The following is a 56097-nucleotide window of genomic DNA, read 5'->3' as shown; positions in this document are numbered from 1 at the left end:
ACTTCAATAGCCTTTACCGGTTTTTTCACCGTGACGCTCAGGTCGATCGCCGTCACATTTATCGTCGGTACGCGAACCGCGATCGCTTCAAAACGGTCGTTAAACTGCGGGAAAATACGCGCGATCCCCGCCGCAAGTTTAGTATCAACCGGAATAATTGACTGACTGGCCGCGCGCGTGCGGCGCAAATCCGGATGATAGGCGTCGATAACCTGCTGATCGTGCATGGCGGAGTGGATCGTCGTTACCGTCCCTGACTCAATGCCGTAAGCATCATCTAACAGCTTAATGACCGGAATAATGCAGTTGGTGGTGCAGGAGGCGTTGGAGACAATGCGGTGCTCTGCACGCAGCTCGTCATGGTTCACGCCGAACACGACGGTGGCATCGAGATCGTTGCCCCCGGGATGCGAGAAGAGAACCTTCTTCGCGCCGGCCTGGAGATGGGCTGCGCCATGCTCTCGGCTGCCGTAAACCCCGGTACAATCCAGTACGATATCAACCGCCAGCTCTTGCCAGGGTAGCGCCTCTATTGCAGCTTCGTGCAGCAGGCGAATGGCGTCGTCGCCAACGTAAAGCTGCTCCCGCTCCTGGCGAACGTCCCAGGCAAAGCGCCCATGGCTGGTGTCATATTTCAACAAGTGTGCAATGCCCGCAGCATCCGCCAGCTCGTTGATTGCCACCACGGTAATTTCCGCACGACGCCCGGATTCATATAAAGCGCGAACCACGTTGCGTCCTATGCGACCGAAGCCATTAATCGCAATGCGTATGGTCATAGGTCTCCTGCAAGGTTATCCCTGATATGAGGTGGCAGACAGAGTAATCCAGCCACGCCCGGAGGGAAACCTTACCCGTCGCAAACTGCGACTGATTGATTAATTGTCGAACATTTAGACGACTGAAACGCTTCAGCTAGAATAAGCCAAACGCGGAATAAAAGGAATGCTTGTCCAGCATCAGAAGCGTGTAATCTGACATACATCACACTTTCACTGGAATAATATGCAGCCGCGAAGCGATCGTCGGGAATAACGGCCACAAAAAAGCCGGGCGTTAGCCCGGCTCATTCTTCGACTATCGTCGCGGTACGCGTTGCTCAGAACTACAGCAGCGCTTTCGCCTTCGCGACAACGTTCTCAACGGTGAAGCCAAACTCTTCGAACAGCAGCTCCGCCGGGGCAGACTCACCGAAGGTGGTCATCCCGACGATGGCGCCGTTCAGGCCCACGTATTTGAACCAGTAGTCGGCGATACCCGCTTCCACCGCCACGCGGGCAGAGACCGCTTTCGGCAGTACGGATTCACGGTACGCCGCGTCCTGCCTGTCAAACGCGTCGGTAGACGGCATGGAAACCACGCGCGCTTTCACGCCTTCAGCGGTCAGTTTGTCCCAGGCAGCCACGGCCAGTTCAACTTCAGAACCGGTGGCGATGAAGATCAGCTCCGGCTGGCCGGCACAATCCTTCAGCACGTAGCCGCCGCGGGCAACGTTCGCCAGCTGCTCTGCCGTACGCTCCTGCTGCGCCAGGTTCTGACGCGACAGGATCAGCGCCGTCGGGCCGTCGTGACGCTCCACGCCGTATTTCCACGCAATCGCCGACTCCACCTGGTCGCACGGACGCCATGTGCTCATGTTCGGCGTCACGCGCAGGGAAGCCACCTGCTCAACCGGCTGGTGCGTCGGACCGTCTTCGCCCAGACCGATGGAGTCGTGGGTGTAGACCATCACCTGACGCTGTTTCATCAGCGCCGCCATGCGCACCGCGTTACGGGCATACTCCACGAACATCAGGAAGGTGGAGGTGTACGGCAGGAAGCCGCCGTGCAGGGAAATCCCGTTGGCAATCGCGGTCATGCCGAATTCACGCACGCCGTAGTGGATGTAGTTCCCGGCGGTGTCTTCGTTAATCGCCTTCGAGCCGGACCAGATGGTCAGGTTCGACGGCGCGAGGTCAGCGGAGCCGCCGAGGAATTCCGGCAGCAGCGGGCCAAAGGCCTCAATCGCGTTCTGCGACGCTTTACGGCTGGCGATTTTCGCCGGGTTCGCCTGCAGCTTCGCAATAAACTCGTTCGCTTTCGCGTCGAAGTCGGCCGGCATCTCGCCTTTCATACGGCGGGTGAATTCAGCCGCTTCCTGCGGGAAGGCGCTGGCGTAGGCGGCGAACTTCTCGTTCCACGCCGCTTCTTTCGCCTGACCGGCCTCTTTGGCATCCCACTGCGCATAGATGTCAGACGGGATTTCAAACGCCGGGTGATGCCAGCCCAGGGCCTCGCGGGTCAGCGCGATTTCCGCGTCGCCCAGCGGCGCGCCGTGGGAGTCGTGGGTGCCGGCTTTGTTCGGCGAACCGAAGCCGATGATGGTTTTGCACATCAGCAGGGACGGTTTGTCGGTCACCGCGCGCGCTTCTTCCACCGCGCGCTTGATGGCATCGGCGTCATGGCCGTCCACGCCGCGCACCACGTGCCAGCCGTAGGCTTCAAAGCGTTTGGCGGTATCGTCGGTGAACCAGCCTTCAACGTGGCCGTCGATGGAGATGCCGTTGTCGTCATAGAACGCCACCAGCTTGCCCAGCTTCAGGGTACCGGCCAGGGAGCACACTTCGTGAGAAATGCCTTCCATCATGCAGCCGTCGCCCATGAAGGCGTAAGTGAAGTGGTCGACGATATCGTGGCCCGGACGGTTGAACTGCGCCGCCAGGGTTTTCTCGGCAATCGCCATGCCGACGGCATTGGCAATCCCCTGGCCCAGCGGGCCGGTGGTGGTTTCCACGCCGGCGGTGTAGCCGACTTCCGGGTGGCCCGGTGTTCTGGAGTGCAGCTGACGGAAGTTTTTCAGTTCTTCAATCGGCAGGTCATAACCGGTGAGGTGCAGCAGGCTGTAAATCAGCATCGAGCCGTGGCCGTTGGAGAGCACGAAGCGGTCGCGGTCGGCCCAGGCCGGGTTGTTCGGGTTATGGTTCAGGAAATCACGCCACAGGACTTCGGCAATGTCAGCCATACCCATCGGGGCACCCGGGTGGCCGGATTTGGCTTTCTGTACCGCGTCCATGCTCAGCGCACGAATAGCGTTAGCAAGCTCTTTACGTGAGGACATTTTGACTCCAGTTCGGACTGTTGAAGGCCATACCCTTAACGACTTGACGAGAGCGCGTTTTGGGCTACGCCAGAAAAAGTGACAACAATGTAACCCAAGCGGCAAAGCATGTACATGGAGCATCCTTTTGCGGTTTAAGAAATCTCCGGAACAGGTTGTGCTACCCCGGAATCCTCTCGCCCGTCTCACGCAATACTCTTTATAATTTGAGCAGGATGCGACATGCTTATCGTCGCCTTTTTCAGACAAATAATCGTAAGATTGTGGAAGATAAAAATGAAAATTCGTTCAACTATTCTTGCCTTTGGGATTGCAGCAACCCTTACCGGATGTCAGAACATGGACTCCAACGCCCTCCTCAGCTCCGGCGCCGAAGCTTTCCAGGCCTATTCTCTGAGCGACGCGCAGGTCAAAGCGCTCAGCGATCGGGCCTGTAAAGAGATGGACGGCAAAGCCACGCTTTCGCCGGCCAGCAGCGAATACAGTAAGCGCCTGAACAAAATCGCCACCGCGCTGGGCGACAATATCAACGGCCAGCCGGTCAACTACAAAGTCTATGAAACCAAAGACGTTAACGCTTTCGCGATGGCCAACGGCTGCATCCGCGTCTACAGCGGCCTGATGGACATCATGAATGATAACGAAGTGGAAGCGGTTATCGGCCACGAAATGGGCCACGTCGCGCTCGGTCACGTGAAGAAAGGTATGCAGGTGGCGCTCGGCACCAACGCCGTTCGCGCCGCCGCCGCGTCGGCGGGTGGTATCGTCGGCAGCCTGTCCCAGTCCCAGCTGGGCGATCTGGGCGAAAAGCTGGTGAACTCGCAGTTCTCCCAGCGCCAGGAGTCGGAAGCGGACGACTACTCCTACGATCTGCTGCGTAAGCGCGGAATTAATCCGTCGGGACTGGCCACCAGCTTCGAGAAGCTGGCCAAGCTGGAAGCCGGGCGTCAGAGCTCCATGTTTGACGATCACCCCGCTTCCGCAGAGCGCGCTCAGCACATCCGCGATCGCATGAAGGCCGACGGCATTAAATAACCCCGCTTCCCCTCTCTGCGACGGCGGAGAGGGGAAATACTTAATACAGCGTTTTCTGCGGCGGCCCGGCGAAGCGCAGCGCGCCAATCTGCCCCATTTTCACCTCTACCACCGACGGCCCCGGCATCGCCAGCGCTTCGGTCATGACCGCCTGGAAATCCTCCGCCCGCTCAACGCTCCACGCCTGCAGGCCGATAGCCTGCGCCAGCAGCGTGAAGTCCGGGGTATGCAGCTCGTTGTAATACTGGCGGCCGCCGAAATACTTATCCTGAATCCCGCGCATCACGCCGTAGCCGCCGTCGTTCATAATCAGCAGCGTGACGTTGGCTTTTTCCTGCGCCAGGGTCGCCAGCTCCCCGAGGTTCAGGCTCAGGCCGCCATCGCCGACGAGGCCGACAACCTTACGCTGCGGGTTGGCGATCGCCGTACCGATCGCCATCGGCAGGCCCATGCCAATGGCCCCCGCCAGCGAGTGGATGTTCATAAGCGGGCCGTGGGCACGGAACAGACGGCTCCCCCACAGGCTGCCGGAAACGGTGATATCGCGCACCAGGATCCCGTCCTCTGGCAGCGCCTGAGCGATGGCGTCGTTCAGCCGCACGTAGGCGCCGCACTGCTCGCGCAGCCCGCGTTCCGCCAGCGCGACCGCCTCTTTGACCTCCTCATCCCACTGGACATTGCCCCATTCGCGCCCCTGCGCTTTTTCCGCCAGCGCCGCCAGCAGGCTGTTACAGTCGGCAATCAGCGTGTTATCCATCAGGTAGTTGCGGCTGGCCGCCGCCGGGTCGATATCAATCTGCACCCTTGGCGACGGCAGCTCCAGGGTCCAGGAGCGGGTTTCGTTGCTGCGCAGGCGCGAGCCCGCCACCAGGGTAAAATCGCACTGCGCCATCAGCGCTTCAACGGACGGCGAATTATGGAACGCGCGCAGGCTGGCGCGATGCCCGTCCGGCAGCACGCCGCGGCCGTGGGTGCTGGAGATCACGGTCATTCCGGCATCGGCGAGCTTTTTCACCGCCGCCTCGCTGCCGATGGCCCCGCCGCCCAGCCACAGCAGCGGCCGTTTGGCCTGCCGAAGCTGCGCCCACAGCGAATCGACGGCGGCGCTATCGACGGCCGCCGTCGGGGCCGCTTTCGGCGCGGCGGTCACCAGCGATCCCGGGATTTTAGCGCCCTGAATATCAATCGGGATCTCAACCGATACCGGCCCGCACGGCGGCGTTTGCGCCTCCTGAATCGCCTTATGCAGAATCGCAATCGCCTGATTCGCATTGCTGACGCGGTACGCGCGCTTCGAGCTGGCCTTCAGGAAGGTCAGCTGATCGCGGGTTTCGTGAATAAACCCGGTGTCGGCATCGAGCCAGGTTTTCTCCACCTGGCCGGTGAGGTGCAGCAACGGCGTGCAGGCGTTCATCGCCTCCACCAGCGCCCCGACCGCGTTGCCGGCCCCGGCGCCGGTGCTGGTCAACGCCACCCCCAGCCCGGAAAAACGGCCGTGGGCGTCGGCCATAGTGACCGATCCGGCTTCGCCGCGCGCCGGGACAAAGCGGATATTTCCGCGCTGCCCTACCGCATCGGCGATCGGCAGGTTGTGAATAGAGATGACGCCGTAAATAGCCTCAACGTTGTACTGCTCCAGCGTTCTGGCGATGGCGTCGCCGACGGTTATCATTTCGCTCATTGCACACCCTTCTCTTAGTCGCACCAGTGGTTGACGCTATTACCCGTCGCCAGATAAATGCTCTTTTGTTGCATCCAGGCCTTGAGTCCCTGAATCCCTTTTTCGCGGCCCAGGCCGCTCTCTTTAAAGCCCCCAAACGGGGTCGAAATGGAGAAAACCTTATAGGTGTTGATCCACACCGTTCCGGCTTCCAGACGCTCGCTTAAGCGCAGGGCGCGTCCGCTGTCCCGCGTCCAGATCCCCGCCGCCAGGCCGTATACAGAATCATTGGCCTGCTGGATCAGCGCGTCTTCATCGCTGAAGGTCATCGCCACCAGCACCGGGCCGAAGATCTCCTCCCGGCAGGCGCGGGCCGCGTTGGTCAGCCCCTCCACGATCGTCGGTTGAAAATAGCTGCCCGCCGCCAGCGCCGGATCCGCCGGGATCTCGCCGCCGCACAGCACCCGGCCGCCTTCGCGTTTCGCCAGCTCGACGTACTCCAGCACGCTGTCGCGGTGCTTTTCATTAATCAGCGGCCCGACGTGGGTCTCTGCGCTAAACGGATGGCCGACCCTGAGCCCGCGGGTCAGCTCCAGCAGGCGCGCCATCAGCTGCGGGTAGACCTTTTCATGCACAAACAGCCGCGAGCCGGCGATGCAGGCCTGGCCGCCGGAGCTGAAGATGCCGTAGCAGATACCCCGCGCCGCCTGTTCGATATCGGCATCTTCCAGCACGATGGTCGGCGATTTGCCGCCGAGCTCCAGCGACGCCGGGATCAGCTTTTCCGCCGCCACGTGCGCCAGATGACGTCCGGTGCTGGTGCCGCCGGTGAACGAGATTTTGCGCACCAGAGGGTGGCGGGCCAGCGCGTCGCCAATCACCGATCCTTTCCCCGGCAGGACGCTGAGCAGCCCGGCGGGTAAGCCGGCCAGTTCGAAGATCCGCGCCAGCTCCAGCGCCATCAGCGGCGTGGCCTCCGCCGGCTTGAGGATCACCGCGTTACCGGCGGCAATCGCCGGGGCCACTTTTTGCATTTCGCTGGCGATCGGCGAGTTCCACGGGGTGATCGCCGCCACCACGCCCAGTGGCTCGTAGCGGCTGAGCGTCAGCAGATCCGCCTGCCGCGGCGTCGGCAGTTCGCCCTCCAGCAGCTCGCAGGCGGCGGCGAAGTAGCGGGCGCTGCCCGCGGCGCTCATCACCAGACCCCGTGCTTCCGCCAGCGGCTTGCCGTTGTCGCGGCTCTGCATCCGCGCCAGCTCCTCAAGGCGGAATTCGATAATATCCGCCACCTTATGCAGGATTTTTGCCCGCAGATGGGGTAGCATGCTGCGCCACGCCGGCTGGCGCCAGGCGCTTTCGGCCAGCGCGATCGCCTCATGCAGATCGTCAAGGCTTGCCGCATGCAGCGTGGCGTTGACCGAGCCGTCGGCGGGAAACTGGCTGTGCATCAGGTTGCCGCCGCCGCAGCGCCAGCGACCGCCGATAAAAATCTTTAACTCATCCATCGCCGCCTCTTTGCGTTATGCCAGTTCGCGGCAGGCGCGAACCGCGCTCAGTGCCGCCAGGGTGGAAGTTTTTGGGTTGCTGGCGAGCGGTAATCCGCTGAGCTCCAGACGGAACTCACCAAACGCGCCCTGTACGTGCAGCGTGTGGGTATTGCGCTGGGTCAGAGGGTCGACCATCAGCTGTACCCGGGTATCGTCCATTCCGATGCCGCCCAGCGCGACGGTCGCCGCAACGTTAGCGTTCGCCGGAAACAGGCGAGCCGCTTCGCGCGCGCTGCCTTCAAAAAAGATTTTCGCTTCGCTGACCGCGTTGAGGTCAATAAGCCTTTCCGCATAGCTGCCGCGCCAGCTGGCCGGGCTTTTGCGCGACCGGTAGGTCACCCGCTCAAGGCCGCCCTCTTTCGCCGCCGCCAGGCCGTCGATGCCGGCCACCGCGCCGGAGAGCAGGGTCAATCGGCCGCCCGCCCGGTTCAAACGCTGCTCCAGCTCGCCGTCCGCCAGCGCGCCGGTAGAAATTACCGCCAAATGCCAGCCGCGCTTGAGGATCCCCTCCCCGTACTGCGCCACCGCCTGCTGGCTGGCGCACTCCAGTACCAGATCCGGGGTTTCCGCGCAGGATTGCGGGTCCTCCAGCGCCACCACCGCATCGCCGAAGCGCCGGCGGATCGCCGCGTGGTGCGCCTCGCGCGCCACCACCCAGCCCAGCGCAACCTGCGGCGGCAGCCGTTCAATCACCGCCTGCGCCATTGCGCCATAGCCGATGAGCATGATCTTTTTCATCTCGACTCCTTACAGATGACGGCAAAAGCCGCCGGAGACATCCAGCGCCGCGCCGGTGGTAAACGACGCCAGCGGCGAGGCGAGGAACAGCAGCGCCTGCGCCGGCTCATTCGGCCTGCCGAGGCGCGCCATCGGAATGCCGCGCCTGCGGGCGATATCCGCCGTCCACTCGGGCCAGCTCTGGCTCTTGTCCGCGCGGTTTTCATAGCGCCGCTGCCACTGGCCGGACTCCACCATGCCGAGCAGAATGGAGTTCACGCGAATGCCTTTGCTAATCAGATCCTTCGACAGCGTCAGGGTCATGTTGAGCAGCGCCGCCCGCGCCGCGGAGGTGGCGATCATGTGCTCCTCCGGCTGCAGCGCCAGCAGCGAGTTAACGCAGGTGATCGAGGCGATATCCGAGCGCTCGAGCTGCGCCTGAAAGGCTTTTACCGGGTTAATCACTCCGAACAGCTTGAGCTCCGCCTCGTGCAGCCACGCCTCCCGCGGCGTATCGGCGAAGTGCGCCACGTACCCCTGGCCGGCGTTATTAATCAGCATGTCGGCATCGCCAAAACGCGCCGCGACCGCCTCGGCAAAGCCTTGCACCTCCTCTTCTTTCAGCACGTCGCAGCGATAAGAGAAGACCTCCGCGCCGGGATATTCGTTTTGCAGCGCCGCGTGGGCGCTGGCGAGCCGGTCCGGATTGCGGCCGCAGAAGGCGACCTTCGCCCCTTCGGCCAGCAGCAGGCGCAGCGTTTCAAAGCCAATCCCTGACGACCCGCCGGTGACCACCGCTACGCGGCCTTCAATTTGTGCATTCATCGCGCACCTCTTCCCCTACCCGTAAAAGCTGTTGATTGAAAAATGTGTCGTTATCGAGATAGCTGGCGTGCCCCGCTAGCGGGATGCCGACGTAAGGCATGCCGTAGCGCAGCGCCAGGCCGTGCACCAGCTCCGGCTGGGTGATAGCGTCCTGTTCACCGCACCACGCCTCGAAGCGGCCGCGAAAATCGCCAAGCCAGCGGTGAATATCGTCATGGGCCAGCATCCACGCCGCGGCAAGATAGCCCTCGGCGCGCAGCCTGCGCATGCCGGCGGCGACGGCGGCGACGTTGGCTTTATCGGTACAGGGGTGCAGCAGCTTCGCCGCCCGGTCCTGCGCCATAGCTTCGCCGCCGGCGGCCATCTGCCGCTGCCGGCCGTGCCAGACTTTTTCACGCTGCGCGGCTTCCGCCCGGCCGTAGCCCTGGGCGGCGTCGGCTAAAACCAGGCGCAGAACGCGCCCGGGATACTTTGCCGCAAAGGCGCTGGCCACCAGCGCGCCCAGCGAGTGGCCCACCAGCACCGCCCGCTCAACGCCGGCTCGGTCGAGCAGCCGCGCCAGCGCCTCGGCGTAGTCGCTGGCATCCGCACGCTCGGCCGACAGCATCGGGCTTTCGCCATAACCGGGCATATCCCAGGCCAGCACGCGGTAGCCAGGCAGCGCCATCTGTTTATGCCAGGAGGCCGCGCCGGAGCTGATGCCGTGCAGCAGCATCAGCGGCGTGCCGCTCCCCTGTTCACGAAAACCCGTCATGCCGCCTCCTTAACCGCGCTTCACTTTCGACAGGGGATGATCTTGCGGATAGGTCGGGATATTCGGCTTACGGGTGCCGAGCATCACGCACATCAGCGCCTCCTCTTCGCCGTGGTTAAACAGCCCGCGATAGATCCCCGCCGGGACGGAGATCAGGTCGCGCTCGCGCAGCACGGTTTCGGTGTAGCTGTCGCCGTCCTGAATCATCAGGGTGATCTGCCCCTTGAGCATGAAGAACACCTCTTCAACGTCATCGTGCAGGTGCAGCGGCCCTTCGCACTTCGCCGGCAGCACCATGGTGGAGAAGGTGAAATTCTCCGCCGCCACGGTATTGGTGTCGCTGGCGACGCCGGTGGCGCCGGTGCCGATGTAGCGCATCTGGGCGCGACGATATTTCGGGTCGAAATCGGCCTGGAACTTCAGCGCGTTCCAGTCATATTTACGCCCCTCAAAGCGCGCGATACGCGACTCAATCCACTCTTCCATCGTCAGGTGTTCAGGCTTGAGGCCCTGTTTTGCAGTTACGCTTGAATCTGTCATCGTTTTCTCCTCAGTAACGTCTTAGCAGCGGCAGCAACAGGAGACAGCCCACGACCGCCATCACCGCCAGAAAAATCAGTCCGGAATCCATGCTGTGGGTGAAGGCGATCAGCGCGCCCATCACCGCAGGCGACAGGGCGCCGGCAAAGTTTCCCAACCCGTTGAAAATCCCGCCCGCCGTGGCGCTGACCCGGGGATGGGTCGCCTTCGCCAGCAGGGCAAAAATATTGGGGGCGCCGGTTCCCCACATGAAGGTGCTAAAGCTCATCGCCGCGATAACCGTTAGCGGAGTGGTGAAGTGCATCACCGCCGCCAGCCCCAGCGCCGCCCCGGCCAGCGAGATAAAGCAGGCCGCCGCGCGTTTATCCACACGGTCCGACAGCCACGCCCCGATAATTTCGCCAAGCAGCATGGCGATAAACGGCATCGACGACAGCCAGCCGGCATGCTCCAGGTGAATGCCCTTACCCTTAATCAGGTAGCCGGGGAGCCAGCCGTTGATGCCCCACAGATAGGCGAGGAAGGCGATATTGAAGATGCAGATCATCCAGAAGTGCGGGCTGACAAACAGCTCCCGGCGGGCGCTGCGCCGCTCTTCCCGCGGGCTCTCGGCCGCGGAGGTTTTGCCCTCCAGCCGGATGCCGCGCAGGCTGATACGGACAAAAATCAGCACCGGCACCGTCAGCATCGCCATCGCAAAGAAGGTGCTTTGCCAGCCGAAGGTGCTGAGCAGCCAGATGGAGAGCGGGAAGCCGATGGCCGCCCCGACCGGCGTACCGAGCAGCCACAGCATGGTGGCGCGCGCCTGCAGGCGCTGCGGAAAGGTATGGCGCACGATGGCGAAGGCCAGCGGAAACAGCGGCCCCTCGGCGATACCGAGCAGCACGCGCAGCACGATCATGGCGCCGTAGCTGCGGGTGAAGCCCATCATCACCATCAATACGCACCACGCCACCATCATGCCGGTAAGCAGGCGCAGCGGCGCGATGCGGTCGCCCAGCCCGCTGAGCAGGACCGAGGAGAAACCGTAGCTCAGTAAAAAGGCGCTCATCAGGATGCCGAGGCGCGTGGTATCAAAACCGATGCCCATCGCCTGCTGGAAGTGGCTATCGGAAAACAGCGCCGCAATGCTGATTTTGTCGAAGAACGCCAGCAGCACGCAGGCCAGCAGCGCGAGCGGAATGGCCCAGCGAACCGCTTTTTCAGGCGCGTGGACGCCCTCACCGCCCGCCACGGAGGGCGCGGTGTTTGTCTCTAATGTGGTCATCTCTCCCCCTTAAGGGTGCGCGGGTGTTATCGCAATGACATCAGCGAAAAGGTCAGATCGTCGAGCGGCACTGCGGAAAGATCCCTCCCCGCCGCCATCCAGCGTTTCGCCAGCTTGACGGTGCGCGCATCGTTAAACGCCACCAGCTGGCTGAGCCGGCCGCCGCTATCGATCGAGAAAAACAGCGGCCCTTGCGGATCGCGGCGAACCACCGTCCGGGTGCCCGGCTGGGGAATACCGAGGATCTGGATATTGTGCGCGTATTGATCCGACCACAGCCACGGCGCTTCGTCGTAACCCTCGGCCTGCGGATCGAGCATCGCCTTCGCCGTCGCCACCGCCTGGTTCTGGGCAAAGGCCCACGACTGAATGCACAGACCGTACCGATGATGGCGGGCAACGTCGCCGGCGGCGAAAATAGCCGGATCGGCGGTTCGCCCCTGGGCATCGACCACGATCCCGCGATCGACCGGCAGGCCCGCCTCCTGCGCCAGCTCGAGGTTAAGATCGACGCCGATCCCCACCACCACCGCGTCGAAGGTCTGACGCTGGCCATCGCAGCGAATGACCGGCAGGCCGTCGCTATCTTCGAGGCCAAGCGCGCCGCATCCCGTGCGCACGTTAACCCCCTGCTCGCGGTGCAGCCACTCCAGCTCCTGCGACACCTCGCCGCTTACCGAGCGCATGCACAGCGCCGGCTGCTGTTCGTACAGCGTGACCTCGACGCCGCTTTTGCGCGCCGAGGCGGCGATCTCGAGGCCAATCCAGCCGCCGCCGACGATTGCCAGCCGGGAGCTGGTCGCCAGGCGCGCCTTCAGGCGCCGGGCATCCTGCCAGTGGCGCAGGGTGTAGACCTGCGGATGCTGCACCCAGGCCTCGCCGGGCAGGCGGGCGCGGCCGCCGGTGGCGATCAGCAGCCGGTCGTAGGCCAGCCGCTCACCGCCGCTCAGGCGCACGGTTTTCGCCTCGCGATCGATGGCCTCGGCGCGCTGCGGGCGATACCACTTCAGGTCCAGCGCCTGCTGAGCTTGCGCGCTAAACAGACGCGGCAGCGCCGGTTCGGCCTCCAGCAGCGCCGCTTTCGACAGCGGCGGGCGCTCGTAAAAATCCCATTCTTCTTCGGCGATGACGCAAATCTCGCCGTCAAAGCCTTCATCACGCAGCGTTTTTGCCGCCCAGCCGCCGGCCTGGCCGCCGCCGATAATCACTATCCGCACCGTCATACCGCCTCCGGCTTTTTCTGCTGGCGGCGGGTGTCGTGGTCAATACCGCCCTCCACCGCCCACTCGGTAAAGGAAACCAGGGAGTGTTCCAGCTCGCGCGGCTGCCAGTTTTCCGTCAGATAGTCGTCGTTGGTGTAGTACTCGAACGCGCCGCCGGTCGGGCTGTTGACGTACCAGAAATAGGCCGAAGAGACCGGGTGGCGGCCGGGGCCGATAAAGGTGCTCCACTGGCTTTTGTTCATCGCGATGCCGCCGCCGATCACTTCGTGGATATCGCGCACCGTAAAGGCGACGTGGTTAAGGCCGCGCCTGGGGGTCGGCAGCTGTAATAAAAAGAGGTTGTGATGACCGCCGCGCGCGCCGCAGCGCAGGAACACCGCGCGGTTGATATAGCGATCGGAAACCTGGAAACCCAGCACCTCGCGGTAGAAGTTCTCTACCGCCGCCAGCTCCTCAACGAAGAACACCACGTGGCCGATGTTGATCGGCTGGGCGCGCTCGTAAACCGGGCTTGGCGTATCGATCCGCCGCACGTCGCCCCACTGATTGATCGGCTCAACGTCCAGTTCAACCGGCGTCTGCCGACTCACCTGAACCCGCAGCGTCATGCCGTTCGGGTCCTGACACTCCAGGGCGCCGTCCACTTCGCGAAAGGCCGGCTGCTGCGCCAGCTTCGGCCGCAGCGCCTCCAGCGCCGCCTGGTCCGCCACGCCCCAGGTCATTCGGCGCAGGGTGTTACCCGCCTCAAAGGCGGGCGGCAGATCCGGGCTGTTTATCGGGTTGAGCATGACCTGAGCGCCGCTCAGGGTGGTAAAACGCCGGCCGTCGGCATCGCCCGTCAGGCCAAAATCACGCATAAATTTGGCGCTGTGGGTCAGGTCGTCGACGCCAAATTCCAGCTTTTCAATTCCGGTTACACTCATCGTTCGTAGCCTCTTTACCGTTCTGTCGCCCGGATTTGGGCGTAAAACATGCCCGACGCGTATCAGCGCCTGCAGTTAACCTGTTGATTTAAATAGCCTGAGCTAAATGCCCGAGGAAGCCTGAAATTTTGTCCGCCGCCATGCTGACATCGTTTTGCAGCCGCTCGCGGTCGGCCTGCGGGATCTCATCCGACGGCACCAGGATGCTCACCACCGCCGCCACCCGTCCGCTGCGATCGTAAACCGGGTACACGATGGAGGAGATGCCGTGACGGTAGAAGGATTCGCCGATCACGAAGCCCCGCGCCTTATCCTGCTGCACCATCTGCCACAGCGCTTCGCGGTCGTGAATTTGCCCCGGCGTATTGCCCGGCAGCCGCTCGTCGGGAAACAGCAGCTCAAACTCGCGGCGGGAGACGTCGGTCAGCAGCATGCGGCCAAGCGAGGTGCAGTAAACCGGCAGCCGGGTGCCGATGCTGACCTGATTAATGCGCGAGCCGGCGGCGCTGACGCGGGCGATGTAGATAATGTCGCGCCCGTCGCGGATCGCCAGGTGGCTGCTGCACTGGCTGGTATCGCGCAGCTGCTCAATCACCGGCTGGCCGACCTGCGCCACATCCAGCGAGGCGATGTATTCAAAGCCCAGACGCAGGACGTTCATCCCGAGCGAAAAGGTATTGGTGCGCGGATTGCGCTCCAGAAAGCCCATATATTCCAGCGTCTGCACCACGCGATAGGCGGTCGCTTTCGGCATATCCACCAGCCGATGCAGCTCGGCGAAGGTCAGATCGCGATGCTGCTCGCCAAACGCCAGCAGCAGCTCCAACCCCCGCTCCAGGCCCGGCACCAGGTACTTCACTTCCCGCTCGTTTGCCATACCGCCTCGCCTCTTTAGTTAAAAACAAATCCGCCGTTGACCGGGATCAGCTGTCCGGTGATAAACCGCGACAGCTCGCTGAGCAGCCACACCACGCTGCCGGTGACATCTTCCGGCTGCTGGGCGCCGCTCAGGGCCCGGCCGTTCTCATACAGCTGATGACGCTCAGCCGGAACGTACTCGGTGGCCTCAACCCGGGTCAGACCCGGCGCGATAGCGTTAATGCGAATGCGCTTCTCGCCGAGCTCCCGCGCCATTGAGCGGGTCATGGCGATCACCGCGCCTTTGCTGGCGACGTAAGCCATCAGGCGCGGCGCGCCCCACAGCGCGGTATCCGACGCCACGTTAACGATCCCGCAGCCTTCACGCAGCAGCGGTACCGCCGCCCGAGTCACCAGCCAGGTGCCCTTGACGTTAACCGACATCACCCGATCCCACAGATCCGGATCGTAATCGATCATATTCTTGCCGCCGACGCCGGTGGCCATCGCGGCGTTATTCACCAGCCCGTCGATGGAGCCCCGTTCGCCAATCGCGCTAAAAACCTGCTCGATTGAGCGCGGATCGGCCAGATCGATAACGTAAGACTCGATGGCAAAACCTTGTTCCCTGAGCCCATGCGCGCTCTCGGCCAGTTCACCCTGCAGGATGTCGCACATCACCACCTTCGCCCCCTGCTCCGCGCAGGCTTTAGCGAAGTGATAGCCCAGCCCGCGCGCGGCGCCGGTCACCACGATGCGTTTACCGTTCAATAATCCGTTCATCAGGCGGCGCCCTGCTGTTCTTCGCGCGCCGCCAGCTGCTCTTTGGCCGCTTTTTGCATCATGCGGCGCAGGCGCGACAGCCCGACGTCGTGCTGATAAAGATATTCGTGGTCGCGAGCGTTCGGCGCCAGGCTCTCCAGCACCACGCGATCCTGCTCCAGGACTTCCCAGTGCAGTTTTTCCAGGCGGTTGCGGTACATAAAGCGCCACATATCGCGCTGCCAGCCCTGCACGCCGCGAATGCGCCAGAAAAAGACCCGGCAGTTGTCGTTATCTTCCGGCACCACCATGCCGACGATAAAGAAGTGCCCGCCCGGCCCAAAACGCTTCTTATAAGGAATGGAGAGGCGCATCCAGCAGGCGCCGCTGTTGCCGAGCTCCACCCAGTCAAAGTTGACGCCGCTCTGCCCTTTCTTCTCAAAGATGAAGCCGGTTTTGGTCGGCTGCAGCACCATTTCCGCTTTGCGCTCGCCTTCCGCCATCGAGTGCGAGGAGGAGTGCAGATAGGTGCCGTGCATCGGGTCCATGACGTTTTCCAGCGCGTACTGATAGTTGCACTTCCACGCGGCGGTGCAGAGGAAGTTGCTGTATTTGTCGCCGTTAGCCAGCTCTTCCGGGAAGCTCAGCTCATCCGGCTGCTGATTCGCCGTGGCGCCAAACCATAAGAAGATCGCCCCGTGCGCTTCCTGAACGCTATAGCTGCGCACGCACTGCTGGCCCACCAGCGGACACTTGTCGACCGCCGGGACATCCTTCACTTCGCCGCTGCCCGCCACTTCCACGCCGTGATACCAGCAGGCGATGCGGTCGCCGAGATTCCAGCCCATCGACAGGCGCGCGCCGCGGTGCGGGCAGCGGTCCTCCAGGGCCTGCACCTGACCGTCCTGGTTACGCCACACCACAATTTGTTCGCCGAGGCGGGTAATGCCTACAGGCGCGGACTGCACTTCCCAGCTTGCCAGCACCGGATACCACAGGCCGCGTAACCCTTTATCGAGATAGTTTTGTACCGTTGTCGTCATCGCTGTGTCCTCAGTATCCGTTTACCTGTAAAAAAGCCTCGAAGCTGGCTTCACTCCACGGTTCGCCCTGCTGGTCGTGCATCCGAAGATCGTTCAGACCGTCCACCAGCTGCGCCAGGCTCTCCGCCCCCTGCTCAAACAGCTCTTCGAGGGTGGCAATCAGCTGCAGCTCCCAGCTCTCCGGCGCGCGGCTGCGGGTCTGCCAGATAAGATTGGCGTAGTCGCCCGGACTGTGGATATTGCCGTTTCCGCCTTCGGCGGGCGGCGTAAACTGGCGGCTTTCCGGCAGCGCCGGGTTGAAGTTCAGGGTTTCGCTCATGCGACGCTCTCCTCGATAAAAGTAATCTGGATCTGATTGTCGAACACCCGCACCGGGTAACGATTGAGGCTACGGCCGCCCGGACCGTGCAGGCATTGACCGGTTTTCACATCAAATACCGCTTCATGCAGCGGACATTCGACCTTGCCATCCTCTACGAAGCCCTGGCTTAACAGCGCGTAGGCGTGGGGACAGACGTCCTCCAGCGCGTAATACTCGCCATCAATCAGATAGATGCCGATCTCTTTACCGTCGATATTGCCGCTAAAAGGGAAATCTTCCTGTACCTGCTCTGCGTCACATACGCCTATCCAGCTCATCACGATCCTCCAGGCTTTGTTTCATATATGAAACTCTGTTTCTTATTTAATACGGTCAATATAAAAGCGTTCAATCTTTCGTCAAGCGTCAATGTGAAGGATTTGTTAACCGATCGTGATTTAATTAGCTAAGTGTGCAATCGATCACGAAAAATTGCGGTAATATGAAATTGTGATATTTAAAACGTGGCGTAAAAATACATTAAGCCGGCGCTTAACTTTTCGAAAATGACTATTGACTTCCTTTCCTGATAATCATTAAAAATGATAAAGCCGCGCCACACAGAGTTTCACCAGTGAAACATTTTTTAATTAATTACTTATAAAACAGTTAGTTTCACCTGTGAATCATTTTACCTGCGTGACTATCACCGTGAATTAAAAATAGCGTCGTTAATTCATAAAAAACCGGGAGAAAAGAATAAAATGACCGCAAGATGGCAGGGAACAATCGCGCTGATGTTGTTAATTATCATTTCTTATATTGACCGGGTGAATATATCCGTGATGATAATTAATCCTGATTTCGCCGCCCACTTTCAGCTAAATGAAAACAGAATGTTACAGGGAATGCTGATGACCTGCTTTCTTGTGGGCTACGGGCTTTCGGCATTACTATTGACTCCGCTGATAGAAAACCGGCTGCACTACCGGCAGGGGCTGCAGATCGGCATCGCTATCTGGGCGGCGGTATGCGCCGTTTCGCCGCTGCTCGGCTCGCTGTTCGGGATGCTGATCGCCCGCGTTATCTTAGGCATCGCGGAAGGGCCGCTGTTTTCACTCAAAACGCGGTTTATCCGCGACAGCTTCGCCGCCGGCGAAGTCGGCAAGCCGAACGCGGTCACCGCGCTCGGGGTCTCGCTGGGGCTGGCGGCGGGCTTTCCGCTGGTCACCTTTTTAATCGAACATCAGGGATGGCAGGGCTCTTTTTACAGCCTGGCCGCGCTCAATCTGCTGCTCGGCGGCGGGCTGATCTGGCGCTTCCTGCCGGCTCCGGCGGCGGCGGCGAAAAAGGAGCGCTCCGGCTTTAAGCGGACCTTTCAGCTGGCCTGGCGGACGCCGCTCCTCGGCTGGATCCTGCTGGTTGAGATCGCCACCCTCAGCTATCTGTGGGGCAGCAGCGCCTGGCTACCGGCCTGGCTGCGCGATGAGCATCACTTCTCGCTACAGGCGACCGGCGTGCTGGCGGCGATCCCCTTTCTGCTCAGCCTTGGCTCAAAATTTCTTGGCGGCGTGCTGCTCGATAAAATGCGTCCCGAGCAGGCTCCGCTGCTGTTTATTAGCGGCGGCTTTCTGACCGCCTGCTCGATACTGGCGCTGATGCTCAGCCATCAGCCGACGTGGCTGGCGCTGTTTATGCTGTCGGCCAATATCTTCTGGGGGCTTCAGGGGGCGGCGATACCGGCGGTGGTGCAGCACCACGCGGAGAAAGAGGCGGTAGGCAGCGCCTACGGAATAATTAACGGTATTGGCAATATCTGCGCGGCGTTTATCCCGCTGCTGATGGGGCTGGTGATGAAGTCGGTGGGATCGGTCAGTTCAGGGTTTTCGGTACTGGTGGCGTCGCAGGTGGTCACCCTGCTTGCCGGAGGCGTACTGCTGCTGCGCATGCGTCGCGCAGCAGCCGTGAGCGCTTAGGGCCTATTCGCCCTTTTTCGCCGCCTGGATATAGAGCATTTCCAGCGCCAGGGTCGCCGCCGCCAGGGCGGTGATCTCGGACTGGTCGTAGGCCGGCGCCACTTCCACCACGTCCATGCCGACGATGTTGAGATCCTTCAGGCCGCGTACCAGCTTGATCGCGCGATCCGAAGTCAGCCCGCCGATCACCGGCGTACCGGTGCCCGGCGCAAACGCCGGATCCAGGCAGTCGATGTCGAAGGTCAGGTAGACCGGCATATCGCCGACGATCTGTTTGATCTGAGCGATAACATCGTCAGCAGTGCGATCGTTCACCTGGCCGGCATCCAGCACGGTAAAGCCGTTGTCTTTATCGAACTCGGTGCGGATCCCGATCTGTACGGAGTGGTTCGGATCGATCAGGCCTTCGTTCGGCGCGGTGTAGAACATGGTGCCGTGGTCAAACTCGCAGCCGTTGGCGTAGGTGTCGGTATGGGCATCGAAATGCACCAGCGCCATTTTACCGAAATGTTTTGCGTGCGCGCGCAGCAGCGGCAGGGTGACGAAGTGGTCGCCGCCGAAGGAGAGCATACGCTTCCCGGCCGCCAGCAGTCTTTCCGCATGCGCCTGCAGCTTCTCGCTCATTTCGCGCGCGTCGCCGAAGGCGTAAACCAGATCGCCGCAGTCGACAACGTTCAGACGCTCGCGCATATCGAAGTTCCACGGGAAGCGGTTGCCTTCCCAGGCCAGATTGGTAGAGACCTGACGAATCGCCGCCGGGCCATGACGCCCGCCCGCGCGACCGGAGGTTGCCGCATCAAAAGGAACGCCGGTGATCACCCAGTCGGCGTCGCTGTCGTACGGCTGGAAGTTCAGCGGCAGACGCAAAAAACCAAACGCGTTAGAGACCAGGGAATTATCGTATTGATGACCTAAAGTGCTCATGGGTGTGACCTCTTTTTACAGGCGATATAGTTAAAAATGCACATAAAAAAACCCCTCCGCGTCGTTAGGCCCGACGAGGAAGGGTTTGAATAGGGTGACTGCTTGTTGGGCGAATTATCGCCGTTAATGCGTGCGGGTTCAAGTCGGTATCGCGTTTGCGTGACCTGATGCCCCCTCCTTACACCAGAGAGGGCCCGGCGCATTTTACTCGTCTTCCAGATAAGTGTAGCCGTACAGGCCGGCTTCAAACTCCTCGAGGAACTGCTGCTGCAGCGCCTCGTCGAGACCGGAGTTTTTCACCTGATCGCGGAACTGGGTCAGCAGCGTGTTCGGGTCCAGCTGCACGTACTGCAGCATATCCGCCACGGTATCCCCTTCATCGGAGAGCTCGACTTCGACGCTGCCGTCAGGGAAGACGAACACGTCCACCGCTTCGGTATCACCGAACAGGTTGTGCATGTTGCCGAGGATCTCCTGGTAAGCGCCGACCATAAAGAAGCCCAGCATCGGCGGGTTCTCAGGATCGTACTCCGGCATCGGCATGGTGGTGGCGATCCCGTCGCCGTCGACGTAGTGATCGATCGCGCCGTCGGAGTCGCAGGTGATATCCAGCAGCACCGCGCGGCGTTCAGGCACCATGTCCAGGCCTTCCAGCGGCATCACCGGGAACAGCTGATCGATGCCCCACGCGTCCGGCATCGACTGGAACAGCGAGAAGTTGACGTAAATTTTATCCGCCATCCGCTCCTGCAGCTCGTCAATGATTGGCCGGTGCGCGCGGTTGCTCGGGTCGAGCTGTTTCTGCACTTCATGGCACATGTTCAGATACAGCTGCTCCGCCCAGGCGCGCTCCTGCAGATTGAATGTGCCGGAAGAGTAGCCGATATGAATATCGTGCAGATCCATCTGGCTATCGTGCAGCCATTCGCGCAGGGAGCGGCGGTTGCCGGTCTCGTGCATCTCTTGCCAGGTTTCCCACATGCTCTGCAGCGGGCGCGCCGCATCTTGCGCAGGCGGGGTCGCCTCGGTGTATTCGTTGCGCTCAACGCCGATAATATTGGAGACCAGCACGGTATGGTGCGCGGTAACCGCACGCCCGGATTCGGTAATCACCGTCGGGTGCGGCAGGCCGTTCTCTTCACAGGCGTCGCCGATCGCCCAGATAATGTTGTTCGCGTACTCGTTGAGGCCGTAGTTCACCGAGCAGTCGGACTGCGAGCGGGTACCCTCGTAGTCCACGCCCAGGCCGCCGCCGACGTCAAAGCACTGAATATTGACGCCCAGCTTGTGCAGCTCGACGTAGAAGCGCGCCGATTCGCGCACGCCGGTGGCGATATCGCGAATGTTGGCCATCTGCGAGCCGAGGTGGAAGTGCAGCAGCTGCAGGCTTTCCAGATGCCCCGCCGCGCGCAGAATCTCAACCAGCTGCAGAACCTGCGTCGCCGCGAGGCCGAACTTGGATTTCTCGCCGCCGGAGGACTGCCATTTACCGGAGCCCTGCGAGGCTAAACGCGCGCGGACGCCAAGACGCGGCACCACGTTCAGGCGCTCGGCCTCTTCCAGCACGATGGCGATTTCCGACATCTTTTCGATGACCAGATAGACCTTGTGGCCCATCTTTTCGCCCACCAGCGCCAGGCGGATATATTCACGGTCTTTATAGCCGTTACAGACGATCACGCTGCGGGTCATGCCGGCATGCGCCAGCACCGCCATCAGCTCGGCCTTTGAGCCCGCTTCGAGGCCCAGCGGCTCGCCGGAGTGGATCAGCGACTCGATCACCCGGCGATGCTGGTTAACCTTGATCGGGTAAACCAGGAAGTAGTCGCCGTTATAGCCATAAGACTCGCGCGCGCGCTTGAAGGCGGCGTTAATCGAGCGCAGGCGATGCTGCAGGATCTGCGGGAAGCAAAACAGCGCAGGCAGGCGCTGCCCTTGCGCTTCGCGCGCTTTGACTAATTCGGCAAGGTCGACGCGCGCTTCCGGTACGTCAGGATCCGGGCAAACGCTGATATGGCCCAGTTCGTTGACGTCGTAGTAGTTATTACCCCACCAGGCAATATTATAAGTACGTAGCATTTTGCTAGCTTCCTGGGAGCTCATCGCCACCTCCTGCATAGAACGTAGTACACCGTGTTCGCCTGCTGACGAAGGCGAAACCATAGACATGTCGTCAGACATAGCGAACCTCAATTTTTAGTAATAAGTGTAAGACAGTTAACCACTATCGCAGTCCAAAGACGCGATAACAACCCATGAACAGTCCTAAACCCCAGCAGATAGTGCTGGCGCTGCGGCTGCGCGACCGGTTTCTTCTTCATATGATAATAAAACACGTACCCGAACCTAGTGTGACAGTCCGGAGAAACCACGAGAAAACTCTTGCGATAGCGGCAAGAGAGCCCTTGTTCAGTTTTCTGACGACCTTCCGGCCCTGGAATCCTGAGAAGCGCCGAAATGGGTAGAACATCGGCAGGTATGCATGAAAGAGATGCAGATTGCGGGATAGTGACGCGCGACGGAACGACGCGACGAATCAGGTGAAAAACGTGGGTTCATTATCTGGTATCACCTCCACGCTGCCCCGAAACGGGCCAGCGACAAGCCAAAGCTATCTACCTGGCAGCAGGCGCAAGGGCCGCTGCGGGATTCTGTTAACACAGAGTGCTTAACCCGGCTGGAAGTGGCGTCACGAGGTACTCTTCGTGCGCTGTCATAATGAGCCGCGCGCGGCGTTTTATACCGATAAGCAGGCTAAAATGCAAAATAAAAATATGCGTGTTGCCGCGTCTGGCAGGAAAAATTTCCACCGACTATTGCGCATAAATGCGATGCGCATCAAAAAAGTCTGGAAATGGGATTAAGATTTGACCTAAAATAGCCGTCCAGAAGTTAATCCGTCTATACTGATTAACACTCAGACTGCTCGTGTCACTACCTGCAAGCTTTGGTAGAGTCGTCTAACAAAGCCTCTCCACACAACAGTATGAGCTATACGAATACTCCACAGGTAAAATAAAACATGGCAAAACACCTCTTTACGTCCGAGTCCGTATCAGAAGGGCATCCAGACAAAATTGCTGACCAAATCTCCGATGCCGTGCTTGACGCGATCCTTGAACAGGATCCGAAAGCCCGCGTCGCGTGTGAAACCTACGTCAAAACCGGCATGGTTCTGGTTGGCGGTGAAATCACCACCAGCGCATGGGTTGATATCGAAGAGATCACCCGTAATACGGTTCGTGAAATTGGCTACGTGCATTCCGATATGGGCTTTGACGCCAACTCCTGCGCCGTGCTGAGCGCCATCGGCAAGCAGTCCCCGGACATCAACCAGGGCGTTGACCGTGCCGATCCGCTGGAGCAGGGCGCCGGCGACCAGGGCCTGATGTTTGGCTACGCCACCAACGAAACCGACGTGCTGATGCCGGCGCCGATCACCTACGCCCACCGTCTGGTGCAGCGTCAAGCTGAAGTACGTAAAAACGGCACCCTGCCGTGGCTGCGTCCGGATGCGAAGAGCCAGGTGACCTTCCAGTATGACGACGGCAAGATCGTCGGCATCGATGCGGTGGTGCTGTCGACTCAGCACGCGGAAGATATCGATCAGAAATCGCTGCAGGAAGCGGTGATGGAAGAGATCATCAAGCCGGTTCTGCCGACCGAATGGCTGAACAGCGCCACTAAATTCTTTATCAACCCGACCGGCCGCTTCGTTATCGGCGGCCCGATGGGCGACTGCGGCCTGACCGGACGTAAAATCATCGTTGATACCTACGGCGGCATGGCTCGTCACGGCGGCGGCGCGTTCTCCGGTAAGGATCCGTCGAAAGTTGACCGTTCCGCGGCCTACGCGGCCCGCTATGTGGCGAAAAACATCGTTGCCGCAGGCCTCGCCGACCGCTGTGAGATTCAGGTTTCCTACGCAATCGGCGTGGCTGAACCGACCTCTATCATGGTTGAAACCTTCGGCACCGAAAAAATTGCTTCCGAGCAGTTGACCCTGCTGGTGCGCGAATTCTTCGACCTGCGTCCGTACGGCCTGATCCAGATGCTGGATCTGCTGCACCCAATCTACAGAGAAACCGCAGCATACGGTCACTTTGGTCGCGAACATTTCCCATGGGAAAAAACCGACAAAGCCGCCCTGCTGCGCGAAGCTGCCGGTCTGAAATAACTAACCCGCACGCTGTACCGTTTCAAAGGCCAGCTTCGCGCTGGCCTTTTTCTTGCGCTCAACTCCTCGCTTCCCCTCATCCTGTCGCCATCCGCTCCCGCACGGTAAAAACAATGAAAGCGATTACATAAGGATAATCGCCACTCTTTAGCGCTAACGTAGCGTAAATGAAACATTAAAGCACAATGTTACATAACATTTCAGGCTAGTCTGATTTGCGTTTTTTACCTCATAGACTAAAATTAATCATCATATTGATTTACATGAATATTTATTGATTACGTTTCTTTACTTTGGTGTAAGCGATTACACAGTCGTGATTGCAATCACATTTTTTTGCCACGCGCTCCCCTACTCTAAGCATCGACAGAATCAATAACTCAACTGGAGGGCGTTATGCCTGACAACAAAAAACAAGGGCGCTCGAACAAAACGATGACGTTCTTTGTCTGTTTCCTCGCCGCACTGGCCGGCCTGCTTTTCGGTCTTGATATCGGCGTCATTGCGGGTGCCCTGCCCTTTATTGCCAAAGAGTTCCAGATTAGCGCTCACACTCAGGAATGGGTGGTGAGCACCATGATGTTCGGCGCCGCCGTCGGCGCGGTCGGCAGCGGCTGGCTCTCCTTCAAGCTCGGCCGGAAGAAAAGCCTGATGATCGGCGCTATCCTGTTCGTTGTCGGCTCCCTGTGCTCCGCCGCCGCGCCGAACGTTGAGGTGCTGCTGATTTCCCGCGTGCTGCTCGGCCTGGCGGTGGGCGTCGCCTCCTATACCGCCCCGCTGTACCTCTCCGAAATCGCCCCGGAGAAAATTCGCGGCAGCATGATCTCGATGTATCAGCTGATGATCACCATCGGTATTCTCGGCGCCTATCTGTCGGATACCGCGTTCAGCTACAGCGGCGCATGGCGCTGGATGCTCGGGGTGATTATCATCCCGGCCGTCCTGCTGCTGATTGGCGTTTTCTTCCTGCCGGACAGCCCGCGCTGGTTTGCCGCCAAACGCCGCTTTATCGATGCCGAACGCGTGCTGCTGCGCCTGCGCGATACCAGCGCGGAAGCCAAACGCGAGCTCGATGAAATCCGCGAAAGCCTGAAGGTCAAACAGTCCGGCTGGGAGCTGTTTAAAGAGAACAGCAACTTCCGCCGCGCGGTGTTCCTCGGCATTCTGCTGCAGGTGATGCAGCAGTTCACCGGGATGAACGTCATCATGTACTATGCGCCAAAGATCTTTGAGCTGGCGGGCTACGCCAACACCACCGAGCAGATGTGGGGCACGGTTATCGTCGGCCTGACCAACGTGCTGGCGACCTTTATCGCCATCGGCCTGGTGGACCGCTGGGGCCGGAAGCCAACGCTGATCCTCGGCTTTATCGTCATGGCCGTCGGCATGGGCGTGCTGGGCAGCATGATGCATATCGGCATCCACTCCACGACCGCGCAGTACTTCTCCGTGCTGATGCTGCTGATGTTTATCGTCGGCTTCGCTATGAGCGCTGGCCCGCTGATTTGGGTGCTGTGTTCAGAGATTCAGCCGCTGAAGGGCCGCGATTTCGGCATCACCTGCTCCACGGCCACCAACTGGATCGCTAACATGATCGTCGGTGCGACCTTCCTGACCATGCTGAATTCGCTGGGCAGCGCGAACACCTTCTGGGTCTATGGCGGCCTGAATATTCTGTTCATCTTCCTGACCCTGTGGCTTATTCCGGAAACCAAAAACGTTTCGCTGGAACACATCGAACGTAACCTGATGCAGGGCCGCCCGCTGCGTGAAATCGGCGCTCGCGACTAGCCATCACCGCGTTTCCTCCCCTCGCGGGAGGAAGCTTCTTCTTGCTCTCCTCTCCTCGCCGCACTATCCTCTGGCGCTATGAAGACACCCCGAATTCCCATCGCTACGCAGCAGGCCGTGATGCGCAGCCTGCGGGAAAAACTCGCCCTCGCGAACCTCAAGCTTGAGCGCCGCTATCCGGAACCCGCGCTGGTCTATCAGCAGCGGGGAACCTCCGCCGGCACCGCCTGGCTAGAAAAGAACGAAATTCGCCTCAACCCGGTACTGCTGCTGGAAAATCAGCAGGCGTTTATCGATGAGGTGGTGCCGCACGAGCTGGCGCATCTGCTGGTGTGGCAACACTTCGGCCGCGTGGCGCCGCACGGCAAAGAGTGGAAGTGGATGATGGAAAGCGTGCTGGGCGTGCCGGCGCAGCGCACCCACCGCTTCGAGCTGGATTCCGTGCGCCAGAATACCTTCCCCTACCGCTGCCGCTGCCAGCAGCATCAGCTTACCGTTCGCCGTCACAATCGCGTGACCCGCGGGGAAGCCACCTACCGCTGTGTTCGCTGCGGCGATCTGCTGGTCGCGGAAGAGTAAATATCGGGTATAACTGGAAATTTTCTGATCTGACTGATTGCATCTGACAATCGCATTCGCTACGTTGCGGGCTCGTTTTGACACGGAGTTCACGATGTCCCGTACGCATATTTTTGCCGCAGCGTTGCTGGCTGCGGCCTGTAGCGGTCAGGCTATGGCCGAAGGAATCCACAGTTTTTCCCAGGCAAAAGCCGCCGGAGTGAAGGTTAACGCCGATGCCCCCGGCGACTTCTACTGCGGCTGCAAAATCGACTGGCAGGGTAAAAAAGGCGTTATCAATCTGCAATCCTGCGGCTATAAGGTGCGTAAAAACGAAAACCGCGCCGGCCGCGTCGAGTGGGAGCACGTCGTCCCGGCGTGGCAGTTTGGCCACCAGCGCCGGTGCTGGCAGGACGGCGGGCGTAAAAACTGCGCCAAAGATCCGGTTTACCGCCGGATGGAAAGCGATATGCACAACCTGCAGCCGGCAGTCGGCGAGGTCAACGGCGACCGCGCTAACTATATGTACAGCCAGTGGAACGGCGGCGAAGGCCAGTACGGCCAGTGCGCGATGAAGGTCGATTTTAAAGATAAAGTCGCCGAGCCGCCGGCGCGCGCCCGCGGGGCAATTGCGCGAACCTACTTCTATATGCGCGATAGCTATCAGCTCACCCTTTCCCGCCAGCAGACCCAGCTATTTACCGCCTGGAATAAGACTTACCCGGTCACAAGCTGGGAGTGCGAACGCGATGAGCGGATCGCTAAAGTTCAGGGCAACCACAATCCTTACGTCCAGCAGGCTTGCCAGGCGCAAAAGAGCTAACCTACACTAGCGGCAATTGTTAATTTGCAGGTCCCGCTATTCTCCCGCGACGGCGAGGAAGAGAGGACCTGCGCGAAGAACGGAATAACAAGCATGCGCACTCCCCGCATCCACCACCCCGAGCCGATTGTCGTCGGTAGCCGGATAGCTCTTTGCGACGACGCGGCGAACCACGTTGGCCGCGTATTGCGAATGAGCAAAGGCCAGGCCATTCAGCTTTTTGACGGTAGCAATCAGGTATTTGATGCCACTATCGTCGACGCGGGCAAGAAAAACGTGACGGTTGAGATCGTCAGCGGCGAGCGCGACGATCGCGAATCGCCGCTGCATATTCACCTTGGCCAGGTGATGTCGCGCGGTGAAAAGATGGAATTCACCATCCAGAAATCGATCGAGCTCGGAGTAAGCCTCATTACGCCACTGTTTTCCGAGCGCTGCGGCGTTAAACTGGATGCCGAACGCTTGCAGAAGAAGATCCAGCAGTGGCAAAAAATCGCCATCGCCGCCTGCGAGCAGAGCGGCCGCAACGTGGTGCCAGAGATTCGTCCGGCCATGCAGCTGGAGGCCTGGTGCGCGGAGCAGGATGATAGCCTGAAGCTGAACCTGCATCCTCGCGCCAGCGCCAGCATCAACACGCTGCCGCTGCCGGTGGAGCGTATTCGGCTGCTGATTGGCCCTGAAGGGGGGCTGTCGGCGGAAGAGATCGCGATGACCGCTCGTTACCGGTTTACTGATATTCTGTTGGGACCGCGCGTTCTGCGTACAGAGACAACTGCGCTAACCGCCATTACCGCGCTACAGGTGCGTTTTGGCGACTTAGGTTGAAGCGTTAACGGAGAATAATAATGATCAAGCTCGGCATCGTGATGGACCCCATCGCAACCATCAACATCAAGAAAGACACCAGCTTCGCCATGCTGCTGGAAGCCCAGCGTCGTGGCTACGAACTCCACTATATGGAGATGAACGACCTGTACTTAATCAACGGCGAGGCCCGCGCCCGTACGCGCACGCTGAGCGTTGAGCAGAACTACGACAAGTGGTACGAGTTCAGCGGCGAGCAGGATCTGCCGCTGGCGGATCTCGACGTAATTCTGATGCGTAAGGATCCGCCGTTCGATACCGAGTTCATTTACGCCACCTATATTCTGGAACGCGCCGAAGATAAGGGCACGCTTATCGTCAACAAGCCGCAGAGCCTGCGCGACTGTAACGAAAAGCTGTTTACCGCCTGGTTTGCCGACCTGACGCCGGAGACGCTGGTCACCCGCAACAAGGCGCAGCTGAAAGCCTTCTGGGAAAAGCACGGCGATATTATTCTCAAGCCGCTGGACGGCATGGGCGGTTCCTCTATTTTCCGCGTGAAAGAGGGCGATCCTAACCTGCCGGTGATCGCGGAAACGCTGACCGATCTGGGCAGCCGCTACTGCATGGCGCAAAACTATCTGCCGGCCATTAAGGACGGCGATAAGCGCGTGCTGGTGGTCGACGGCGAGCCGGTTCCCTGGTGCCTGGCGCGTATTCCGCAGGGCGGAGAGACGCGCGGTAACCTCGCCGCCGGCGGCCGCGGCGAAGCGCGCCCGCTGACCGAGAGCGATTGGGCGATTGCACGCCGCGTCGGCCCAACGCTGAAGGCCAAGGGCCTGATTTTCGTCGGTCTGGATATTATCGGCGATCGCCTGACGGAAATTAACGTCACCAGCCCAACCTGCGTGCGCGAGATTGAGGCCGCCTTCCCGGTCTCCATCACCGGGATGCTGATGGACGCCATCGAGAAGCGCATAGCTAAGTAATCCCGGGGCTCACGGATGAGCCGGTTGAAAACGCAGCGTCCTTGTTGCATCCGGAACCGGCCAGCTTGCTTCCACTAAAGCTTAAGAGTAAAGGGGCCAACGCCCTTTTATTCTTTGCTCTTAACTCTTAGCTCTTCGCTTTTTTACCTTTCTCCCTTCGAGCCGATAGATTCAACGAAAGATTTCGCGCTACGGGAAGGCGGCAACGCAGCGAGCGCCCGGGAGCATAGTTTACTATGTGACCGGGGCGAGCGAGGAAGCCAACGCGCCCGTAGCGTGAAAGATAAAGTTGAATCGACAGGGCGGCACTTTGCCCGCATACTGAATGCTGCTTTTTGAACCACCAGGAACAGAACCTCTGACAATGAATTTACAGCATCACTTTCTGATTGCCATGCCGGCCCTTCAGGACCCCATATTCCGCCGCTCCGTGGTTTACATCTGCGAGTACAACGATGACGGTGCGATGGGTATCATTATCAATAAACCGCTGGAAAATCTGCAGGTTGACGGGATTCTGGAAAAGCTGAAAATTGTCGCCGAGCCGCGCAATCCCGATATTCGCCTCGATAAGCCAGTCATGCTTGGCGGCCCGCTGGCGGAAGATCGCGGCTTTATTCTGCACTCGCCGCCCTCTGATTTCTCTTCCAGTATCCGTATTTCCGACAATACCGTGATCACCACGTCGCGGGACGTGCTGGAAACCCTCGGTACCGATAAACAGCCGAGCAACGTGCTGGTCGCGCTGGGCTACGCCTCCTGGGAGAAGGGGCAGTTGGAGCAGGAGCTGCTTGATAACGCCTGGCTCACCGCCCCGGCGGATCAGAATATTTTGTTTAAAACGCCGATTGCCGATCGCTGGCGCGAAGCGGCAAAGCTGATTGGGATCGATATTGTGACGATGCCCGGCGTTGCGGGGCACGCGTAATGAGCGGAACCTTACTGGGCTTTGATTTTGGCACCAAAAGCATCGGCGTCGCGGTTGGGCAACGCATTACCGGCACCGCCCGCCCTCTCCCGGCGCTAAAAGCGCAGGACGGGAAGCCGGACTGGAACGTTATCGAAAAGCTGCTGAAAGAGTGGCAGCCGGAAGCCGTTATCGTCGGCCTGCCGCTGAATATGGACGGCACCGAACAGCCGCTAACCGCGCGCGCGCGCAACTTCGCCAATAAAATTCACGGCCGCTTTGGGGTACAGATTACCCTACACGATGAGCGCCTGAGCACAGTGGAGGCCCGCGCCGGGCTTTTCGAGCACGGCGGATTCCGCGCCCTGAATAAAGGCAGCATCGACTCGGCCTCGGCGGTGGTTATTCTGGAAAGCTACTTCGAGCAGGGTTTTTAAGCCCGCCGAAGCCGGTGCCATCATCGTGATAACCTAGTGACGGAGATGTTCGTTAGCCCAGCTCACCGCCTGGGTACGATTCTTCACGCTCAGCTTGCGAAAGACGTTATACAGATGAGTGCGCACCGTATTTTCACTAATGAACAGCGCCCGGGCGATATCCATATTCGTCGCACCGCAGCGCAGCTCGTTTAAGATCTCACATTCCCGCTCAGTCAGCGGAGAGCTTTCCGTCGGTACCGATGCATGATTCGCCGCGTACATCGCAGGATGCATCACGCTCAGCTCGGCCGTCTGTTCGCCCTTCAGCACGGCCTTAACGCCCTCAATTAAACGCGATGCGTCATCGTCATGGCGGAAGACGCCGTAGAGCGCGGGCCACTGCGCCATCTCATAGAGCTCATACTTTTGCGCGCTGTTGATAATCAGCAGTCGCGGATTCTCGGCGTGCGTTCGAATAATATCCCGCCACACTCCGTTCAGCTTTTTATTCGCTACGGCAATATCAAATAATATTACGCAGTCCTTCGCCAGGCGCTGCGTCAGGGGCTTATTGATATTATGCAGGGTAACTGCCATCGATAAGGTTTCTGCCAATCCGCTGACAAAGGACTTACTCTGAATCGACGGGTGAGTAATAAAGACAACCTGACGAGAATGAGAATAGTCACCTGATAAATTAATCACTTAAAACTCTCCTTAGCGCGCACCCACCATCATGGTGGTTAAATGAATTAAAACAAAAAATCACATACTCATTAATAAATTGAAGTAAACTTACATATCAAAACAATATATTATGGGAATCATCCCATCCCCACAAACAGCATAATGTGAATTCATTAAAAGTGTCAAAAGGTAATCTAAACTTTTTCCCGTTTCTGCGAGGATAATACCAAATAAAATCCCTGCAGCTCATTATTCTGACGTTGTCATTTACTCTTACCTATATTTAAAATCAATTTCAAAGAACATTAATAAAACATTACGATAACAATAAGCTGCCCCGATAACTGAATATTAAATCGACGGCTGCAGGCGACCTGATAACACACGCTGTTGAAAACTTTGCGTAAAAGTCTGCATTCCGCTCTGCTGTCCGGTCTGCATAACGCCGGGCAGCTGATGGGTTTTCCCTTCGCGGATCAAATTTGCCACCGCCGGGGTATTTACCAAAAGCTCGAATAGCGCAACTCTACCGCCGGATATATCCGGCAATAATTTTTGCGCCAGCACGGCGCATAAGCTTCCCGCCAGCTGGCTGCGAACCTGCTCTTTTTCCTGCGCAGGAAAAACGTCAACCAAACGCTCAACCGCCTGCGCGGCGCCGCGGGTATGCAGCGTGGCCATCACCAGGTGCCCGGTCTCCGCCGCCGTCAGCGCCAGACGGATGGTCTCGCTGTCGCGCAGCTCGCCCAGCAAAATAACGTCCGGGTCCTGGCGCAGCGCCACCCGCAGCGCCGCGGCAAACGACGGCGCGTGGCGGCCAATTTCGCGCTGCTGAACCAGGCACCGTTCGCTGCCATGAACAAACTCCACCGGATCTTCAAGGGTCAGAATATGGCCATCGAGGCGCTGATTGAGATAGCCCACCATCGCCGCGAGGGTGGTCGATTTACCGCTGCCGGTGGCGCCGGTGACGAGGATCAGCCCGCTCTCTTCATTGAGCAGCTCGGCCAGCGCGGCGGGGACGCACAGCTCATCAAGCCGCGGGCAGGCCTCCGGCAGCAGGCGCAGCGCCAGCGATAGCCCGCGCGTGTGGGCAAATGCGCTGGCGCGAAGGCGCGGCCCGCCGGGTAGCGCCAGCGCAAAATCAACCTGCCCGCTGGCCTGCCACTGGGCCTGCTGCTCATCGTTGAGCCACTGCGCGAGTATTTTGCCGATCTCCGGCGAGGTGAAGGGCGCGGGCTCCAGCCTCCCCTGACGACGCCAGCGCGCCGCCGAGGCGTTGCACAGGTGTAGATCGGAGACGTTATGCTTTACACTAAGGGCCACGATTTCTTCCAGCTCCATAACTCATCCTCGGAATATGAACGATATTGCGCATAACCTGGCACAGGTCCGGGACAAAATCTCAGGCGCTGTCGCCCGCTGCGGCCGCTCACCAGAAGAAGTTACGCTGCTTGCAGTGAGTAAAACCAAACCTGCGAGCGCGGTCGAAGAAGCGGTGGCTGCAGGTCAGGTAGCTTTCGGTGAAAACTACGTGCAGGAAGGGGTGGAGAAAATTCGCCACTTTCAGGATGCCGGGGTTCACCATCTGCAGTGGCACTTTATTGGTCCGCTGCAGTCGAACAAAAGCCGTCTGGTGGCAGAGCATTTCGACTGGTGCCACACCGTCGACCGGCTGAAGATCGCCGCCCGGCTTAGCGAGCAGCGTCCGGCGCATCTGCCGCCGCTTAACGTGTTGATTCAAATTAATATCAGCGACGAGCACAGCAAATCAGGCATTCCGCCTGAGGCGCTCGATGCACTAGCGGCAGAGATCGACGCCCTGCCGAATCTGCGGCTGCGCGGGTTAATGGCCATTCCGGCCCCCGAGTCAGAATATGTAAGGCAGTTTGCCGTCGCCCAACAAATGGCGGTAGCATTTGCGCGACTTAAGGCGCACTACCCTGCGGTCGATACGTTGTCTCTGGGAATGTCGGATGATATGGAAGCCGCTATCGCGGCGGGAAGCACTATGGTGCGCATCGGGACCGCAATCTTCGGTGCGCGCGACTACAGCAAAAATTAAGGAATCTGAGGAACGCCATGAAGACGTTGACTTTCCTGCTTTCAACGGTCATTGAACTCTACACGATGATCATGTTGTTACGCGTCTGGATGCAGTGGGCACGCTGCGACTTTTACAACCCCTTCTCGCAGTTTGTGGTGAAGGCAACCCAGCCGGTGGTTGGGCCGCTGCGCCGCATTATCCCGGCCATGGGGCCGCTCGATAGCGCCTCGCTGCTGCTGGCCTTTATTCTCTGCGTCATCAAAGCCATCGTGCTGTTTATGGTGGTCACCTTCCAGCCGATTATCTGGATTTCCGCGCTGCTGATTCTGATTAAGACTATCGGCCTGCTGATTTTCTGGGTCCTGCTGCTGATGGCGATTATGAGCTGGGTGAGCCAGGGCCGCAGCCCGGTTGAATACGTGCTGATGCAGCTCGCCGACCCGCTGCTGCGCCCGATTCGCAGAATGCTGCCGTCGATGGGCGGGATCGACTTCTCGCCGATGGTGCTGGTTCTGCTGCTGTACGTGATTAATATGGGCATTTCCGAACTGCTTCAGGCAACCGGTAACGTGCTGCTTCCGGGGCTGTGGATGGCGCTATGAGTGCCGTCGAAGCCTGCGCCGACGGGCTGGTCCTGCGGCTGTATATTCAGCCCAAGGCCAGCCGCGATAGCATCGTTGGTTTACATGGCGACGAGCTCAAAGTCGCCATTACCGCCCCGCCCGTTGATGGTCAGGCAAATGCCCACCTGATTAAGTTCCTCGCCAAACAGTTTCGCGTCGCGAAAAGCCAGGTGCTTCTTGAAAAAGGCGAGCTGGGCCGCCACAAGCAGATAAAAATCATCAACCCGCAACAGATCCCGACTCAGGTCGCGGCGCTGACAGAATAAGAGCCTCGCTCTAAACAGGATTAATCATGCAAAAAGTTGTTCTCGCCACCGGCAATGCCGGAAAGGTCCGCGAGCTGGCCTCGCTGCTGGAAGATTTCGGTCTGGATATCGTTGCTCAAACCGAGCTGGGAGTCGACAACGCCGAAGAAACCGGCCTGACGTTTATCGAAAACGCCATTCTGAAAGCCCGTCATGCCGCAGAGATTACCGGCCTGCCGGCGATTGCCGATGACTCCGGCCTGGCGGTAGATGCGCTCGGCGGCGCGCCGGGGATCTACTCCGCTCGCTACTCCGGCGAAGATGCCAGCGACCAGCAGAACCTGGAAAAGCTGCTCGATGCTCTGCGCGACGTCCCTGACGATAAGCGCCAGGCGCAGTTCCACTGCGTGCTGGTCTACCTGCGCCATGCAGCCGATCCGACGCCGATTGTTTGTCACGGCAGCTGGCCCGGCGTGATTGCCCGCAGCGCGGCAGGCAGCGGCGGATTTGGCTATGACCCTATTTTCTTTGTTCCGTCCGAGGGGAAAACCGCGGCGGAGCTGAGCCGTGAAGAAAAAAGCGCGATATCCCACCGCGGGCGCGCGCTGAAACTGTTACTGGAAGCATTACGTAATGGCTAATATGCCGCCTCTGAGCCTGTATATTCACATCCCGTGGTGCGTGCAGAAGTGCCCGTACTGCGATTTTAACTCGCATGCGTTAAAGGGTGAGGTGCCGCACGACGACTACGTGCAGCACCTGCTCAACGATCTGCAGGCCGACGCGCACTACGCCCAGGGCCGTGAAATCAGGACTATTTTTATCGGCGGCGGCACCCCTAGCCTGCTCTCCGGGCCGGCGATGCAAACGCTGCTTGACGGCGTTCGCGCCTGCCTGCCGCTGGCCGCCGACGCCGAGATCACCATGGAGGCCAACCCCGGCACCGTGGAGGCCGATCGCTTTGTCGAGTATCAGCGCGCGGGGGTCAACCGGATCTCCATCGGCGTGCAGAGCTTTAGCGAGGCAAAGTTGCAGCGTCTGGGACGTATTCACGGCCCGGCCGAAGCGAAACGCGCGGCGCATCTGGCCACCGGCCTCGGCCTGCGCAGCTTCAACCTCGACCTGATGCATGGCCTGCCGGACCAGTCTCTGGACGAAGCGCTGGATGATCTGCGCCAGGCCATCGAGCTCAACCCGCCGCACCTGTCGTGGTATCAGCTGACGATTGAGCCCAATACCCTCTTCGGCTCCCGTCCGCCGGTGCTGCCGGATGACGATGCGCTGTGGGATATTTTTGAGCAAGGGCATCGGCTGCTGACGGCGGCAGGCTATCAGCAGTATGAAACCTCCGCCTACGCCAAACCCGGCTATCAGTGCCAGCACAATCTTAACTACTGGCGCTTTGGCGACTACCTCGGCATCGGCTGCGGGGCGCACGGTAAGGTTACTTTCCCTGACGGACGCATTCTGCGCACGGCGAAAACGCGCCATCCGCGGGGTTACATGGAAGGCCGTTACCTTGAGCGCCAGCACGACGTCGAGGCGGCGGATAAGCCGTTCGAATTCTTTATGAACCGTTTCCGCCTGCTGGAAGCCGCGCCGCGCGACGAGTTCAGCCGCTACACCGGCCTGGATGAGAGCGTGATTCGCCCGCAAATTGATGCCGCCATCGCCCAGGGCTACCTGGCTGAAGACGCGCGCAGCTGGCAGATAACCGAGCACGGTAAACTGTTTTTAAACTCGCTGCTGGAGCTGTTCCTCAGCGAAGATTAAGCATCCGGGCGGCCCTTCGCCGCCCGTTTTTTTCCCCGCGTTTCCTCCACTCTTACGGCCGCTTTCCCTCCGCGCTTCGGTCAAATCCCCTGCGCCTTTTTTATTCAGATCTTTGCAGACAGTCACAAATACACATCGATATTTTTCCATTTCTTGACTCCTTTTTTGCGCGGTGGTAATCCTGCTTCATCGGTTGAGCAAATGTAAAACCGAAGTATCCTACATGTGAATTATTGGTAACTCTTATTAAAAAAGTCTTTATGACGTCGGCCGAGGCCGGCGGGCTCAAGCATATAAAAAAGAGGGTAAGGCAATGAATTACCGTAAAGTTTTTATCGCACTTGCAACAATCTCCGCCGGCGTTACCGCTTCAGCACAGGCCGCGGAATCCGCCACGGTCGCCTTTTTAATGCCCGACCAGGCGTCGACGCGCTACGAGCAGCATGATTTTCCTGGCTTCAAGACGGAAATGAGCAAACTGTGCGCCGACTGCAAGGTCATTTATCAAAACGCCAACGCCAGCGCCAGCCTGCAGCAGCAGCAGTTCAACTCGGTCATCGCCCAGGGCGCGAAAGTTATCGTTCTCGATCCGGTGGACTCTTCCGCCGCCGCCGCGCTGGTTGCCAACGCCCAGGCGCAGGACGTCAAAGTGATCGCCTACGATCGCCCGATCCCGGCGAAACCGGCTGATTTCTACGTCTCGTTTGATAACGAAGGCATTGGCTATGCCATCTCTAAGTCCTTGACCGACCACCTGAAAGAGAGCGGCGTACCGCAGGATGCCGGGGTGCTGCAAATCAACGGATCTCCGACCGACGCGGCGGCGGGCCTGATCCGCGACGGTATCCACCGCGGCCTGAAAGAGTCGGGCTACAAAACCCTGGCGGAATTTGATACGCCGGAATGGGCGCCGCCAAAAGCGCAGGAGTGGGCGGCCGGGCAGATAACCCGCTTTGGTGACAAAATCAAAGGCGTGGTTGCCGCTAACGACGGTACCGGCGGCGGGGCGATTGCCGCCTTCAAAGCCGCCGGCGTCCAGCCGTTGCCGCCGGTGACCGGCAATGACGCCACCATCGCCGCGCTGCAGCTGATCATTGCCGGCGACCAGTACAACACCATCTCAAAACCGTCTGAAATCGTCGCCGCGGCGGCGGCGAAAGTGGCCGTTGATTTTATTCAGGGTAAGAAGCCGCAGGCCAGCACCACCCTGTACAACACCCCTTCGCAGCTCTTCACCCCGGCGGTGATCACCGCGAAAAATATTAAAGCGGAAATCTTCGATAAAAAGATCCAGACCTACGCTCAGGTTTGTACCGGCGAATACGCCGCAGCCTGCCAGAAGTTAGGCATCGAAAAGTAATTTTGCCCACGCGCCCGTCATCCAACGGCGGGCGTTGTTTCGCAATAATTGAGGTCTCTTCCATGTCGCAAGAACAAGGGAAAACATCCCCCGCCGGGCAACCGATCCTGAAGCTCAGCAACGTCTCTAAACACTTTGGCGCCGTCTGCGCCCTGGCCGATATCGAGCTGGAGGTCCACGCCGGTGAAGTGGTGGCGCTGGTTGGCGATAACGGCGCGGGAAAATCTACGCTGGTCAAAATCCTCGCCGGCGTGCATCAGCCCACCGACGGCACCATCGAGTTTGACGGCAGGGTCGTCACTCTTGATAGCCCGGGGAAGGCGCTGGAATACGGCATCGCCACGGTTTTCCAGGATTTAGCGCTGTGCGAAAACCTGGACGTGGTAGCCAACCTGTTTTTAGGCCAGGAGATCTCGCCTTTGCAGCTGGATGAAGTTGCCATGGAGGTGCGGGCGTGGACGCTGCTGCAGGAGCTGGCGGCGCGCATTCCGTCGGTGCGCGAACCCATCGCTTCGCTTTCCGGCGGCCAGCGTCAAACCGTGGCCATTGCCCGCTCTCTGCTGATGAATCCGAAAATTATCATGCTGGATGAGCCGACCGCCGCCCTCGGCGTCGCCCAGACGGCAGAAGTGCTCAACCTGATCGAGCGCGTTCGCGAACGCGGCCTCGGCGTCATTATTATCAGCCATAACATGGAAGACGTGCGCGCGGTGGCCGATCGCATCGTGGTGCTGCGCCTCGGGCGCAATAAAGGGGTCTTCACCCCCGACGCCACCAACCAGGAGCTGGTCGCCGCCATTACCGGCGCAACGGAAAACGCCGTTTCGCGCCGCGTTGAACGTAAATCACAGTTAAGTTCTTCTGGAGTGGTTTAATTTTATGAACAGCAAGACAGAATCCCGCCCGGCCCTGGATCGCAGCGACGAGCGCGTCCAGCACAACGATGGTCTGTTCGGCGCGCTGCGTGCGCAAATCAATCGCATCAAGACCGGCGATCTCGGCACCGCCCCGGTGATCGCCGGGCTGATCGTTATCTCCCTGGTGTTTACCTGGCTCAACCCGGTGTTTATTGCGCCGAACAACCTCGTTAACCTGCTTTTTGACTGCGCCACCGTCGGCTTTATCTCTCTGGGGATCGTCTGCGTGCTGATGCTGGGGGAAATCGACCTTTCGGTAGGTTCGATGAGCGGCCTGGCCTCGGCGATGGTCGGCGTCCTGTGGGTCAACGCGGGCTGGCCAGTGGCGGCGGCTATCGGCGTCGCGCTGCTGTGCGGCATCGCCGTCGGCCTGATTTACGCCGTGCTCTATAACCGGGTCGGGATGCCGAGCTTCGTGGCGACGCTCGCCGGCCTGCTGGCGCTGCTCGGAATGCAGCTGTACATTCTCGGCCCCAGCGGCAGCATCAACCTGCCCTACGCCTCGCCGCTGGTTCGCTTCGGCCAGCTGATGGTGATGCCGGGCTGGTTCTCCCATACCATGGCGCTGCTGCCCGGCCTGGCTTTGCTGACGTTTGGCCTGAAAACCCGCGTACGCCGCCTGCAGGCCAACCTCTCCGCCGAGTCCGTTAGTTCGCTGCTGCTGCGCGCGGCGCTGCTGACGGTGATTTTTGAGGCCGCCGTTTTCTATCTCAACCTGGGCCGCGGCGTGCCGTGGATTTTTGGTCTGTTTGTCGCGGCTGCGATGGTGCTCAACTATGCGCTGAAGCGGACAAAATGGGGCCGCTCGATGTTTGCGGTCGGCGGCAACCGGGAGGCCGCGCGCCGTTCGGGAATTAACGTCAGGGCTATTTACGTCAGCGCCTTCGTGCTCTGCGCGACCCTGGCGACGTTCGGGGGGATTCTGGCGGCTTCGCGCCTGGCCTCTGCCAGCCAGCAGGCCGGCACCGGCGACGTGAACCTCAACGCCATCGCTGCGGCGGTGATCGGCGGCACCAGCCTGTTTGGCGGGCGCGGCAGCGCCTGGTCCGCGCTGCTGGGGATCATCGTGATTCAGTCGATTTCGAACGGCCTGACGCTGCTGAATCTGCCCTCATCGCTGCGCTATATCATTACCGGCTGCGTGCTGGCGATTGCGGTGATTATCGACTCGCTGGCCCGCCGCTCCCGCGTGTCGCACGGGCGTGCCTGAATCGAGAGGTTTAAAGAGAATATTGCGCGGTTCGGACGTTACGGGCCGCGCAATGAAAGAAAAGGTTATTTCAGCGAGCTCACCAGCGCCTTGCGGCTCTCTTCAAGGGAAACCACCCGGCTGCAGACGTCTTTGCCGAACTGCTGGAAATCCGCTTCCTGGTTCTTCCACTCCTCCTGAATCGCCGTTTGCAGGCCGCCGAGGCTACCGAGGATCCCCTGCAGCGGATTGCCGCCGCCCTTGAGAACCGCCTTCGCGCCCATCTCGTTAATGCTGTCCTGCAGGATGCCGCCCATCGCCTGATTGACCAGCTGCTGGCCGTCGGCGCGGACCTGATCGATCGCTTTATAGTGGAAGGTCAACCCATCGCTGCGGTGTTCAATAATACGGTTCATCTGGGTTTTTAGCTGCGTGTCCAGTTTGGTCAGGCGGCCGTGCATGCTGCTGCTGGTTCCCACCTGCTCGGTGATGATTTTATCCAGCGCCGTGCGGCCTTTTTCAACCCGGGCGCGGGCGCCGTCGTCAATCCACGGCAGGCTGCTGCGCAGGCCGGCCTGATAGTCCTGGGCCTGCTCGCGCTGGGCCGCGTTCAGGGAATACTGTTTTCCGTTCCAGGTCAGGCTGCCGTCCGGCATAATCACCAGATCGCCGTTCTCCCCTTTCACCTGCACCTGCTGCGGGCTGAGGATCACGTCGTCACGCGGCGTGACGCTACACTGGTAGTCCGCATGCGCGGTTAAAGCGGTAACGGACAGCGCCACCGCCAGCAGCGTTTTGCGCATCATAAAACTCCCTTCAGACAAAGCGGGTCGGCAATTGCCGACCCTGGTCAAACTTAGTCCCACCAGATGTCAAAAAGTTCGCTGGTGCGCACGTCGGCAAGCTGCCGCTCTTCCAGCCACTTGCGGACAATCGCCTGGTGCTCTTCGGTGCATTTACCGATCTCCTGCATGCAGATCAGGCCTTCCCAGGAGAGGTAGCCGCTGCCGTCAAACGCCAGCTTGTTCGGCTCAATCACTTCGTTGATCAGGTCATTTACGGTCTGGTCGATATGCTCTTCGCTGCTCCCTTCCGGGAAACGCCAGGCGACGGAGAAGCCCATTTCCTGAAACTCGTCGATATGCATTTTCTTACGCAGACGACGGCTACGATTCTTTGCCATTATTTCACCCTCTCGAACATTAAGTCCCATACGCCGTGGCCAAGACGATGGCCACGCTGTTCAAATTTGGTTACCGGGCGCGATTCCGGGCGCGGTACATAGTCGTTGCTTTCAGACCGGTTACGATAGCCGTCGAGCGACGACATCACTTCCAGCATATGCTCGGCGTATTGCTCCCAGTCGGTCGCCATATGGAAAACGCCGCCGAGCTTGAGCTTGCTTTTCACCAGTTCAGCAAACGGCGCCTGCACGATGCGGCGTTTATTATGCCGCGCTTTGTGCCACGGGTCAGGGAAAAACAGCTGCACCATATTGAGGGAGTTATCCGCAATCATGGTGTGCAGCACTTCGACCGCATCGTGGCACATCACGCGCAGGTTTTGTACACCCTCTTCCTCGGCGGAAGCGAGGCACGCCCCGACGCCCGGAGAGTGGACTTCAATACCGAGGAAATTCTGCTCCGGTTTCGCCTTAGCCATCGCCACCAGCGAGGCGCCCATGCCAAAACCGATCTCTAAGGTGACCGGCGCCTCGCGGCCAAACAGCGAAGCTAAATCAAGCGGTGCATCGGTGAACTCAACGCCCATCACCGGCCAGAGAGTATCCAACGCGTGCTGTTGCCCTTTAGTCAGGCGGCCCTGGCGGCGGACGAAGCTACGAATGCGGCGCAGAGGACGGCCGTTTTCATCGAACTCCGGAGATATGACGTCGTTTTTCATAAAGGTTAGGTCTGCTTGTGAATGTGTGCGGAAAACGGGCATTATCCAAAGTTACCCGACGGATGCAAGGGTTTACAGCCTCTCGCCCTTGTGCTGCAATCTGCCACCCTGTTATCGCAATTCCGGAGCTGCAGCTTTGACTTTTCTCGCCGCGCAATTTTCAGCCCAGGTGCTGGAGTGGTACGACAAATACGGGCGTAAAACCCTGCCATGGCAAATCGGCAAAACGCCCTACAAAGTATGGCTCTCCGAGGTGATGTTGCAACAAACGCAGGTGGCAACGGTTATCCCTTATTTTGAACGCTTTATGGCGCGTTTCCCAACGGTGAGCGATCTGGCGAAGGCCCCGCTGGACGAAGTCCTGCATCTGTGGACCGGCCTCGGCTACTACGCCCGGGCGCGTAATTTACATAAGGCGGCGCAGCAGGTGGCCAGCCAGCACGGCGGCGAATTCCCGCAGACCTTTGACGAAGTGGCCGCGCTGCCCGGAGTCGGGCGCTCGACGGCGGGCGCCATTTTATCGCTCTCTCTTGGTAAGCACTTTCCAATTCTCGACGGCAACGTGAAGCGCGTGCTGGCACGCTGCTATGCGGTAAGCGGCTGGCCGGGGAAAAAAGAGGTCGAGAAGCGGCTGTGGGGGATTAGCGAAAAGGTCACGCCGGCCAAAGGCGTCGAGCGTTTTAACCAGGCGATGATGGATCTCGGGGCGATCGTCTGCACCCGTTCGAAGCCCAAGTGCGAGCTTTGCCCGCTGAATAACGGCTGCGAGGCGTACGCCAATAATTCATGGACTCAATATCCAGGCAAGAAACCGCAGCAGACTATTCCGCAACGCAGCGGCTATTTTCTGCTGATGCAGCACGGCGACGAGGTGTTTCTCACCCAGCGCCCGCCGGTGGGCCTGTGGGGCGGATTATTCTGCTTTCCACAGTTTGAAGACGAAGAGACGCTGCGCGAGTGGCTGACACAGCGGCAGATCGAGACTAATAATCTGACGCAGTTGACCGCATTTCGCCACACTTTCAGCCATTTCCACCTGGATATTGTGCCGATGTGGCTTACAGTGCACTCATCAGGCGCATGCATGGATGAAGCCGGCGCACTCTGGTATAACTTAGCGCAGCCGCCGTCGGTCGGTCTGGCGGCTCCCGTGGAACGTCTGTTGCAACAGCTGAAGGCCGGGGCGCTGGTATAGCGTTCTGGCGAATTAAAGAGGATCAATCATGAGCAGAACTATTTTTTGTACCTTCCTGCAGCGCGAAGCGGATGGCCAGGATTTCCAGCTCTACCCGGGCGATCTCGGCAAACGCATCTATAACGAGATCTCCAAAGAGGCCTGGGCCCAGTGGCAGCACAAGCAGACCATGCTGATCAACGAGCAGAAGCTCAACATGATGAACGTCGAGCACCGCAAGCTGCTGGAACAGGAGATGATCAAGTTCCTGTTTGAAGGCAAAGATGTGCATATCGAAGGCTATACGCCGCAGGAAAAATCGTAAGCGCCAGACCGCGGTTACGCACAATCCACACAACGCACGCTCCCGGAATGATGAAAAAATATTTAGCGCTAGCGCTCATTGCGCCTTTGCTCGTTTCGTGTTCCACCTCGAATAAACGAGGTGGCGAGTACAACGAGGCCTGGGTTAAAGACACCAACGGCTTCGATATCCTGATGGGTCAGTTCGCCCATAACGTCGAAAATATTTGGGGCTATAACGAGGTTCTGCTTGCCGGGCCTAAGGACTACGTTAAGTACACCGATCAATATCAGACCCGCAGCCACATCAACTTTGATGAGGGGACCATCACCGTTGAAACCATCGCCGGCACCGATCCTGCCGGGCGCCTGCGCCAGGCGATTATCAAAACCCTGCTGATGGGCGACGATCCGAACTCCATCGACCTCTATTCCGACGTCGACGACATTCAGATTTCGAAAGAGCCGTTTCTCTATGGCCAGGTGGTGGATAACACCGGCGCGTCGATTCGTTGGGAGTGGCGCGCCGCGCGCTTTGCCGACTATCTACTGCAAACTCGCCTTAAGAGCCGCAGCAACGGCCCGCGGATGATCTACAGCATCACCATCAACCTGGTGCCGAACCACCTCGATAAGCGTGCGCATAAATATATCGGCATGGTACGCCAGTCGGCGCGGAAGTACGGCATTGACGAGTCGCTGATTCTGGCGATTATGCAGACCGAATCCTCTTTCAACCCTTACGCCGTCAGCAACTCCGACGCGCTGGGCCTGATGCAGGTCGTCCAACACAGCGCCGGGAAAGACGTTTTCCGCGCTCAGGGGAAATCGGGCCTGCCGAGCCGCAGCTTCCTGTTCGATCCGGCCAACAATATCGACACCGGTACCGCATATCTGGCGATGCTGAACAACGTCTATCTCGCCGGCATCGACAACCCCACCTCGCGGCGCTACGCGGTCATCACCGCCTATAACGGCGGCGCGGGCAGCGTGCTGCGGGTCTTCTCCAGCGATAAGGTCCAGGCCGCCAATATCATTATCAGCATGACGCCGGGCGACGTCTACTCGACGCTCACCACCCGCCACCCCTCCGGGGAATCCCGCCGCTACCTGTATAAAGTCAACACGGCGCAGAAATCCTACCGCCGCAAATAGGATTGCCCTCCTTTACCCGGCTCTCAGCGCGAGAGCCGGGTCGTCCAGCCTTTTTCCGCATCGCTCCATACGAAAACGTTATTTGCGTCACAATCTAATCTGCAAATTAATATGGATTGCATTTATTTGCGGAAGGTAACAAAACATGATGCCGCTTACTGATAGAATTTCATCAAATCGTAGCCCTGAATGTAACCATAACAACAGCTCCCCCGCTTACTCGTGAGGAAAATAACATGAACCTTAAGCTGCAGCTTAAAATATTGTCGTTTCTGCAGTTCTGCCTGTGGGGTAGTTGGCTGACTACGCTAGGCTCCTATATGTTTGTGACGCTTAAGTTTGACGGAGCGTCAATCGGTGCCGTATACAGCTCGCTGGGTATCGCCGCCGTGTTCATGCCTACGCTGCTGGGTATCGTGGCGGATAAGTGGATCAGCGCGAAGTGGGTGTATGCGCTATGCCATCTGGTCGGGGCGGGGACGCTGTTTATGGCGGCCCAGGTCACCACGCCGGGTGAGATGTTCCTGGTTATTCTCCTCAACTCGCTGGCCTATATGCCAACGCTCGGGCTGATTAACACCATCTCCTACTATCGCCTGAAATCCTCCGGGATGGATATCGTCGCCGATTTCCCGCCGATTCGTATCTGGGGAACCATCGGTTTTATCATCGCCATGTGGGCCGTCAGCTTCGCCGGCTTCGAGCTGAGCCATATGCAGCTTTATATCGGCGCAACGCTCTCCGTCGTGCTGGCGCTGTTCACCCTGACGCTGCCGCATATTCCGGTCTCTAACCAGCAGAAAAACCAGAGCTGGAGCACTATGCTGGGCCTGGACGCCTTTGCCCTGTTCAAAAACAAGCGGATGGCGATCTTCTTTATCTTCTCCATGCTGTTAGGCGCTGAACTGCAGATCACCAACATGTTCGGCAATACCTTCCTGCACAGCTTCGACAATAACCCGCTGTTCGCGGGCAGCTTTATCGTCGAACATGCGTCGGTAATGATGTCGATTTCCCAAATCTCCGAAACCCTGTTTATCCTGACCATCCCGTTCTTCCTGAGCCGCTACGGCATTAAGAACGTCATGCTGATCAGTATCGTGGCGTGGATGCTGCGCTTCGGCCTGTTCGCATACGGCGACCCGACGCCGTTCGGCACCGTGCTGCTGGTTCTGTCGATGATTGTCTACGGCTGCGCCTTCGACTTCTTCAACATCTCGGGTTCGGTGTTCGTCGAGAAAGAGGTGAGACCGGAAATTCGCGCCAGCGCCCAGGGGATGTTCCTGATGATGACCAACGGCTTTGGCTGCATTCTCGGCGGCATCGTCAGCGGGAAAGTAGTGGAGATGTATACCACCGACGGCATCACCAACTGGCAGCCGGTGTGGCTGATCTTCGCCGGATACTCGCTGGTTCTGGCCTTCGCCTTCGTCGCGCTGTTTAAATACAAACACGAGCGTGTACCGGCCGGCGTGCAGACCACCCCCGCGCATTAACCGATTGTTCCCTCCCCTCTCTTCGGGGGAGGGAAATTAACCGCACTTCGCTAAAACCCACGCCACCGACAGTAAATCCGCACTCCCTCCCGGGCTTAAATGACGCCTTATCAGCGCCCGGTCCATCTCCAGTAAACGCCGGCGATCCCAGCCGTTTGCCAGCAGCGTTCGCGCATAGCTCTGCACATATCGCAGCCCGTGAATACCGCCGCGCGACACCAGATTACTGTCCGGATTCACCGCCATCAGGCGCAGGAGCAAATCATGCAGCTGGCGGCCGTTCCACTGGGGCAAGACGCGACGTACCGTCGCAAAACCACTTTCCGCCTCACCGCGGGCGCCGGTTAAACCCAACTGCCGGAACTGACGTTCGCCTGCGGTTGTTGTCACGCTGCGGCCAGCCAGCTCGCGGGCCACCAGCCCCCTGCACAGAATCCCCACTTCGCGACAGAGGCTTGACGCGGTCACCTCCCGCACCCTTCCGGCGGCAAAACAGAGTAGCCCGAGAGCAAATATCCCCCCTTTATGAGTATTCACGCCACCGGTTGCGGCATACATTGCCTGCTCGCAGGCAATGCCCATCGGGCGTAGCAGGCGCAACTGCTCGCCTGCCGGTTGGTCTGCGTAGTCACTCCCCAGCGCGGTAAAGCGGGAGAGCCACGGCGCAATCGCGGTAATACTGCGGACAAACAGAGCGTGGTCCATATCGTGATGAGCCCCGTTGTTGAGTCGGTCCACCAGCCCCGGCTTAGGGGTCAGCTCCAGCTCCTGCCAGAGGGCCTCTTCCGCCAGACGAGGGACCTCAATGGCGCAAAATTTAGTCGCGGGCAAACCAGTCATTGATAATCTTCTCCACACTTCCCACCACCTGCCCGATCGGATGCTTGCGCGATCGAGAGCAGACATGCGCCGGCTCATCACACACCAGGCAGCGGCGCATGTGCAGGCCAAGCGACAGGCGGCCAACGTGGCCATCCTGCGGGCAGATCACATCCAGGTCCCACAGCCTGCCGAGCGGATGGCTCTGCTCTAACGTCACGCAGTGGGCCTTGATCTCCGGCGCATTGTGCGCCACGGACCACATCGCCTCAGGCCCCGTCGGGAGCCACAGTATCTGGCGATCCCGCACCGGCCAGCGGTTCTCCCACAGCAGCTGGTCGCACATCTGTAGCGCCACGCCCATCGTATTGCGGTAGCGGAGACTATTTTTTACCGTTCCCGGCGTTACCAGGGTCAGCGAAATAATCGGCTGTTGATAACGTTTTAGCCAGTCAGCCTGGCGCGCCGCGCGGCATTCTTTCGCCGCCAGCCACGCCTCAAGGCTGACACCCGCCGCCGCGGGTGTCGCAGTGTTCATGTTGCTACTCCTTAACCTGGCGCACGGTATCAATCACCCGCCCGTCGCGGTAGCGAATGACGCCGACGATTTTGTCTGTGAATTCAATGGGTTTTGGGATCCCGCTTAGCGAGATAGCCCGCGCATACAGCGCGTCGATATCGACGATGTTCATCCCGGCGGCAATCAGGCGCGCGCGGATCTCCGGTCGCGCCGGATTCACCGCAATCCCGTGGTCGGTGACCAGCACGTCGATGCTTTCTCCCGGCGTCAGTCGCGTCGTCACCCGCTTGACTACCGTGGGAATGCGGCTGCGCAGCAGCGGGGCGACGACAATAGTCAGGTTTGCCGCTGCCGCCACATCACAGTGACCGCCGGACGCCCCGCGCATCACGCCGTCGGAACCGGTAATCACGTTAACGTTGAAATCGACGTCGATTTCCAGCGCGCTGAGAATAGCCACGTCCAGCTGGTCACAGCTCGCCGCCTTGCTGCCCGGGTTGGCATAGACATTGGTGGAGATCTCCACGTGATTGGGGTTGCGCGCCAGCGAAGCGGCCGCCTGACCGTCGAAGCACTGCGTATCGAGCAGCTTGTCAATCAGCCCTTTCTCGTGCAGATCCACCAGACTGCCGGTAATCCCACCCAGCGCAAAGCGGGCTTTCACGCCGCCGTGCTCCATCTTCTCTTCCATAAAGCGGGTGCAGGCGGTAGCCGCCGCCCCGGAGCCGGTCTGCATCGAAAAACCGGCTCTGAAGTAACCGGAGTGCTCAATCACATCTGCCGCATAGCGGGCGATCATCAGTTCACGCGGGTTACTGGTGACGCGCGCCGCACCGACGCTGATCTTCGCCGGGTCGCCCACGCTATCAACCTGTACGATGTAATCCACCTGATCCTGCATCAGGCTCGCCGGCATATTGGGGAAAGGCACCAGTTCTTCGGTCAGCAGCACCACCCGCCGGGCAAAGTGCGCATCGACCATCGCATAGCCGAGCGAACCGCAGCAGGAGCGCCCGTGGGTACCGTTGGCATTGCCGAACTCATCGCTGCACGGCACACCGAGAAACGCGACGTCAATATTCAGTTCACCATCCTGTAGTAATTTCACCCGCCCGCCGTGGGAATGGATCTGCACCGGCTCATCCATCACTCCGTAGGAGATAGCCTCCGCCAGTTTCCCGCGCATCCCTGAGGTATAAATGCGGCGAATCACTCCGTTCTGGATATGTTCGATAAGGGCATCGTTGCAGGTCATCAGTGAGCTGGAAGCCAACGTCAGGCCTTTAAAACCCATTTGCGCAAGCTTCGCCACTACGCTGTTAATCACCCGATCGCCTTCACGGAAGGCATGGTGAAAGGAGATAGTCATTCCGTCCTGCAGGCCGCTGCGCGCCACCGCCTCTTCGAGGGATGCACACAGCTTACGGCGATGCTTTTCCTCCACGTCGGCCAGCCAGGGCGTAGCGCTGAGGGCAGAATCAAACGGTTTTAAATCCCGCAGATGAGGGAAGGTCGCATGGAGAAGTTCTGTCTGGTTCATTGTTTTATCCTTAACGGCGCACGCCAGAGGCGGCCGCGCGTTCCAGCACTCTCTGTGCGTGGTTAATAATCGGGGCATCGACCATTTTGCCGTTGAGCGAGACCACGCCCAGGCCATTGCGTTCCCCCTCCTGCGCGGCTTCAATCACTAACTGTGCGTGTTCGACCTCCTGCCGGGTTGGCGCATACGCATTGTGCAGCAGGTCAATCTGACGCGGGTTAATCAACGATTTGCCGTTAAAGCCCATTCTGCGGATCAACTCGACTTCGCGCAGGAATCCGGCTTCGTCGTTCACGTCTGACCACACCACGTCGAAGGCATCGATACCGGCTGCCCGGGCGGCATGCAGTACCGCGCAGCGGGCGTAGAACAGTTCGGTACCGTCGCTGCGCTCGGTCTGCATATCCATCACATAATCAAAGGCCGCCAGCGCAATCCCAATCAGCCGTGGGGAACGACGGGCAATGGCCACGGCGTTAATGACGCCAACGGCCGACTCAATCGCCGCCATGATGCGGGTGGACCCCACTTCACGCCCGCAGTCGCGCTCGATACGCACCAGGTGGCTTTCCAGTTCGTCGATATCTTCCGGAGTATCGGTTTTCGGCAATCGGATCACATCCACGCCAGCCCGCACGGCGGCTTCCAGATCCAGCAAGCCAAACGGCGTGCTCAGCGGGTTAATGCGCACCACGGTTTCGATATCCTGATACATCGGGTGCTGGAGCGCATGCCAGACCAGCAGGCGCGCGCTGTCTTTCTCACGCAGCGCCACCGCGTCCTCAAGATCGAACATGATCGAATCGGGACGGTAAATAAAGGCGGTAGAGAGCATGGCTGCGTTAGCGCCCGGCAGGAATAACATGCTACGACGGAGCCTGTTCATCACAGTGTCCTCCAGTCGATATGCGGTTCATCGACGGCGCGTAGCACCGCGCTTTGCAGTCGCGCACGAATGACACAATCCAGCGCGCCTTTATCTTCGATGATAATCAATCCCTGCCGCACCACCATCGCGCGCAGCGTTTCCTCAACCACCTGACGAATCTGCTCGCCAAACTGCTTCATCACTTCACTGTGGATGACAATCTCCAGCTCGCCGTCGGCGGGGGAGATTTTCACCATCAGGTCGCTGGACTCCTGCGTACCGGCCAGCGCCTCCCTTACAATTTTCATGTTCGTTTCCTGATAGTTAAGCGACTTCCGCGCTGTAGTGCGCTTCGAGATGCGCGAAAGTGGATTCCGGGACAATGTCCCGAATACGAGAATACTGCTCTGTCTTAAGTAAACGACGGACTTCCGAGGCCGAAATGGCGCTGCCCCCGGCCTTAATACGGGCCACCTCCTCAACGTGGATGTGGCCAGCCAGCAGTTCATGCAACGTCTGATTGTACTGACGGGTGATATCGCAAAACGGCTCGGAGCCGATAAAACGATGGGTAATGCCGAGAGACGGCGCGATGTAGTCGCGAAAGATCAGCACGTCGATTTCACTCCACGCCTGCTGCACTTTTCCGCTCTCTTTCAGGAAGTAGGCCGGAAAAGTGGCGCGCGAGATGATGTACTGCGAGCCCTCGTGCACGGAGACATTCGGCAGATGTGCCACTCCGGCCTGTACCATCTCCAGACGCGCGGTGAACGGAAAGAAAGAGGCGTCTTCACGTACCACAAACAGATGCAGCCAGTCGCAGCGTGCCGCCGCGTGTTCCACCAGATGACGGTGGCCAAGCGTGAACGGATTAGCGTTCATGACAATCGCGCCGATATCCTGGCCAGGCCGGCGCTCTCCGCGCAGCGAACGGCAGTAGCGGGCGATGCCCTGCGGCGTGTTTTCCATCAATACCGCGTTATTGCCACTGCGGGCGACAGGCCAGAAGCCGCTGCGGGCAAAGCGCACCTCGTTACAGGGCCGGGTGCAAAGGAAGAGATGAAAATGGCCGCGCGCGAGGGCGACGTTTTCCACTTCAGCCAGCAGCCGCGCGCTAAGGTTCACGCCGCGCAGCTGCTCATCGACCGCCACGCATTTGATAACGTTGGCGGCCAGCCCCGCGCAGCCCACCAGCTGCCTTCCGGACCAGGCCTCAACAAACAGCATGATATCGTTGTCCATCCCCAGACCGCTGTCCGTCAGCAGGTAACGAATCTGGCTCAAACGTTCCGGGTGTTGGGCCACTTCCGTGAAGCGAAAGTCGATAGCGGGTTGCGAGTCCATCATCACGCCCTACTCAGTGTGCCGTCGTCAGCGTGCTGGCTGGCGCTTCCATGATCACATTGCTGAGATGGCCAATATGCTCAATCTCAACCTCAATGCGATCGCCCTCCTGCATAAACAGCGGCGGGTTACGCTTTTTCCCCACCCCACCCGGCGATCCGGTGATGATCACATCGCCCGGGCTTAAGCGGGTGAAGGTGCTGAAGTACTCGATAAGCTCCGCCACCTTGTGGATCATGCTGCTGGTGTTGTCATCCTGAACCATCCGGCCGTTCAGCCAGGTGCGGATCGTCAGCTGATGCGGATCCGGGATCTCATCCGCGGTCGCCATCCACGGGCCGAATGCGCCGGTCTGCCGCCAGTTTTTCCCCGCGGTAAACCAGCTGTGCTGCCAGTCGCGTGCGGAGCCATCCATGTAGCAGCTGTAGCCGGCAACGTGGCGCAGCGCCTCCTCGCGACGGATGTTTTCGCCGCCTTTGCCGATAATCACCGCCAGTTCGCCTTCGTAGTCAAATTCGCTGGAATGGCGCGGTTTCAACACCGGCGCGTTGTGCGCCGTCTGCGAATCAGGGAAACGAACAAACAGCGTCGGCGCCGGATTGTGCTGGTCGAACTCTTTGCGCTTTTCGGCATAGTTCATGCCGACGCAGAGGATTTTTTCCGGCTGCTCAATCACCGGCAGGAAGGTGACGGCGCTCATCGGCACATCGACCGCATCGTTGAGATAGCGGCCGGCTTCCGCCAGCCCGTTGCCCTGCAGCAGCGCCTTGAGATCACCGTAGCGATCGCCGAGGCGACGACCTAAATCGATCATCCCTTCCGCCTTGACGATGCCAAAGCTACGGGTACCCTGATAGATAAAGCTTGCGAGTTTCATGATGTTTTCCTGAAAACTTAAACGAGGAAGTTGCCGAGAACCAACAGCGAGATGGAGACGTTGATCGCCCCGCCGATGCGGGTGGCAATCTGGGCGAATGGCATCAGGCTCATACGGTTGCCGGCGGTCAGAATCGCCACATCGCCGGTGCCGCCCTGTCCGCTCTGGCAGCAGGAGACGATGGCGACATCAATCGGATGCATGCCAATCTTTTTGCCGACGAAGAAACCGGTCGCCACCAGCGCAGAGACGGTGCTGATAATCACCAGCAGGTTGCTGACGGTGAAAGCGGCGACCAGTTCGTGCCATGGGGTGATCGCTACGCCAACGGCAAACAGGATGGGATAGGTCACAGAGGTCTGGAAGAATTTGTAGACCACCTGAGAACCTTCAAGAATGCGCGGGGAGACGCCGTTAAACAGCTTCACCAGCACCGCCATAAACAGCATGCCAACCGGTGCAGGCAGACCAATCAGCTTGTGGCCCAGCATCCCCAGCATATACAGCAGTACCGCCAGCAGCGCGCCGGAAGCAATGGTGGTGACGTCGACTTTGCCGGAGAAGGCAGGCTGTGAGGCCGTTTCATCGGTATTCGCGCGGTTTGGCATCAGCTGGCCTTCACCGGTCAGGTCCGGATAGCGTTTGCCGAGTTGGTTCAGACAGCCGGAGATGATAATGGCGGTGAGGCCGCCCAGCATCACCATCGGCAGGACGCGTCCCAGCGCCACGCCCTGATCCATATGCAGCAACGTCGCATAGCCGATCGACAGCGGGATCGCCCCTTCACCCACGCCGCCCGCCATGATCGGCAGAATGATAAAGAAGAAGATCTGGAATGGTTCGAGGCCGAGCGCCAGCCCCACCCCCATGCCGACGATCATGCCGACGATTTCCCCGCACAGCATCGGGAAGAAGATGCGCAGGAAACCCTGGATCAGCACGGTGCGGTTCATACTCATGATACTGCCGACAATAATGCAGCAGATATAGAGATAGAGGATGTTGGTGGATTTGTAGAACTTCGTCGTCGACTCCACCACCACGTCCGGCAGCAGACCATAATAGACCAGCGCCGAAGGGATGAACGTCGCGCAAATCGCCGCCGCGCCGAGCTTGCCGACAATCGGCAGACGCTTGCCGAATTCGCCGCAGGCAAAACCAAAAAACGCCAGCGTGGCAACCATCACCACGATATCGCTCGGTAACTTCCCCCCCAGACAATCGATGGCGATCAGCAGTCCGGCAAGAACAAACAGCGGTAAAGGAATAATCCCCACTTTCCAGCTATCCATAATATGCCACCAGCGCTCTTTGAGCGAAGGTTTATGAATATCAATTGGGTCCTGGGTAACAGAGAAAGAATCGTCAGTTGTGCTCATGATTAAGCCCCTTGGTTATTTTGTGCAGGCAGCTTAATGTGCCCAAAGCAGACTTAATGTGAGACTCAGCATATTAAAACCGAAACTTTAATGGACGCTATGGTTTTAATGGTTTCTTTTATTTAATGTGATTCACAGTTTATTTATTAGCGTGGTTTTTATGGTTTATTTTCTAAAATGAACAAACAAATAACATTTATTAACCTAAATTTAAGATCTGTGGCGACTGCAATATTTTTCTCATGCAGAGCGCTTGTGCAAAGGATCACAAGTTTCCGGCAAAGCAGATGTCAGCCGGAAAAAAGATGATATATTAGCCACTTCCCTTGATACCCAGCGTGATAGCGATGAAAGTTTCATTTCAAATAAAGCTGTTCATTTCACTGACGGTCTTTTTCTCAGTGCTCTTCGTGCTGTTGGGAGGCTATTATTATATTGATGTCGAAAAACAGCTGTATATGGAAATGAGTACGCGGGCAAAAATACAAGCAGAAGAGATCGCCATCATCCCTGTATTACGTGAAAATGTCGCCCACAAGGATATTAGCGCAATCACTAATTTTATGCATAAAATAGCGGCGCGCAGTGACGCCAGTTTTATTGTCGTCGGCGATAATCAGGGCCGTCATTTGTTTCATTCGGCCTTCGCCGACCGGGTCGGCACTCTGCTCGTCGGCGGTGATAATGAGGAGGTGCTGAAGGGCAAAACCACCACCACCATTCGCCAGGGGGGTTTAGGGATTTCGCTACGCAGCAAAGCACCGATATTCGGCGATGACGGTCAGGTGGTGGGTATTGTCTCCGTGGGCTACCTCACCAGCTACCTCGACACCATTACCGTCAGTAAAGCCGTCAATATTCTGCTCGCTGCCGTTTTGCTGCTCGTTGCCCTGTTCGTGTTCTCGTGGTTTTTTACCCGCAGCATTAAGAAGCAGATTTTCTCGCTGGAGCCGCGTGAAATCGGCCTGCTGGTGCGCCAGCAAAAAGCGATGATGGAGTCGATCTACGAAGGGGTGATCGCTATCGATGACCATCTGCGGATCGAGGTGATCAACCAGGCTGCGCGGAAGCTGCTGGGCCTGAATCAGCCCGCCCGACAGCTGCGCGGACAGCCGATCGGCCAGGTGAAACGCTACGTAGACAATCTGCGCATCATGCGCCATGAGCAGCTCAACCGCATGACCACGCTCTCCGGCCTGCTGCATATGGGGCGTTATGAGGAAGCCATTGGCTATATTCAGGCCCAGTCAGAACACGCCCAGGAGCTGCTGGACTTTATCTCGTCGCGCTTTCATTCGCCAACGCTGTGCGGTCTGCTGTTAGGCAAGGCCTCCCGCGCCCGCGAAAAAGGGGTGCAACTCAGCTTCGATCCGGCCTGCCGGATGGCGAGCCCCTTCGCCCCGCTTGCCGAAGCAGAGCTGATTTCGATTATCGGCAACCTGCTGGATAACGCCATTGAAGCGACGCAGCGCGCACCGCTGCCGCACGAGCCGGTAGAGGTGCTGATCACGCTGAATGCGCAAGAGCTGATCGTCGAAGTGGCCGATCGGGGAGTCGGCATTACACCGGCCTTGCGCGAGCGGATATTTGAGCGCGGCATCACCACCAAAACCTGCGGCGACCACGGTATCGGACTGTACCTGATCGACAGCTACGTCAGCCAGGCTGGCGGAACGATCGAGGTCGCCGACAATATGCCCCGCGGCGCGATTTTTTCACTGTTTATTCCCGCCACGGGAACCGCCTGGCGCCCGGAACAGGAACCAGAAGAGACCGACTATGCAACATGAACTTATCGATGTACTGATCGTGGAAGACGAACACGCGTTGGCGCAGCTGCATGCGGAGCTGATTGGCAAACATCCGGGCCTGCGGCTGGTGGGCATTGCGTCATCCCTGGCCGACGCGCAGACCCAAATTGAGAGTAAGCGGCCGCAGCTGGTGCTGCTGGATAATTACCTGCCGGACGGGAAAGGAATTACGCTTATCGGTAATGCGCTGCTGGCACGTACCCTCTGTTCGGTCATTTTTATCACCGCCGCCAGCGATATGGATACCTGTAGCCTGGCGATCCGCAACGGCGCGTTCGACTACATCCTCAAGCCGGTATCGTGGAAGCGTCTTAACCAGTCACTTGAGCGCTTTATGCAGTTCGCTGAACAGCAGCGGGTGTGGAAGATCGTCGATCAGCAAAACGTGGATTCCCTGTATCAACTGCAGGCGAAAAACTACCGTCAGGATAACGGCAGCAAAGGCATAGAGGGGAATACGCTGGCGCGGGTACAAAATCTCTTTAGCCACCATACGCTGCGCTGCTTTTCGGTGGACGAAGTCGCGAGCGCGACGGGGCTGAGTAAAACCACCGCCCGCCGCTATCTGGAACACTGCGTGGAGAGCGGTTTTCTCAGTGTGGAGATGCAATACGGTAAGATTGGCCATCCGCGCAGAATGTACCGACATAGCGCGGGCTGAGCCACCGCATCCCCTCTCCCGACATACTGCGGGAGAGGGTCCGCTATTAAGAAAGGCGCATAGCCGCCTGGTTCAGCACATAGCCGTACAGCCGCTTGATGCCGTCGGGATCCGTTTCGCTGTAGACGCCCTGCAGCTCCGGCGAGAAGCCGGGCAGCATATTGACGCCCTCCTCCAGCGCGAGGAAGTAGCGCAGCACCGCCCCGCCCCACACTTCGCCAGGCACCACGCACAACACGCCCGGCGGATAGGGCAGCGCCCCCTCCGCCGCAATGCGGCCTTCGGCCTCGCTCAGGCGCACGAGGTCGACGTTGCCGCGGATAAATTCGCGGTTCGCATCCTGCGGATTCATCACCACCCGCGGGAAGCTCCGCTTGCGGAACATCTCTTTTTGCAGATCCTTAACCGCAAAACTGACGTACAGATCGTGCATCTCCTGGCATAGCTCGCGAATGGTGTAGTCGCGATAGCGCACCGGATACTTGTTATAGATGGTCGGCAGCACGTCGGCCAGCGGGCTATCGGCTTCGATATGCTGTTCAAACTGCGCCAGCATCGCCACCAGCTGGGCCATTTTTTCAGCACTCTCGGCCGGGGTCAGCAGGAACAGAATCGAGTTAAGATCGCACTTCTCGGGCACAATGCCGTTCTCGCGCAGGTAGTGCGCCAGAATCGTCGCCGGGATCCCGAAATCGGTATATTCGCCGCTTTGCGCGTCGATGCCCGGCGTGGTCAGCAGCAGCTTGCAGGGGTCAACGAAGTACTGATCGCCCGCATAGCCCTCAAAACCGTGCCAGCTGGCGCCCGGCTCAAAGCTGAAAAAACGCCGCTCGCGGGCGATCGCTTCGGTCGGATGATCCTGCCACGGGCGCCCGGCCACCGTCGGCGGAACAAACGGCTGAATCATTTTGCAGCGGGCGAGGATCGCCTTACGCGCTTCAATCCCCAGCGCCACGCAGTCAGCCCACAGCCGGCGGCCGCTTTCGCCTTCATGAATTTTGGCATTCACGTCCAGCGCCGCAAATAGCGGGTAAAACGGGCTGGTTGACGCGTGCAGCATAAAGGCGTTGTTCAACCGCTTGTGTGGGCAGAATCGCGCCTGGCCGCGCAGGTGGTTATCCTTCTTGTGGATCTGCGACGTTTGCGAGAAACCGGCCTGCTGTTTATGCACCGACTGGGTGACGAAAATGCCCGGATCTTCCGGCGTCAGATCGAGCAGCAGCGGCGAACAGTCGGCCATCATCGGAATAAACTGCTCATAGCCGACCCACGCGGAATCAAACAGGATGTAGTCGCACAGGCTGCCAATTTTATCCACCACCTGACGGGCGTTGTAGACGGTGCCGTCGTAGGTGCCGAGCTGAATCACCGCCAGGCGGAACGGCCGCGGCGCATCGGCCTTTTCCGGCGCCGCTTCGCGAATCAGGTTGCGCAGGTAGCCTTCATCAAAGCAGTGCTCATCGATGCCGCCGATAAAGCCGAACGGG

58 protein-coding genes (2 of these 58 cut by a window edge) are annotated in these 56097 nt (G+C 59.2%); 24 read left to right on the top strand and 34 right to left on the bottom strand.

The window, feature by feature from the left end; translation table 11 throughout:
- Both epd and tkt read right to left on the bottom strand, forming a co-directional pair.
- Positions 1-779 carry the 5' portion of an erythrose-4-phosphate dehydrogenase gene (gene epd, locus AC1M2H_RS04595; RefSeq protein ID WP_480150470.1) on the bottom strand. It extends 241 nt beyond the left edge of the window, so 779 of the gene's 1020 nt are visible here — the first part of the coding sequence; the start codon lies at positions 777-779; its stop codon lies off the left edge, out of view.
- A 326-nt stretch (positions 780-1105) separates the two neighbouring features.
- Complete coding sequence (tkt, locus tag AC1M2H_RS04590) at positions 1106-3097, bottom strand: transketolase (RefSeq protein WP_480150469.1); 1992 nt, start codon at positions 3095-3097, stop codon at positions 1106-1108.
- A gap of 276 nt (positions 3098-3373) precedes the next feature.
- Between tkt and loiP the strand changes: the two genes are divergently transcribed.
- Positions 3374-4132, top strand: a complete 759-nt coding sequence (gene loiP, locus AC1M2H_RS04585; RefSeq protein WP_480150468.1) for a metalloprotease LoiP — start codon at positions 3374-3376, stop codon at positions 4130-4132.
- A 40-nt stretch (positions 4133-4172) separates the two neighbouring features.
- Here the strand turns inward: loiP and AC1M2H_RS04580 are convergent, their stop codons facing one another.
- The 14 genes from AC1M2H_RS04580 to AC1M2H_RS04515 all read right to left on the bottom strand — a co-directional run bounded on the left by AC1M2H_RS04580 (position 4173) and on the right by AC1M2H_RS04515 (position 16890).
- The gene (locus AC1M2H_RS04580) at positions 4173-5813 is read right to left on the bottom strand and encodes a thiamine pyrophosphate-binding protein (protein WP_480150467.1); all 1641 of its coding nucleotides are present in this window, start codon (positions 5811-5813) and stop codon (positions 4173-4175) included.
- A 14-nt stretch (positions 5814-5827) separates the two neighbouring features.
- Entirely contained in the window at positions 5828-7297 is a 1470-nt protein-coding gene (locus tag AC1M2H_RS04575; RefSeq protein WP_480150466.1) for an aldehyde dehydrogenase, read from the bottom strand.
- 15 nt (positions 7298-7312) lie between these two features.
- Entirely contained in the window at positions 7313-8077 is a 765-nt protein-coding gene (locus AC1M2H_RS04570) for an aspartate dehydrogenase (RefSeq protein ID WP_480150465.1), read from the bottom strand.
- Between the two features lie 9 nt (positions 8078-8086).
- Complete coding sequence (locus AC1M2H_RS04565; protein ID WP_480150464.1) at positions 8087-8881, bottom strand: SDR family oxidoreductase; 795 nt, start codon at positions 8879-8881, stop codon at positions 8087-8089.
- Entirely contained in the window at positions 8865-9635 is a 771-nt protein-coding gene (locus AC1M2H_RS04560; protein ID WP_480150463.1) for an alpha/beta fold hydrolase, read from the bottom strand. Before AC1M2H_RS04560 ends, AC1M2H_RS04565 begins: the two co-directional genes overlap by 17 nt.
- A gap of 9 nt (positions 9636-9644) precedes the next feature.
- The gene (locus AC1M2H_RS04555) at positions 9645-10175 is read right to left on the bottom strand and encodes a cupin domain-containing protein (protein WP_480150462.1); all 531 of its coding nucleotides are present in this window, start codon (positions 10173-10175) and stop codon (positions 9645-9647) included.
- Positions 10176-10185: 10 nt separating this feature from the next.
- Positions 10186-11442: an MFS transporter gene (locus tag AC1M2H_RS04550; protein ID WP_480150461.1), complete on the bottom strand. Its 1257-nt coding sequence runs from the start codon at positions 11440-11442 to the stop codon at positions 10186-10188.
- A gap of 26 nt (positions 11443-11468) precedes the next feature.
- Positions 11469-12665, bottom strand: a complete 1197-nt coding sequence (locus tag AC1M2H_RS04545) for an NAD(P)/FAD-dependent oxidoreductase (protein WP_480150460.1) — start codon at positions 12663-12665, stop codon at positions 11469-11471.
- Positions 12662-13588, bottom strand: a complete 927-nt coding sequence (locus AC1M2H_RS04540) for a VOC family protein (RefSeq protein WP_480150459.1) — start codon at positions 13586-13588, stop codon at positions 12662-12664. Before AC1M2H_RS04540 ends, AC1M2H_RS04545 begins: the two co-directional genes overlap by 4 nt.
- 88 nt (positions 13589-13676) lie before the next feature.
- Positions 13677-14465, bottom strand: coding sequence for an IclR family transcriptional regulator (locus AC1M2H_RS04535; protein ID WP_480150458.1), 789 nt, complete (start codon positions 14463-14465; stop codon positions 13677-13679).
- 14 nt (positions 14466-14479) lie between these two features.
- Positions 14480-15229: an SDR family oxidoreductase gene (locus AC1M2H_RS04530; RefSeq protein ID WP_480150457.1), complete on the bottom strand. Its 750-nt coding sequence runs from the start codon at positions 15227-15229 to the stop codon at positions 14480-14482.
- Positions 15229-16251 (bottom strand): Rieske 2Fe-2S domain-containing protein, encoded by a 1023-nt coding sequence (locus tag AC1M2H_RS04525; protein ID WP_480150456.1) that lies wholly within the window; start codon positions 16249-16251, stop codon positions 15229-15231. The genes AC1M2H_RS04530 and AC1M2H_RS04525 overlap by 1 nt, the downstream gene beginning before the upstream one ends.
- A 10-nt stretch (positions 16252-16261) precedes the next feature.
- A complete protein-coding gene (locus tag AC1M2H_RS04520) occupies positions 16262-16570 on the bottom strand; it encodes a recombinase-like helix-turn-helix domain-containing protein (protein ID WP_480150455.1) in 309 nt (102 codons plus the stop codon).
- Positions 16567-16890, bottom strand: coding sequence for a Rieske (2Fe-2S) protein (locus AC1M2H_RS04515; protein WP_480150454.1), 324 nt, complete (start codon positions 16888-16890; stop codon positions 16567-16569). Before AC1M2H_RS04515 ends, AC1M2H_RS04520 begins: the two co-directional genes overlap by 4 nt.
- A 426-nt stretch (positions 16891-17316) precedes the next feature.
- Between AC1M2H_RS04515 and AC1M2H_RS04510 the strand changes: the two genes are divergently transcribed.
- The gene (locus AC1M2H_RS04510; protein WP_480150453.1) at positions 17317-18528 is read left to right on the top strand and encodes an MFS transporter; all 1212 of its coding nucleotides are present in this window, start codon (positions 17317-17319) and stop codon (positions 18526-18528) included.
- Positions 18529-18531: 3 nt separating this feature from the next.
- On the opposite strand, the gene speB is transcribed toward AC1M2H_RS04510, so the two are convergent.
- From speB to AC1M2H_RS04490, 4 genes are all read right to left on the bottom strand, one after another.
- Complete coding sequence (speB, locus tag AC1M2H_RS04505) at positions 18532-19452, bottom strand: agmatinase (RefSeq protein WP_426812453.1); 921 nt, start codon at positions 19450-19452, stop codon at positions 18532-18534.
- A 204-nt stretch (positions 19453-19656) separates the two neighbouring features.
- Positions 19657-21633, bottom strand: a complete 1977-nt coding sequence (gene speA / locus AC1M2H_RS04500) for a biosynthetic arginine decarboxylase (protein ID WP_480150452.1) — start codon at positions 21631-21633, stop codon at positions 19657-19659.
- Positions 21634-21641: 8 nt separating this feature from the next.
- A complete protein-coding gene (gene yqgB / locus AC1M2H_RS04495; protein WP_480150451.1) occupies positions 21642-21773 on the bottom strand; it encodes an acid stress response protein YqgB in 132 nt (43 codons plus the stop codon).
- 88 nt (positions 21774-21861) lie between these two features.
- The gene (locus AC1M2H_RS04490; protein WP_426812450.1) at positions 21862-22011 is read right to left on the bottom strand and encodes a hypothetical protein; all 150 of its coding nucleotides are present in this window, start codon (positions 22009-22011) and stop codon (positions 21862-21864) included.
- A 463-nt stretch (positions 22012-22474) separates the two neighbouring features.
- Here AC1M2H_RS04490 and metK point away from each other — a divergent pair, with 463 nt between their 5' ends.
- From metK to ruvX, 8 genes are all read left to right on the top strand, one after another.
- Positions 22475-23629 carry a methionine adenosyltransferase gene (gene metK, locus AC1M2H_RS04485; RefSeq protein WP_480150450.1) on the top strand — a complete coding sequence of 385 codons (1155 nt, stop codon included), beginning with the start codon at positions 22475-22477 and terminating at the stop codon, positions 23627-23629.
- A gap of 396 nt (positions 23630-24025) precedes the next feature.
- On the top strand, positions 24026-25420 hold the full coding sequence (locus tag AC1M2H_RS04480; protein ID WP_426812449.1) for a sugar porter family MFS transporter: 1395 nt from the start codon (positions 24026-24028) through the stop codon (positions 25418-25420).
- 78 nt (positions 25421-25498) lie between these two features.
- Entirely contained in the window at positions 25499-25999 is a 501-nt protein-coding gene (locus AC1M2H_RS04475) for a SprT family zinc-dependent metalloprotease (protein WP_480150449.1), read from the top strand.
- A 94-nt stretch (positions 26000-26093) separates the two neighbouring features.
- Positions 26094-26801, top strand: a complete 708-nt coding sequence (endA, locus tag AC1M2H_RS04470; protein WP_480150448.1) for a deoxyribonuclease I — start codon at positions 26094-26096, stop codon at positions 26799-26801.
- Between the two features lie 93 nt (positions 26802-26894).
- Positions 26895-27626, top strand: a complete 732-nt coding sequence (gene rsmE / locus AC1M2H_RS04465; protein WP_480150447.1) for a 16S rRNA (uracil(1498)-N(3))-methyltransferase — start codon at positions 26895-26897, stop codon at positions 27624-27626.
- 20 nt (positions 27627-27646) lie between these two features.
- Complete coding sequence (gene gshB / locus AC1M2H_RS04460; RefSeq protein ID WP_480150446.1) at positions 27647-28594, top strand: glutathione synthase; 948 nt, start codon at positions 27647-27649, stop codon at positions 28592-28594.
- A 364-nt stretch (positions 28595-28958) separates the two neighbouring features.
- Positions 28959-29522 (top strand): YqgE/AlgH family protein, encoded by a 564-nt coding sequence (locus AC1M2H_RS04455; RefSeq protein ID WP_480150445.1) that lies wholly within the window; start codon positions 28959-28961, stop codon positions 29520-29522.
- Complete coding sequence (ruvX, locus tag AC1M2H_RS04450) at positions 29522-29938, top strand: Holliday junction resolvase RuvX (RefSeq protein WP_426812443.1); 417 nt, start codon at positions 29522-29524, stop codon at positions 29936-29938. The genes AC1M2H_RS04455 and ruvX overlap by 1 nt, the downstream gene beginning before the upstream one ends.
- Positions 29939-29971: 33 nt before the next feature.
- Here ruvX and AC1M2H_RS04445 read toward each other — a convergent pair whose 3' ends face one another.
- Together AC1M2H_RS04445 and AC1M2H_RS04440 are read right to left on the bottom strand one after the other, a co-directional pair.
- Positions 29972-30625: a LuxR C-terminal-related transcriptional regulator gene (locus AC1M2H_RS04445; RefSeq protein WP_480150444.1), complete on the bottom strand. Its 654-nt coding sequence runs from the start codon at positions 30623-30625 to the stop codon at positions 29972-29974.
- A gap of 333 nt (positions 30626-30958) precedes the next feature.
- Positions 30959-31951: a type IV pilus twitching motility protein PilT gene (locus tag AC1M2H_RS04440; protein WP_480150443.1), complete on the bottom strand. Its 993-nt coding sequence runs from the start codon at positions 31949-31951 to the stop codon at positions 30959-30961.
- A 16-nt stretch (positions 31952-31967) separates the two neighbouring features.
- On the opposite strand from AC1M2H_RS04440, the gene AC1M2H_RS04435 reads away from it, so the two are divergent.
- The 8 genes from AC1M2H_RS04435 to AC1M2H_RS04400 all read left to right on the top strand — a co-directional run bounded on the left by AC1M2H_RS04435 (position 31968) and on the right by AC1M2H_RS04400 (position 38782).
- Complete coding sequence (locus tag AC1M2H_RS04435; RefSeq protein WP_480150442.1) at positions 31968-32672, top strand: YggS family pyridoxal phosphate-dependent enzyme; 705 nt, start codon at positions 31968-31970, stop codon at positions 32670-32672.
- A gap of 17 nt (positions 32673-32689) precedes the next feature.
- On the top strand, positions 32690-33256 hold the full coding sequence (locus tag AC1M2H_RS04430; protein ID WP_480150441.1) for a YggT family protein: 567 nt from the start codon (positions 32690-32692) through the stop codon (positions 33254-33256).
- On the top strand, positions 33253-33543 hold the full coding sequence (gene yggU / locus AC1M2H_RS04425; protein WP_041147205.1) for a DUF167 family protein YggU: 291 nt from the start codon (positions 33253-33255) through the stop codon (positions 33541-33543). The genes AC1M2H_RS04430 and yggU overlap by 4 nt, the downstream gene beginning before the upstream one ends.
- A gap of 26 nt (positions 33544-33569) precedes the next feature.
- Positions 33570-34163 (top strand): XTP/dITP diphosphatase, encoded by a 594-nt coding sequence (locus AC1M2H_RS04420; RefSeq protein WP_480150440.1) that lies wholly within the window; start codon positions 33570-33572, stop codon positions 34161-34163.
- Positions 34156-35295 carry a radical SAM family heme chaperone HemW gene (gene hemW / locus AC1M2H_RS04415; protein ID WP_480150439.1) on the top strand — a complete coding sequence of 380 codons (1140 nt, stop codon included), beginning with the start codon at positions 34156-34158 and terminating at the stop codon, positions 35293-35295. The genes AC1M2H_RS04420 and hemW overlap by 8 nt, the downstream gene beginning before the upstream one ends.
- A 313-nt stretch (positions 35296-35608) precedes the next feature.
- A complete protein-coding gene (locus tag AC1M2H_RS04410) occupies positions 35609-36655 on the top strand; it encodes an ABC transporter substrate-binding protein (protein ID WP_480150438.1) in 1047 nt (348 codons plus the stop codon).
- A gap of 62 nt (positions 36656-36717) precedes the next feature.
- Positions 36718-37530, top strand: coding sequence for an ATP-binding cassette domain-containing protein (locus tag AC1M2H_RS04405; RefSeq protein WP_480150437.1), 813 nt, complete (start codon positions 36718-36720; stop codon positions 37528-37530).
- A gap of 4 nt (positions 37531-37534) precedes the next feature.
- Positions 37535-38782, top strand: coding sequence for a sugar ABC transporter permease (locus AC1M2H_RS04400; RefSeq protein WP_480150436.1), 1248 nt, complete (start codon positions 37535-37537; stop codon positions 38780-38782).
- A gap of 65 nt (positions 38783-38847) precedes the next feature.
- On the opposite strand, the gene AC1M2H_RS04395 is transcribed toward AC1M2H_RS04400, so the two are convergent.
- Genes AC1M2H_RS04395 through trmB form a run of 3 tightly spaced genes read right to left on the bottom strand, consistent with a single transcriptional unit; the run spans position 38848 to position 40663 of the window.
- Complete coding sequence (locus AC1M2H_RS04395; RefSeq protein WP_480150435.1) at positions 38848-39567, bottom strand: YggN family protein; 720 nt, start codon at positions 39565-39567, stop codon at positions 38848-38850.
- Between the two features lie 50 nt (positions 39568-39617).
- Positions 39618-39944: a YggL family protein gene (locus tag AC1M2H_RS04390; RefSeq protein ID WP_480150434.1), complete on the bottom strand. Its 327-nt coding sequence runs from the start codon at positions 39942-39944 to the stop codon at positions 39618-39620.
- The gene (trmB, locus tag AC1M2H_RS04385) at positions 39944-40663 is read right to left on the bottom strand and encodes a tRNA (guanosine(46)-N7)-methyltransferase TrmB (protein ID WP_426812432.1); all 720 of its coding nucleotides are present in this window, start codon (positions 40661-40663) and stop codon (positions 39944-39946) included. The genes AC1M2H_RS04390 and trmB overlap by 1 nt, the downstream gene beginning before the upstream one ends.
- A 136-nt stretch (positions 40664-40799) precedes the next feature.
- On the opposite strand from trmB, the gene mutY reads away from it, so the two are divergent.
- The 4 genes from mutY (at position 40800) to AC1M2H_RS04365 (ending at position 44791) form a co-directional block, all read left to right on the top strand.
- On the top strand, positions 40800-41858 hold the full coding sequence (mutY, locus tag AC1M2H_RS04380) for an A/G-specific adenine glycosylase (RefSeq protein ID WP_480150433.1): 1059 nt from the start codon (positions 40800-40802) through the stop codon (positions 41856-41858).
- 28 nt (positions 41859-41886) lie between these two features.
- Positions 41887-42162: an oxidative damage protection protein gene (locus AC1M2H_RS04375; protein ID WP_480150432.1), complete on the top strand. Its 276-nt coding sequence runs from the start codon at positions 41887-41889 to the stop codon at positions 42160-42162.
- A gap of 50 nt (positions 42163-42212) precedes the next feature.
- Positions 42213-43295 (top strand): membrane-bound lytic murein transglycosylase MltC, encoded by a 1083-nt coding sequence (gene mltC / locus AC1M2H_RS04370; RefSeq protein WP_480150431.1) that lies wholly within the window; start codon positions 42213-42215, stop codon positions 43293-43295.
- A 236-nt stretch (positions 43296-43531) separates the two neighbouring features.
- Complete coding sequence (locus tag AC1M2H_RS04365; RefSeq protein WP_480150430.1) at positions 43532-44791, top strand: nucleoside permease; 1260 nt, start codon at positions 43532-43534, stop codon at positions 44789-44791.
- A gap of 36 nt (positions 44792-44827) precedes the next feature.
- Here the strand turns inward: AC1M2H_RS04365 and citG are convergent, their stop codons facing one another.
- From citG to AC1M2H_RS04325, 8 genes are read right to left on the bottom strand one after another with little or no spacing between them, the layout of a single operon-like run.
- Positions 44828-45631 (bottom strand): triphosphoribosyl-dephospho-CoA synthase CitG, encoded by an 804-nt coding sequence (gene citG / locus AC1M2H_RS04360; RefSeq protein ID WP_480150429.1) that lies wholly within the window; start codon positions 45629-45631, stop codon positions 44828-44830.
- Positions 45609-46148, bottom strand: coding sequence for a citrate lyase holo-[acyl-carrier protein] synthase (gene citX / locus AC1M2H_RS04355; RefSeq protein WP_480150428.1), 540 nt, complete (start codon positions 46146-46148; stop codon positions 45609-45611). The genes citG and citX overlap by 23 nt, the downstream gene beginning before the upstream one ends.
- Before the next feature lie 4 nt (positions 46149-46152).
- A complete protein-coding gene (gene citF, locus AC1M2H_RS04350; protein WP_480150427.1) occupies positions 46153-47670 on the bottom strand; it encodes a citrate lyase subunit alpha in 1518 nt (505 codons plus the stop codon).
- 10 nt (positions 47671-47680) lie between these two features.
- Positions 47681-48556 (bottom strand): citrate (pro-3S)-lyase subunit beta, encoded by an 876-nt coding sequence (citE, locus tag AC1M2H_RS04345; protein ID WP_480151839.1) that lies wholly within the window; start codon positions 48554-48556, stop codon positions 47681-47683.
- Positions 48556-48846: a citrate lyase acyl carrier protein gene (gene citD, locus AC1M2H_RS04340; protein ID WP_480150426.1), complete on the bottom strand. Its 291-nt coding sequence runs from the start codon at positions 48844-48846 to the stop codon at positions 48556-48558. Before citD ends, citE begins: the two co-directional genes overlap by 1 nt.
- Before the next feature lie 16 nt (positions 48847-48862).
- Positions 48863-49882, bottom strand: a complete 1020-nt coding sequence (gene citC / locus AC1M2H_RS04335; protein ID WP_480151838.1) for a [citrate (pro-3S)-lyase] ligase — start codon at positions 49880-49882, stop codon at positions 48863-48865.
- Between the two features lie 13 nt (positions 49883-49895).
- Positions 49896-50759, bottom strand: coding sequence for a fumarylacetoacetate hydrolase family protein (locus tag AC1M2H_RS04330; RefSeq protein WP_480150425.1), 864 nt, complete (start codon positions 50757-50759; stop codon positions 49896-49898).
- Positions 50760-50776: 17 nt separating this feature from the next.
- Entirely contained in the window at positions 50777-52138 is a 1362-nt protein-coding gene (locus AC1M2H_RS04325; protein WP_480150424.1) for a 2-hydroxycarboxylate transporter family protein, read from the bottom strand.
- A 347-nt stretch (positions 52139-52485) separates the two neighbouring features.
- Between AC1M2H_RS04325 and AC1M2H_RS04320 the strand changes: the two genes are divergently transcribed.
- Positions 52486-53928, top strand: a complete 1443-nt coding sequence (locus AC1M2H_RS04320) for an ATP-binding protein (RefSeq protein WP_480150423.1) — start codon at positions 52486-52488, stop codon at positions 53926-53928.
- Positions 53918-54610, top strand: coding sequence for a response regulator (locus AC1M2H_RS04315; protein ID WP_480150422.1), 693 nt, complete (start codon positions 53918-53920; stop codon positions 54608-54610). The genes AC1M2H_RS04320 and AC1M2H_RS04315 overlap by 11 nt, the downstream gene beginning before the upstream one ends.
- Before the next feature lie 46 nt (positions 54611-54656).
- Here AC1M2H_RS04315 and AC1M2H_RS04310 read toward each other — a convergent pair whose 3' ends face one another.
- Positions 54657-56097: the 3' portion of an ornithine decarboxylase gene (locus tag AC1M2H_RS04310; RefSeq protein WP_480150421.1), read on the bottom strand. 716 nt of this gene lie beyond the right edge of the window; the window shows 1441 of its 2157 coding nt (coding positions 717-2157); its start codon lies beyond the right edge, outside the window; it ends in the stop codon at positions 54657-54659.

Source organism: Klebsiella sp. F11 (genome assembly GCF_056712265.1).
Note: the sequence above shows the minus strand (reverse complement) of the source record. Positions and strands in the feature narration are given on the sequence as shown.

Coding starts and splice junctions, on each gene's coding strand:
- AC1M2H_RS04365 (WP_480150430.1), top strand. CDS start 43,532: ATGAACCTTAAGCTGCAGCTTAAAATATTGTCGTTTCTGCAGTTCTGC.
- citF (WP_480150427.1), bottom strand. CDS start 47,670: ATGAACCAGACAGAACTTCTCCATGCGACCTTCCCTCATCTGCGGGAT.
- AC1M2H_RS04490 (WP_426812450.1), bottom strand. CDS start 22,011: ATGAACCCACGTTTTTCACCTGATTCGTCGCGTCGTTCCGTCGCGCGT.
- AC1M2H_RS04535 (WP_480150458.1), bottom strand. CDS start 14,465: ATGGCAAACGAGCGGGAAGTGAAGTACCTGGTGCCGGGCCTGGAGCGG.
- rsmE (WP_480150447.1), top strand. CDS start 26,895: ATGCGCACTCCCCGCATCCACCACCCCGAGCCGATTGTCGTCGGTAGC.
- AC1M2H_RS04580 (WP_480150467.1), bottom strand. CDS start 5,813: ATGAGCGAAATGATAACCGTCGGCGACGCCATCGCCAGAACGCTGGAG.
- AC1M2H_RS04430 (WP_480150441.1), top strand. CDS start 32,690: ATGAAGACGTTGACTTTCCTGCTTTCAACGGTCATTGAACTCTACACG.
- citG (WP_480150429.1), bottom strand. CDS start 45,631: ATGACTGGTTTGCCCGCGACTAAATTTTGCGCCATTGAGGTCCCTCGT.
- citC (WP_480151838.1), bottom strand. CDS start 49,882: ATGGACTCGCAACCCGCTATCGACTTTCGCTTCACGGAAGTGGCCCAA.
- speB (WP_426812453.1), bottom strand. CDS start 19,452: ATGAGCACTTTAGGTCATCAATACGATAATTCCCTGGTCTCTAACGCG.
- AC1M2H_RS04390 (WP_480150434.1), bottom strand. CDS start 39,944: ATGGCAAAGAATCGTAGCCGTCGTCTGCGTAAGAAAATGCATATCGAC.
- endA (WP_480150448.1), top strand. CDS start 26,094: ATGTCCCGTACGCATATTTTTGCCGCAGCGTTGCTGGCTGCGGCCTGT.
- AC1M2H_RS04510 (WP_480150453.1), top strand. CDS start 17,317: ATGACCGCAAGATGGCAGGGAACAATCGCGCTGATGTTGTTAATTATC.
- AC1M2H_RS04515 (WP_480150454.1), bottom strand. CDS start 16,890: ATGAGCTGGATAGGCGTATGTGACGCAGAGCAGGTACAGGAAGATTTC.
- AC1M2H_RS04435 (WP_480150442.1), top strand. CDS start 31,968: ATGAACGATATTGCGCATAACCTGGCACAGGTCCGGGACAAAATCTCA.
- AC1M2H_RS04395 (WP_480150435.1), bottom strand. CDS start 39,567: ATGATGCGCAAAACGCTGCTGGCGGTGGCGCTGTCCGTTACCGCTTTA.
- AC1M2H_RS04525 (WP_480150456.1), bottom strand. CDS start 16,251: ATGACGACAACGGTACAAAACTATCTCGATAAAGGGTTACGCGGCCTG.
- AC1M2H_RS04555 (WP_480150462.1), bottom strand. CDS start 10,175: ATGACAGATTCAAGCGTAACTGCAAAACAGGGCCTCAAGCCTGAACAC.
- AC1M2H_RS04410 (WP_480150438.1), top strand. CDS start 35,609: ATGAATTACCGTAAAGTTTTTATCGCACTTGCAACAATCTCCGCCGGC.
- AC1M2H_RS04320 (WP_480150423.1), top strand. CDS start 52,486: ATGAAAGTTTCATTTCAAATAAAGCTGTTCATTTCACTGACGGTCTTT.
- hemW (WP_480150439.1), top strand. CDS start 34,156: ATGGCTAATATGCCGCCTCTGAGCCTGTATATTCACATCCCGTGGTGC.
- trmB (WP_426812432.1), bottom strand. CDS start 40,663: ATGAAAAACGACGTCATATCTCCGGAGTTCGATGAAAACGGCCGTCCT.
- gshB (WP_480150446.1), top strand. CDS start 27,647: ATGATCAAGCTCGGCATCGTGATGGACCCCATCGCAACCATCAACATC.
- mltC (WP_480150431.1), top strand. CDS start 42,213: ATGAAAAAATATTTAGCGCTAGCGCTCATTGCGCCTTTGCTCGTTTCG.
- AC1M2H_RS04545 (WP_480150460.1), bottom strand. CDS start 12,665: ATGACGGTGCGGATAGTGATTATCGGCGGCGGCCAGGCCGGCGGCTGG.
- AC1M2H_RS04530 (WP_480150457.1), bottom strand. CDS start 15,229: ATGAACGGATTATTGAACGGTAAACGCATCGTGGTGACCGGCGCCGCG.
- AC1M2H_RS04330 (WP_480150425.1), bottom strand. CDS start 50,759: ATGAAACTCGCAAGCTTTATCTATCAGGGTACCCGTAGCTTTGGCATC.
- AC1M2H_RS04400 (WP_480150436.1), top strand. CDS start 37,535: ATGAACAGCAAGACAGAATCCCGCCCGGCCCTGGATCGCAGCGACGAG.
- AC1M2H_RS04440 (WP_480150443.1), bottom strand. CDS start 31,951: ATGGAGCTGGAAGAAATCGTGGCCCTTAGTGTAAAGCATAACGTCTCC.
- AC1M2H_RS04570 (WP_480150465.1), bottom strand. CDS start 8,077: ATGAAAAAGATCATGCTCATCGGCTATGGCGCAATGGCGCAGGCGGTG.
- AC1M2H_RS04560 (WP_480150463.1), bottom strand. CDS start 9,635: ATGACGGGTTTTCGTGAACAGGGGAGCGGCACGCCGCTGATGCTGCTG.
- AC1M2H_RS04315 (WP_480150422.1), top strand. CDS start 53,918: ATGCAACATGAACTTATCGATGTACTGATCGTGGAAGACGAACACGCG.
- tkt (WP_480150469.1), bottom strand. CDS start 3,097: ATGTCCTCACGTAAAGAGCTTGCTAACGCTATTCGTGCGCTGAGCATG.
- speA (WP_480150452.1), bottom strand. CDS start 21,633: ATGTCTGACGACATGTCTATGGTTTCGCCTTCGTCAGCAGGCGAACAC.
- AC1M2H_RS04455 (WP_480150445.1), top strand. CDS start 28,959: ATGAATTTACAGCATCACTTTCTGATTGCCATGCCGGCCCTTCAGGAC.
- AC1M2H_RS04565 (WP_480150464.1), bottom strand. CDS start 8,881: ATGAATGCACAAATTGAAGGCCGCGTAGCGGTGGTCACCGGCGGGTCG.
- ruvX (WP_426812443.1), top strand. CDS start 29,522: ATGAGCGGAACCTTACTGGGCTTTGATTTTGGCACCAAAAGCATCGGC.
- citD (WP_480150426.1), bottom strand. CDS start 48,846: ATGAAAATTGTAAGGGAGGCGCTGGCCGGTACGCAGGAGTCCAGCGAC.
- citX (WP_480150428.1), bottom strand. CDS start 46,148: ATGAACACTGCGACACCCGCGGCGGCGGGTGTCAGCCTTGAGGCGTGG.
- AC1M2H_RS04550 (WP_480150461.1), bottom strand. CDS start 11,442: ATGACCACATTAGAGACAAACACCGCGCCCTCCGTGGCGGGCGGTGAG.
- citE (WP_480151839.1), bottom strand. CDS start 48,556: ATGAACAGGCTCCGTCGTAGCATGTTATTCCTGCCGGGCGCTAACGCA.
- AC1M2H_RS04375 (WP_480150432.1), top strand. CDS start 41,887: ATGAGCAGAACTATTTTTTGTACCTTCCTGCAGCGCGAAGCGGATGGC.
- AC1M2H_RS04475 (WP_480150449.1), top strand. CDS start 25,499: ATGAAGACACCCCGAATTCCCATCGCTACGCAGCAGGCCGTGATGCGC.
- AC1M2H_RS04420 (WP_480150440.1), top strand. CDS start 33,570: ATGCAAAAAGTTGTTCTCGCCACCGGCAATGCCGGAAAGGTCCGCGAG.
- AC1M2H_RS04480 (WP_426812449.1), top strand. CDS start 24,026: ATGCCTGACAACAAAAAACAAGGGCGCTCGAACAAAACGATGACGTTC.
- AC1M2H_RS04520 (WP_480150455.1), bottom strand. CDS start 16,570: ATGAGCGAAACCCTGAACTTCAACCCGGCGCTGCCGGAAAGCCGCCAG.
- AC1M2H_RS04540 (WP_480150459.1), bottom strand. CDS start 13,588: ATGAGTGTAACCGGAATTGAAAAGCTGGAATTTGGCGTCGACGACCTG.
- AC1M2H_RS04405 (WP_480150437.1), top strand. CDS start 36,718: ATGTCGCAAGAACAAGGGAAAACATCCCCCGCCGGGCAACCGATCCTG.
- AC1M2H_RS04325 (WP_480150424.1), bottom strand. CDS start 52,138: ATGAGCACAACTGACGATTCTTTCTCTGTTACCCAGGACCCAATTGAT.
- loiP (WP_480150468.1), top strand. CDS start 3,374: ATGAAAATTCGTTCAACTATTCTTGCCTTTGGGATTGCAGCAACCCTT.
- yqgB (WP_480150451.1), bottom strand. CDS start 21,773: ATGAAGAAGAAACCGGTCGCGCAGCCGCAGCGCCAGCACTATCTGCTG.
- AC1M2H_RS04575 (WP_480150466.1), bottom strand. CDS start 7,297: ATGGATGAGTTAAAGATTTTTATCGGCGGTCGCTGGCGCTGCGGCGGC.
- metK (WP_480150450.1), top strand. CDS start 22,475: ATGGCAAAACACCTCTTTACGTCCGAGTCCGTATCAGAAGGGCATCCA.
- yggU (WP_041147205.1), top strand. CDS start 33,253: ATGAGTGCCGTCGAAGCCTGCGCCGACGGGCTGGTCCTGCGGCTGTAT.